Source organism: Streptomyces sp. GbtcB6 (assembly GCF_019091475.1).
GTDB classification, from domain to species: domain Bacteria; phylum Actinomycetota; class Actinomycetes; order Streptomycetales; family Streptomycetaceae; genus Streptomyces; species Streptomyces hyaluromycini.
Map to the genome: position 1 here is coordinate 56,139 of NZ_JAGXJL010000017.1, position 55,936 is coordinate 112,074.

Genomic DNA, 55,936 nt, shown 5'->3' on the forward strand with positions numbered 1-55,936 from the left:
GGGGCCGATCACCAGGTCGGGGTGGACACCGTCCATGGTGTCGGGGTTGCCTGCCTTGCCGATGCCGGTGATCCGGCCGTCGCGGATGCCGATGTCGGCCTTGACGACGCCCCAGTGGTCGATGATCACGGCACCCGTGACGACCGTGTCGGGGGTGCCGTCTGCGCGCGTAGCGCGCGACTGGCCCATGGACTCGCGGATGACCTTGCCGCCGCCGAAGACCGCCTCGTCCCCGGCGAGTCCGGGCCCGCCGGAGCGGTCCTCCTCGATCTCGACGATCAGGTCGGTGTCGGCGAGCCGGATCCGGTCGCCGGTGGTCGGTCCGAACAGGTCGGCGTAGGCGGCGCGGGAGATCTCAGGCATCGAGGGCACCTCCGGTCTCGCCGCGCAGCCCGGGGACCACACGGGCGCCGGTGAGCGGGACGAGTTCGACGTCGACGGGGATGCCGGGCTCGAAGCGGACGGCGGTGCCGGCGGCGACGTTCAGCCGCTTGCCGCGCGCCGCGTCCCGGTCGAACTCCAGTCCGGGGTTGGCCTCGGCGAAGTGATAGTGCGAGCCGACCTGGACGGGCCGGTCGGCGGCGTTGAGGACGGTCATCCGGGTGACCTCGCGGCCCGCATTGAATACGACGGGCTCGTCGGTGAAGAGAACCTCTCCGGGAATCATCGGCGGCCCCCTCAGACGATCGGGTCGTGGACGGTGACGAGCTTGGTGCCGTCCGGGAAGGTCGCCTCGACCTGGACGTCGTGGATCATCTCGGGGATGCCCTCCATGACGTCGTCCCTGGTGAGCAACTTGCGTCCAGAGGCCATGAGTTCGGCGACGGTACGGCCGTCACGGGCCCCTTCGAGGATGTGCGACGTGATGAGGGCGACCGCCTCGGGGTGGTTCAGCCGGAGCCCGCGGGCCCGGCGCTTCTCGGCGACGTCGGCCGCCACATGGATCAGCAACCGCTCTTGCTCGTGCGGGGTCAGTTGCACGTCCCACCTCACAGTCCTCGCTCCGGACCGTGCGGGGTCCGGTTGCCGCAGCCACCCGTCCGGACACAAAACCGCTGGTGGCGTGGATGGGCAGGCTAGTTCGCCGGAGTTTCAACGACGTTAACCGGGCCGTGGTCGCGCCGAGCGGCCGCCGGAACGGCGTTCAGCGCACCGCGCGGACCACCAGATCGGCCAGCTGCCGGCCCGCCGCCTCGTCCAGGGGTGCGTGGTCGAGGAGCAGGCGGTACCACAGCACGCCGTAGACGACGTCGATGAGCAGTTCGGGGTCCAGGCCGGCGGCGATCTCGCCGCGCGCCTTCGCCCGTTCGAGGAGTTCGCCGAGGGCGGCGCGGCGGCTGAACAGGAACCGTTCCCGGAACGCGACCGCGAAGACCGGGTCGAGCAGGGCCTGGGCCATCAGCCCGATCAGGACCGGCCGCCGGCCGCGCTGCCGGAACGTGGCGGTCAGGAAGGCCGTGAGGTCGGCGGGCAGCGACCCCTCGTCCGGGACGGCGATCTCGGTCTCCGCCAGGTCGAGCATGGCGTCGAGCACGACGTCGGCCTTGGACGGCCACCAGCGGTAGATCGTCTGCTTGCCCACGCCCGCACGGGCGGCGATGCCCTCGATGGTCAGCCCGGCATAGCCGTGCTCCCGCAAGCCGTCCATGGCCGCGGCGAGGATCGCGCGCCGCGACTCCTCGCTGCGCGGCCGGCCCTGCCGTCGCTCACTCGTCATGGAACCCACTTTACAAGACGCCACGTCTCGATAATCTAATAACGAGACGTGACGTTCCGAAAAGAGGTCGAGCATGCGCGTTGTGATCATGGGTGGGACTTCCGGCATCGGTCTGGCCACCGCACGGAGGCTGGCGGACGACGGCGCCGAGGTGATCGTCACCGGGCGCGATCCGGAGAGGCTGGCCGCCGTCAAAGAGGTCGTGACGGCGGCGGAACAGGTGGACAGCACGTCAGAGGAGGCGGTGGCGGCGTTCTTCGACCGGACCGGGCCCTTCGACCATCTGGTGCTCGCGTTCAGCCCGGGGGCGGTGGGCCTCGGCCCGATGGCGGACATCGGGCTCGCGGACGTCAGGGCGGCGTTCGACGGAAAGCTCTTCCCCTACCTGTTCGCCGTCCAGCGCGCACGGGTGACCGGCTCGATCACGCTGGTCTCGGCCGCCACGGCGCGCTCGGCGCTGGCCGGGACGGTGGCCCTGGCGGCGGTCAACGGTGCGATAGAGCGGATGGTTTCACCACTGGCGGCCGAGCTCGCGCCCGTTCGGGTGAACGCGGTCTCGCCGGGCGCCGTCGACACGCCCTGGTGGGACTTCCTGCCCCAGGAGCAGCGGCAGGCGCAGTTCGCCGCGGCCGCGGAGACGGTGCCGGCCGGACGGGTGGGGCGCCCCGAGGATGTCGCCGCCGCCATCTGCTATCTCGTGGACGCCACCTATGTGACCGGCTCGGTCCTGCCGGTCGACGGAGGCTTCACCGTCGCCTGACGACATCCCGTGACACCCGATCGGCCCTCCCCCGGACACACCGGGGGAGGGCCGACGTCATGCCGGCGGTCAGGAGCCCGCAGCCCCCCGATGCTCCGCCGCGATGCCGAAGCGGCCGCGTTCGGGGCGTACGGCGGCGGGCTCGCGGACCGTGGAGACCGCGCTGACCACGTGGTCCACGTGCTCCTCGGCGGGTTCCGGGAGCCCTTCGAGGCGTTCGAGGTCGGCGGCGGAGACAAGGGCGACCAGAGGCTTGCCGTGGCGCGTCACGACGACGCGCTCACCGCCGTACACCACCCGGTTGATCAGTTCGGCGAGCTCAGCCCTGGCTTGGGTCACCGGAATCTCGTAGGCCATGAACCCAGCTTACGGGGCACCCCGGACAACGCCTCGTGTTCGGCGACAGCGGAATCCCTGTCCCGGGGTATGTACGTCCTGTACATTTTTTACAGAGAGCTCGGCCGTCGAGACGCCCAGCCATGAGGAGGGGTACGCCATGACCCGACCGTCCGCCCGCTATGTCCTGCCCGAGTTCACGGAACGCACGGCCACGGGGCAGCGCACCCTGGATCCGTACTCGAAGCTCCTGGAGGAGCGGATCGTCTTTCTCGGCACGCCCGTCGACGAGACCTCGGCCAACGACGTGATGGCGCAGTTCATGTATCTGGAGCACGCGGCTCCGGAGCGGGACATCTCGCTGTACATCAACTCCCCGGGCGGGTCGTTCAGCGCGATGGCCGCGATCTACGACACGGTCCAGTACGTGAGCTGTGACGTGGAGACGATCTGCCTCGGGCAGGCCGGGGCGTCGGCGGCGGTACTGCTCGCGGCCGGCACACCGGGCAAGCGGTCCGTGCTGCCCGGCGCACGCATCGTGCTCCAGCAGCCGTCGCTGCCGGAACCGGTGCAGGGCCAGCCGAGTGATCTGGTCATCCGGGCCGAGGAGTTGGACCGGGTCCGGACACTGCTCGAAGGGATGCTCGCCCGGCACACCGGGCGCACCCCGGAGCAGGTGCACCGGGATCTGGAGCGGGACCTGGTCCTGGACGCGCAAGAGGCGCTGGCCTACGGGCTGGTGGACCGGGTCGTGCCCAGCCGCCGGGCCTCGCTCGGTCTGCCGGACGCGGGGTGAACCGCCGATGCTGCCGCCGGAACTACCGCCGCTGCCCGCGCTGACCCGCGCCGAGGGCGAGCTGATCGACCGTTACCTGGACGTGGTGGATCTGCTGGGCCGGATCAATCCGGCGCAGAACGAGGACACCTACCGCGGGCTGCGCGCCGCGCAGGCGCTGGTGCGCGCGGCGTCCGAGCTGCGTGACGCGCTGACCCTGATGCACCGCCGGGGCGAGACGGAGCTTCACGGGGACACGCTGGCACGGGCGTTGCGGGTGCTCGACGGTGAGCGCCGGACCGCTCGCGTCGCACTCCCGCCCGACTGCGTACGGTGACACCCGGCGGAATCCGGTCCCGTGCGTCGACGGCGCGACCGGGCCGGTGTCGAAACGATCCAAAGGAGTTACCGCCGTTCGGCGGAGTGTGGCGTGGTTTTACCTTCCCGCACGGGCCGCTCAACCCGCCTGTGCGGGGGTGCCCGTGAGCGGCTTCCGTGCAGGTCCGGGGCTACGCAGGGCAGTTGACGGAGAATCGAACACAGGGCTGTCCACCCGAACGGGTGGGTGGTGAGTAACCCCACAAATCCCCGATTCCGTTGGGATTTTCGGACACGCGTGAGTGAAGATCCCTGTCTGACGACAAGCCCCCGCCACAGCGGCGGGGCGGTCCGGGCGGACGCCGAGTCCTGCCGCCGCCCGGATTGACCCGTCGACAGAAGTGCATCGGCAGGAGTGGAGGACCCAAGCACGATGGGTCGCCGGAACGGTCACACCACGACCGCGCCGAGCAGCCCTTGGGGTGAAGCCGTGGCAACACGGCCGGGCAACTTCGCCAGCCCGAATCCGACAGGTCATCCTTCACAGGCGGCTGACGAAGGGTTGCGCATGAACGCGCTCAATCGTGTTCCGTCGCTGATGGCCCGGGCCGGTACGGCCTCGGCGCTGACCATCGCCGCCGTGGGCGGCTCGATCGTGATCCCGGGTGTCGCCTCCGACGCCTCGGCCGCCACGATGGCGACGAAGGCACTTCAGGTCGCCGCCTCGAAGAAGGGCGCGCCCTACAGGTGGGGTGCCACCGGGCCGAACAGGTTCGACTGCTCCGGGCTCACGCTGTACTCGTTCAAGAAGGCCGGCAAGAGTCTGCCCCGTACGGCGGCCCAGCAGTACAACAAGACCCGTCACATCTCGGCCGGCAACCGCAAGGCCGGGGACCTGGTCTTCTTCCACTCGGGTTCCCGCGTGTACCACGTCGGCATCTACGCCGGGAAGGGAAAGATCTGGCACGCCCCGAAGACCGGGGACGTGGTGAGGCTCCAGAAGATCTGGACGCGGAGCGTCTGGTACGGCCGGGTCAGCTGACCCGTTCCAGCGGCCGGCCGGCAGGGGCTCAGGGCCAGGGCCTGTCCGGCGGGCCAAGCCGCAGAAAATCGGCGGCGGCCATCAGTGCCGGTGAGCGGGGTGTGGTGCGTACAGCTGCAAGGCGGAGGAGGGAGTCGACACGGTGGGGGGCACCTCCCGGCCGAAGGCTGGGGGATGTCGGCGACCGACGACAACGCCGCAGATTGGCGTGGCACACCCCGCGTCTGCGGCTGGGTCCGCTGGACAGGCCCTAAGGCTCCTGCTGGACGGCCGCGGTGACGGTGGGGGCCGGGACCGTCCAGGGAAGTTCGATGGAGACGGTCTTGCCGCCCTCCCGGGTGGGGCGCACCCGGAGCTTGCCGCCGCACTCGGCGGTCAGCCAGCGGATGATGACCATGCCGCGCCCGTTGTCCTGCTGGACCGCGGCGGGAAGTCTCTTGGGGAAGCGCGGATGGCTGTCCGTGACGCCGATGCGCAGCTGTTCGTCACGGTCGAGCACGAGGTCCACCGTGAAGGTGGGCGACTGCCCGAAGGTGTGCTGCACTGCGTTGGTGGCGAGTTCGGAGACGATGAGGCGGATGGTGTCCGCGGTCTCCGTCTCCGGTGGCAGTCCCCACTCCGCGAGAATGTCCAGCACGTAGGAGCGGGCGGTGGAGACCGAGGCGGGATCGCTCGGCAGAGTGACGGATGCTTCCAGGTGGTCTGCCATGGCGACGTCGTCCCTTTCCTCGGGACCGGAGTCCGACACAGTGCGGATGGTTCGAGTACGGTCCCGGACTGGTGCTTCTTCGCCAGACTGCCATTACCGGGCCGGTCAGGGGAGCGATCCACCAAGATATGCATATATCTGTCGCTCGAAGCGGTGAACTCTGCTACCTCAGACCGTATTTGGGCGGCTCGGAAGGAGTAAGGAGTAGCCCATGCAGAACGGTCCCGCGGTACGCCGCCGGAAACTGGGCGCCGAACTGCGCACACTGCGCACCGGCGCCGGCCTCACGAGTGGTGAGGCCGCCCGTCTGGTGGGCTGGCATCAGTCGAAAGTGAGCCGGATCGAGACCGGCGCCAGCGGTGTGAAACCGGCCGATGTGCGGTTACTCCTGGACGCCTACGGCGTGGTCGAGGGGCAACTGCGCGAGTTGCTCCTGGTGTTGGCGGGGTCGGAGGACACGGCGGGACGGCACCACTGGTGGCACGCCTACCGTGGGGTACTGCCGCCGGCCTACCGGGATTTCATCAGCCTGGAGTCGCAGGCCAGCGCCATGCGCACGCTGGAGACCTCGGTCGTGCCGGGGCTGCTGCAGACCCCGGAGTACGCGCGTGCGGTGACCCGGGCGGCCGTGGACGGACGTGACGACGAGGCCCTGGACGCCCTGGTGGAGGTGCGTCTGGCCAGGCAGGACGTGCTGCGCAACGATCCGCCGCTGGAGCTGAGCGCGGTCCTGGACGAGGCGGTACTGCGCCGGGAGGTGGGCGGTCCCGGTGTGATGGCGCGGCAGCTGGTGCGGCTGATGGAGGCGGCCCGGTTGCCCCAAGTACGGCTCCAGGTGCTGCCGTTCGCGGCCGGGGCGCATATCGGCATCACCGGACCTTTCGTAATCTTCTCATTTCCGAGCACTTCTGATCTGGACGTGGTTGTTATCGACCAGCTGACGAGTAGCCTCTACCTGGAGCGGAAAGAAGACCTCCAGGCCTACACAGAGGCCTTCGACACGCTTCGGATCCACGCCCTTTCGCCCGAGGACTCGTTGGATTACATCGCCGTGATAGCTGACGGCACGTAAGGAGGCACCATGACCGCACTGCCTCGGAACGTACCTTCAAGTGCTGATCTGCACGGATTGCGGTGGCTGCGCAGCAGCTACAGCACCGGAGCGAACAACTGCGTGGAGACGGCACGGCCGCGCTCCGGCCCGTCGGCCGGACTGCTCGCCGTGCGCGACTCCAAGGCTCCGGCCGGACCCGCCCTGCTCTTCTCCCCCGAGAGCTGGACGGGTTTCGTGACCGCGCTCGCCGACTGATCAGCCCAAGAAGAGTCTGATCAGATTCAAACGAAACCGATCAGAACGAAACTGATCAGACGCCAACCCGTTCCATGACCGACTCCGTATCCGCTTGCGAGCCAGGCCCGGCCGTGTCACGCCGACTCATGGTCGTGTCTCGCCGATCACACGTACAGCGCGTTCGATCTCGGCCCCGGAGAGGTCCGCACGGGCGGTCAGCCTGAGCCGTGAGATGCCGTCCGGCACCGACGGCGGACGGAAACAGCCCACGGCCAGGCCTGCCGTCCGGCAGTCGGCCGCCCACTGCACGGCCTGCTCCGGGGACGGGGCCCGCACGGAGACCACCGCGGCGTCCGGACGCACCGCTTCCAGACCCGCGGCGGTCAGCCGTGCGTGCAGTTCCGCGGCCACCTCGCGGGCCCGGGCCGCGCGCCCGGGCTCACGGCGCAGCAGCCGCAGGGCCGCCAGCGCCGCGCCCGCCGCGGCCGGGGCCAGGCCGGTGTCGAAGATGAAGGTCCGGGCCGCGTTGACCAGATGGTCGATCACCCGGGCCGGGCCCAGCACCACCCCGCCCTGGCTGCCCAGCGACTTCGACAGGGTCGCCGTGACCACCACGTCGTCGGCCCCGGAGAGCCCGGCCGCGTACGGCGCGCCCCGCCCGCCGTCCCCGAGGACCCCGAGCCCGTGGGCGTCGTCGACCAGCAGCCCGGCGCCGCGCTCCCGGCACGCCTCGGCCAGCGCGGCCAGCGGTGCCGCGTCCCCGTCGACCGAGAACACCGTGTCGGAGACGGCCACCGCGGGCCCCTCGTGGGTCCCGAGCGCCTTGCGCACGGCGTCCGGGTCGGCGTGCCCGACGACCTGGGTGGCGCCCCGGGCCAGCCGGCAGCCGTCGATCAGGGAGGCGTGGTTGAGCGCGTCGGAGACGATCAGGGAGCCGTGCGGGCCGAGCGTGGTGACGGCGGCCAGGTTGGCCGCGTAGCCGGAGGAGAAGACCAGGGCGGCCTCGAACCCGCAGAATCCGGCCAGCTCCCGCTCCAGTTCGGTGTGGAGTTCGGTGGTGCCGGTCACCAGCCGGGAGCCGGTGGAGCCGCCGCCCCAGGTCCGGGCCGCCCCGGCCGCGCCCTCGGCGACCTCCGGATGGTGGGCGAGGCCCAGGTAGTCGTTGCTCGCCAGGTCCAGCAGCGGCGAATCGGCGGGGCGGGGGCGCAGGGTCCGTACGAGTCCGGCGCGGCGGCGCTGCTCCGCCTGATCGTCGATCCAGCCGAACGCCATGACCCCTCCGGTGATTTTGTAGGCAGTGGACAGACCCTAGCGGGACCATCGGCCCCCCACTGTGTGGCAATACCCACACGTCGAACTGACAGGGTTGTGCAAACTCTCCTTGGCCCGGAGCAGCCTCGTAGTACAGGATCGGCTCTCATGGACCTGCTGAACACGCTGGTGGACAAGGGGCTTCGGCGCGAGCTGCCGACCCGCGGGGAAGCGCTCGCCGTACTGGCGACTTCCGACGACGACGTGCTCGACGTGGTGGCCGCGGCCGGCAAGGTGCGCCGGCACTGGTTCGGGCGGCGCGTGAAACTCAACTACCTGGTCAACCTCAAGTCGGGCCTGTGTCCGGAGGACTGCTCCTACTGCTCGCAGCGGCTGGGCTCCTCCACCGGGATCCTGAAGTACACCTGGCTGAAACCCGACGAGGCCTCCAGGGCGGCCGCCGCGGGCCTGGCCGGGGGCGCCAAGCGGGTCTGCCTGGTGGCCAGCGGGCGCGGTCCGACCGACCGGGACGTGGACCGGGTCGCGGGCACCATCAAGGCCATCAAGGAGCAGAACGAGGGCGTCGAGGTGTGCGCCTGCCTCGGCCTGCTCTCCGACGGCCAGGCGGAGCGGCTGCGCGAGGCGGGCGCGGACGCCTACAACCACAACCTCAACACGTCCGAGGGAACGTACGGGGACATCACGACCACGCACACGTACGCCGACCGGGTGGACACGGTCACCAAGGCGCACGCGGCGGGGCTGTCGGCCTGCTCCGGTCTGATCGCCGGCATGGGCGAGACCGACGAGGACCTGGTCGACGTGGTCTTCTCGCTGCGCGAGCTGGACCCGGACTCCGTTCCGGTGAACTTCCTGATCCCGGTCGAGGGCACCCCGCTGGCCAAGGAGTGGAACCTCACCCCCCAGCGCTGCCTGCGCATCCTGGCGATGGTGCGGTTCGTCTGCCCCGACGTGGAGGTGCGGATCGCGGGCGGCCGCGAGGTCCATCTGCGCACCATGCAGCCGCTCGCGCTGCACCTGGCCAACTCGATCTTCCTCGGCGACTACCTGACCACCGAGGGCCAGGCCGGCCAGGCCGACCTGGAGATGATCGCGGACGCCGGGTTCGTGGTGGAGGGCGCGGACGAGGTGACGCTGCCGCAGCACCGGGCCGACGCTCAGGGCGGCGGCTGCGGGTCGCACGCGGCCGAGGGCGCCGGGTGCGGGTCGCATGCCGAGGCCGGGTGCGGGTCGCACGCGGACGCCGGATGCGGGTCGGTGTGCGGCTCCCACGAGGGTGCGGCCGTCCCCGCCAACGAGCCGCGCACCGACCTGGTCGCCGTCCGTCGCCGGGGTGCCGGAACGGATCTCGCGCCCAATGCCTGACCTGAACGTCCCCGAGCTGCTGGACCTCGACCGCCGGCACGTCTGGCACCCGTACGGTCCGATGCCCGGCCGGGCCGAACCGCTCGTCGTGGAATCGGCGAGCGGGGTCCGGCTGCGGCTCGCGGACGGCTCGGGCGATCTTGTCGACGGCATGTCGTCCTGGTGGTCGGCGATCCACGGCTACAACCACCCGGTGCTCAACGAGGCCGCGCGCGACCAGCTCGGCCGGATGAGCCATGTGATGTTCGGCGGGCTCACCCACGAGCCCGCCGTCCGCCTGGCGAAGCTCCTGGTCGACATCTCGCCCGCCGGCCTGGAGCATGTCTTCCTCGCCGACTCGGGGTCGGTGTCCGTCGAGGTCGCGGTGAAGATGTGCCTGCAGTACTGGCGCTCCCTCGGCCGCCCCGCGAAGCAGCGCCTGCTGACCTGGCGCGGCGGCTACCACGGGGACACCTGGCAGCCGATGTCCGTCTGCGACCCCGAGGGCGGGATGCACGAGCTCTGGTCCGGGGTGCTGCCCCGTCAGGTGTTCGCCGACGCGCCGCCGGCGGAGTACGAGGAGTCGTACGCCGGGCATCTGCGCTCGATGATCGAGCGGCACGCGCACGAGCTGGCCGCGGTGATCGTGGAGCCGGTGGTGCAGGGCGCAGGCGGGATGCGCTTCCACTCCCCCGCCTACCTGCGGGTGCTGCGCGAGGCGTGCGACGCGCACGACGTGCTGCTGGTGTTCGACGAGATCGCGACCGGCTTCGGGCGTACCGGCGCGCTGTTCGCGGCGGACCACGCGGCCGTCACCCCGGACGTGATGTGCGTCGGCAAGGCGCTGACCGGCGGCTATCTGACGATGGCGGCGACGCTGTGCACGTCCCGGGTGGCCGAGGGGATCTCGCGGGGCGAGGTGCCGGTGCTGGCCCACGGGCCGACGTTCATGGCCAACCCGCTCGCGGCCTCGGTCGCCTGCGCCTCGCTCGGGCTGCTGCTGGGCCAGGACTGGCTCGCGGAGGTCAAGCGGATCGAGGCGGGGCTGCGGGAGGGCCTGGCGCCCGCCCGGGAGATCCCCGGCGTACGGGACGTCCGGATCCTCGGCGCCATCGGGGTCGTCCAGCTCGACCACGAGGTCGACATGTTGGCCGCGACGGCGGCCGCGGTGCGCGAGGGCGTGTGGCTGCGGCCGTTCCGCGACCTGGTGTACACGATGCCGCCGTACGTCACGGGTGACGCGGACGTGGCACGGATCGCGCGCGCGGTGTGCGCCGCCGCGCGGGAGGGATGAGCATGCCGATCCTGGTGATCACGGGGACGGGCACGGAGGTCGGCAAGACGGTCACCACGGCCGCGGTCGCCGCCGCCGCGGTCGCGGCGGGCCGCTCGGTGGCGGTCCTGAAGGCCGCGCAGACGGGGGTACGACCGGACGAGCGCGGCGACGCCGACGAGGTCGCGCGGCTTGCGGGTGCCGTGACGGCGGCCGAAGTGGCCCGCTTCCCCGAGCCGTTGGCGCCGGGCACGGCGGCCCGCAGGGCGGGGATGGCCCCCGTGCGTCCGCAGGACGTGGCGGAGGCCGCCGCAAAGCTGGCCACCGAGCACGAGCTGGTGCTGGTCGAGGGCGCGGGCGGCCTGCTCGTCCGGTTCGACGCGGCGGGCGGCACGCTGGCGGACGCGGCCCGGCTGCTGAACGCGCCGGTGCTGGTGGTGGCGTCGGCAGGTCTTGGCACGCTGAACACGACCGAGCTGACGGCCCGTGAACTGCGGGCCCGGGAGCTGGAGTTGCTGGGCGTGGTGATCGGCAGCTGGCCCGATTCCCCCGATCTGGCGTCGCGTTGCAACGTCGCCGACCTTCCGGAGGTGGCCGGGGCACCGCTGCTGGGTGCGCTGCCCGCCGGGGCCGGGGCGCTGGCGCCGGCCGACTTCCGTGCGGTGGCACCGAGTTGGCTGTCGGCGCGGCTGGACGGCGCCTGGGACGCGGAGGCGTTCCGGGTACGGGTAGCACCCTAGGGCCGCGGCAGGCCGTCGGTCGGGTGCGGCTGTGTGGGGGCTGGTCGCGCAGTTCCCCGCGCCCCTTCGGTGGCGCCGGCGGAGCGCCCCTTTAGGGGCGCGGGGAACTGCGCGACCAGCCACGATGGCGCCGCACCCGACCGACGGCCTGCCCGGATCGCGGAGCTGCTCCCTAGGGCGACGCGCCGAGCAGCCGTACCAGTTCGATCCGGGATCGGATGCCCAACCGGCTGAAGACCCCCCGCAGATGGTGGTCGATGGTGCGGGGGCTGAGGTTGAGCCGGTCGGCTATCTCACGGTTGGTGGCGCCATCGGCGGCCATCCGCGCGACCATCAGCTGCTGGGCGGTGAGCACGGCGGCCGGGTCGGGCCCACCGGTGGCAGGTGTCAACGCCGTTCCAAGAGCGCGGAGTTCGGCGCGGGCCTGGGCGGCGCAGTGCGGGGCGCCGAAGGACTCGAAGGCCTCCAGGGCGCTGTGCAGCCGGTCGCGGGCCTCGGTGCGCTGCCGCAGCCGGCGCAGCGCACCGCCGAACAGCAGTTCGGTGCGGGCGCGTTCGAAGTCCCGGGTGCCCCGGGCGTGCAGGTCCAGCGCGGCACGGTAGTGCTGGACCGCCTCGGCGCCGGGGGCGAGCAGGGCCCGGCAGCGGGCGCTGAGCGCGAGGTCGTCGGCGCTGCGGACGGCGGTGGCCCAGCGGTGGTAGTCGGCGTGCGCGGCACGGGCGACCCGGGTGTCGCCGGTGCGGACGGCGGCCTCGACGTAGTGCGGGGTGGCCAGGTGCCGGATGGCCCGGTGGCCGTGTCCGGGCCCGAACCCGGCGAGGGCGCGCAGCCGCGCGGCGGCCGCCGGGAAGCGGCCGTTGGTCAGGTCGAGGAAGGCGAGCGCCCACTGCGCGAGGGCGGCGGGCAGGCCCAGTCCGTGCGCCAGGGCGTGCGAGCGGGCGGCCGCGGCGCGCTCCCGGCAGGCCTGTTCGTCGCCGGTGACGGCGGCGAACATGGCGAGCGCGGCCTGGAGATGGCAGGCCCCGTTGTCCTGCCCGGTGGCGTGGGCCTGGCGCAGGGCCTCCTGGGCGGCGGCCTCGGCGGCCCGCGGGCGGCCGGTCCAGAAGTCGGCGTAGGCACGGAACTCCATGGCCTGCGCTTCCGTCCCGGGGATGCCGCGGGCCCGGGCGGAGGCGGCGGCCCGGAGGGTGGCGGTGACGGTCCGGGTGTGGTCGCCGAGCATCAGCGCGGCGATGCCTGAGTGGATCAGCGGACCGGGGTCGCCACCGGGCCCGCAGCGGCCCGCGGTGGCCTTGAGGAGGACGCGGGCGTCGGCGTAGCGGCCTTCGACGGCGCAGGCGAGTGCGGCGAGGATGCCGGACGGCGGGAGGTCCAGCCACTGGGCGAGGACATGGGCCTCGCGGCAGCGCCTCAGGTCGCCGGTGTAGACGGCGGCCTCGGTGGCGAGGGCGAGGAGTTCGACGGCATCGGCGGAACGTTCCTGCCGTACGGCGGCGGTGAGCAGGGCGTCGAAGGCCTCGGCCGCGTTGCCGGCTCTGAGGGCGAGGACGCCGTTGAGGGCGGAGTTGTCGGTACGGGCGGCGAGCCGTCTGGCCCGGTCCGGCTCCCCCGAGCACCAGGCGTCGGCGGCGGCCCGGGCGAGCAGCCGGGCCTCCTCTGCCGGGTCGGGGCAGAGGCCGGCGGCGCGTTCGGCGAGGGCGCGGGCCAGGGCGGGCCGTCCTTCGGCGCGGGCCCGGTCGGCGGCGGTGCGCAGTTCCGCCGCGAGCCGGGCGCTGGGGCCGAGTGCGGCGGCGCCCCGGTGCCAGGAGCGGCGGGTCGCCTCGCCCTTGCCGCCCAGCACCCGGGCGAGCAGTAGGTGGGCCTCGCGCCGGTCGGCCGGTGAGGCGGTCTCGTAGGCGGCGATCCGGGTCCAGGAGTCCCGGAAGAACACCCCGCCGGCACTGGCGTGGGCGACCCCGGCCGCCTCGGCCGCCTCCAGCGGGCGGGTGTCGAGCCGGCAGGCGGTGACCGCCCGCAGGAAGGCATGGGTGGCCACCGGGTACTGGTCGGCGGCGGCGAGCAGCAACAGCAGCCGGGTCTCGTCGGGCAGGGCGCGGATCTCCCGGCGCAGGGCATGGAGCAACCCCGGTGCCAGTTCGGCCGGTTCGACCGGCAGCGGGTCGGCCCCGGCCGCCTGCCGTTCGGTGAGACGCGGCACGAGTTCGGCCACGGCGCGCTGATCTTCGTATACGACGCGGAGCACCCGGGCGCGGACGCCCTCGGGGAGTGCGGAAGCCGGGCACGGCCCCGCGTCGGTCGGCTGCGGTGGCGAAGTGCGGTCGAGAGGTGGGGGGTTCACCGGTATCACCACACCAAAGACGTTACTGGCGAGTTAGTTGACTCGTAAAGACTGGCGACTTCACCGATGCGGCGCGCGTAGACCCGTCCCGACACTCCTGAACAACCCCACCTGTTTCAGGAGGCATCATGCAGCGCGCCAAGCGTCGCATCGCAACCGCTCTGTCGGCGATAGCCGGTTCGCTCCTTCTGTCCCTCCCCCTGACCGCCGGTACCGCGCACGCGGCGAGTCACGACCCGATCGTGTTCGTGCACGGCCTGAGCAGCGACTCCAGCAGCTGGAACACCTGGATCGCGGACTTCGAGGCGGACGGCTACTCGTCCTCCGAGCTGTACGCGATCTCGTACGACTGGACGAAGTCGAACGTCACCACCGCCTCGACGCTGTCCACCTACATCCAGTCCGTCCTCTCCAAGACCGGCGCCTCCAAGGTCGACCTGGTGGTCCACTCCATGGGCGCGCTCAACAGCCGCTACTACCTCAAGAACCTCGGCGGGACCTCGTACGTGGACCACTTCGTCTCGGTCGCCGGGGTGAACCACGGGACGAGCGTCGCCTCGCTGTGCGGGTGGCTGTACACGTCCTGCAAGGAGATGACGACCGGCAGCTCGTTCCTGACCGCCCTGAACTCCGGTGACGAGACGCCCGGCAGCGTCTCGTACGCGGCGTACTGGTCGGACTGCGACGCGGCGATCGACCCGGACACCTCGGCGGAGCTGAGCGGGGCGACCAACGTCGACGTCGGCTGCATCTCGCACACCGACATGAACGACGACCACGGCGTCTACGAGCAGGTGCGCGACTTCATCTCGTAGGACTCGTAGGACCTGCTGCGGGGGTGCGGCGGGCCCGTGCGGGGGACAATCACCGTAGACCTGCTTCCGTCGGGAGGTCCGTCATGCGGCTGATGTCCGCCGGCGCCGGGACACCGGTGCGGGATCCCGTCCACCACCCGCTGTTCGCCCGTTTCTACGCCCGTTACAGCGTGACCGCCGAGACCGGACTCGGCATGGCCGCGATCCGGGAGCTGCTGCTCTCCGGGCTGTCCGGGCGCGTGATCGAGATCGGGGCCGGCAACGGGCTCAATTTCGCGCGGTATCCCGGTTCGGTCGCGGAGGTCGTCGCGATCGAACCGGAGCGCACCCTGCGGCAGTTGGCGGTGGAGGCCGCCGTGCGCGCCGATGTCCCGGTGGACGTGGTGCCGGGCGCGGCGGAGGCGCTGCCGGTGAAGAGCGAGGCCTTCGACGCGGCGGTGCTCTCGCTGGTGCTGTGCAGTGTCCGGGACGTGCGGCGGGCGCTCGCGGAGGTGCGGCGGGTCCTGCGGCCGGGCGGTGAGCTGCGGTTCTTCGAGCACGGCGTGGGCGGCGGCCCGGCGATGAGGCTCACCCAGCGGGCCCTGGACCGGACGGTGTGGCCGCTGCTGAGCGGCGGCTGCCATCTGTCCCGGGATCCGGTCGCCGAGCTGCGCGCGGCCGGCTTCGAACTCGGCCCCTACCGCCGGGTGTTCCTGCCGGAGAACGGCCCGCGGCTGCCCTCCTCGTACTGCGCGCTGGGCGTCGCCCGCAAACCCCCGGAAGCCTGAAAGCCTGGTCACGGGCTCCGCCGGACCGGTCACAGGCTCCAGCGGCGCAGTTCCTGGGCGATGTCGGCGACGCCCGCCTCGCCGTTCTTGACCAGCCGGGCCAGGTCGCGGACCTGCTCGGGCGAGGTGGCGACCTTGAGGCCGCTGGCGACCAGGTAGGCGTAGGCGACCGAGGACGCGAACAGCGCGTTGGAGCGCTCAAGGGCCGGGACGTGGATCAGAAGCTGGAGCAGGGCGGCGGCCCGGGCGTGCGGGGTGTCGTAGACGGGGACGTCGAATATCTCGGCCTGATGCCTGGCGACGGCGGCGATCAGCGCACCCCAGTCGGTGACCTGCGGGTCACCCGGGGTCTTCTGTTCGGCGAGCATGAGAAGCCAGGCGAGGTCGATCGTCAGGTCGCTCAAGGGATCAGTGACGACCTTCGGTCTTGTCAGAGGTGTCGGTACCGTGCGGCTCGCCGAACTCCTCGGCGAAGACGGACTCGTACTGCTTCATGAAATCGGCGGCGGCCTCGACGAACGTCCGGCCCGCCTCACCCGTGTCCTGCATGACCAGTTCCTCTATGTAGCGGTTGACGCTCACACCGCGCGCGAGGGCGCGCTCGCGGGCCGCCTTGGCGGTGCCCTCGTCCACGCGCACGTTCAGCTGGGTCTTCGCCATACCACGAAGCTAGCGCGGATCCGCTAGCAGCGGCAAGCGCGCATCGGAATCGAAAAGTGATACCGCCTGTGGGACGGGTCACACTACGCTCGACCCGGACAAAGAGGTCGGTGATCGTCAGGTGATGGGGGAGGCAGTCTTGTCCACAGCAGCTGCGGAGGCGCCCGCCGCCGACGGGGTCGCGGCCCGTGCGCGCGGGCTGACCAAGGCGTACGGCGCGGGCGAGACGGCGGTGCTCGCACTGGACTCGGTGGACGTGGACATCGCCCGCGGCCGCTTCACCGCGGTCATGGGCCCGTCGGGCTCCGGCAAGTCCACGTTGATGCACTGCCTGGCGGGGCTGGACACCGTGTCGGCAGGCCAGGTCTGGCTCGGCGGCACCGAGATAACCGGGCTGCGGGAGCGCGAGCTGACGCGGTTGCGCCGGGACCGGATCGGGTTCATGTTCCAGTCGTTCAACCTGATCCCGACGCTGAACGCCGCCGAGAACATCACCCTGCCCATGGACATCGCGGGCAAGAAGCCCGACGAGAAGTGGCTGAACCAGGTCATCGACACACTCGGGCTGCGGGACCGCCTCAAGCACCGGCCGGCGCAGCTCTCCGGCGGCCAGCAGCAGCGCGTGGCCTGCGCGCGGGCGCTGGCCTCCCGCCCGGAGCTGATCTTCGCCGACGAACCGACCGGGAACCTGGACTCGCGGGCGGGTCTGGAGGTACTGGGCTTTCTGCGGGAGGCGGTCGACCAGCTGGGCCAGACAGTCGTGATGGTGACCCACGACCCGGGCGCCGCCGCCCACTCCGACCTGGTGCTCTTCCTCGCGGACGGCCGGATCGTGGACCGGATGGAGGGGCCGACGGCGGACGCCGTGCTCGAACGCATGAAGCGTTTCGACGTGGGACGCGGGTCCTCCGGGCCCGAGGAGGACTGACCCGGTGCTCAAGGCAACCCTGCGCAGCTTCCTCGCGCACAAGGGACGGCTGATGCTGTCCGCGCTGGCCATCGTCCTGTCCGTGGCGTTCGTCGCGGGCAGCCTGATCTTCTCCGACACCGTCACCCGCACCTTCGACCGGTTGTTCGCCTCCACCTCCGCCGACGTCACGGTGGAGCCGAAGCAGGACCTCAAGTCGTCGGTGCCGACCGGCGCCGTCCAGACCGTGCCGGCCGCGCTGGCGGGCGAGGTGGCGAAGGTGGACGGGGTCGCGGACACCCACGCGGACGTCTCCGTGCAGAACATCGTGGTGGTCGACAGCCACAACAAGTCGGTCGGCCCGACCACCGGCGCCCCGACCATCGCCACCGACTGGTACCTGACCCGTCGCAGCCCCGTGAAGCTCACCTCGGGGCACGCCCCGCAGGGCGCAGGCCAGGCCCTCCTCGACGCGGACACCGCCGACAAGAAGCACGTCCGGATCGGCGACACGCTGACCGTGCAGGCCCAGCCCGGCACCTTCAGGGTCGAGATCGTCGGCATCGCCACCTTCACCACCACCAACCCCGGCGCGGCTCTGGTCTTCCTCGACCCGTCGGTCGCCGCGAAGGAACTGCTCGGCGCCACCGGCCGGGCCACCAGCATCTCGGTGGACGCGGCGCAGGGGGTGACCGACGCCGAGCTGAAGGGCCGTATCGGCGCGGCGATCGGCACCGGGACGTACGACCTGAAGACCGCCGACGAGCAGGCGAAGTCGTCGGCCGCGGACCTCGGCGGCTTCCTCGACGTCATCAAGTACGTGATGCTGGGATTCGCCGGGATCGCCACCCTGGTGGGCGTCTTCCTCATCGTCAACACCTTCTCCATGCTGATCGCCCAGCGCACCCGTGAACTGGGGCTGCTGCGCGCCCTGGGCGCCGACCGGCGGCAGGTACGGCGGTCCGTGCTCACCGAGGCGGTGCTGCTGGGTCTTGTCGGTTCGACGCTGGGCCTGGGCGCCGGGGTCGGGCTGGCGTTCGGGCTGATCAAGCTGATGAGCGCGTTCGGGATGAACCTGAAGGCCACCGAGATGGTCATCGGCTGGGGCACGCCGGTCGCGGCGTACGTCGTCGGGGTCGGCGTCACCTTCGTCGCCGCGTATCTGCCCGCCCGGCGCGCGGCCACGGTGTCGCCGATGGCGGCGCTCGCGGACGCCGAGATCGCCGGGGTGGGCAAGCCGCTCAGGACGCGGGCGATCGTGGGCGGGGTGGTCGGGGCGATCGGGGCCGCGGCCCTCGCGGGCTGTGCCGCGGCCTCGAAGACCGCCTCCGCCGCCTCGCTGCTCGGCCTCGGGGTCGTGCTGACCCTGATCGCGACGGTCATCGCCGGACCGCTGCTGGTCCGCCCTGTGATCCGGGTCCTCGGCGGGGCGTTCCCCGCCCTCTTCGGCCCGGTCGGCCGGATGAGCCAGCGCAACGCCCTGCGCAACCCGCGCCGCACCGGTGCCACCGCCGCCGCGCTCATGGTGGGGCTCGCCCTGGTCGGCGGGATGTCGGTGGCCAGCGCCTCCATGTCCAAGTCCTTCGACCAGCAGATCGACAAGACGCTGGGCGCCGACTTCGTCGTCCAGAACAGCAACTTCCTGCCGTTCACCCAGGAGATCACCGACAAGGTGCGAGGCACCGAGGGCGTGGGTCTCGTGGTACGGCAGCGGTTCGCGCCGGTGGCGGTACGGCTGCCGGACGGCAAGCGGGTCACCACGACCGCCGCCGGGTACGACGCCCAGGTCGACGAGGTCGCCCATGTCGCCTACAAGGGCGGCGACACCGCGGCCGCACTGGCGGCCGGCAGCCTCGGCATGGACGTCACCTTCGCGAAGGACCACAAGGTGCGCCTCGGCAGCGTGCTCCCGGTCGAGTTCCAGGGCGGGAAGCGGGCCGAGATGAAGGTGGGCGCCCTCACCGACCAGGACAGCGGCGGCGGCTTCGGCACGCAGGGCGGGCTGTTCTTCGGCATCGCCACCGTGCAGAAGTACGTCCCCGGCGGCCAGGACTCCTCGCTGTACGTCAACCGGGCCCCGGGCACCAGTGCCGACCAGTTGCGCTCGCGGCTGGAGAAGACACTCGCGCCGTACCCACAGGTGCAGGTCCGCGACCAGGCCGACTACAAGAAGCTGGTGCACGACCAGATCGCCGTGCTGCTCTACCTCGTCTACGCGCTGCTGGGCCTGGCGATCGTGATCGCGGTGCTCGGCGTGGTCAACACCCTGGCCCTGTCGGTCGTGGAGCGCACCCGGGAGATCGGGCTGCTGCGCGCGATCGGACTGGCCCGGCGGCAGCTGCGCCGGATGATCCGGCTGGAGTCGGTGGTGATCGCGGTGTTCGGCGCCGTGCTGGGGCTCGCGCTCGGCCTGGTGTGGGGCGTGTGCGTCCAGCAGGTCCTGGCGCTCCAGGGCATGAAGGCGCTCGCCGTTCCGTGGAGCACGATCGTCGCGGTCGTGATCGGCTCGGCCGTCGTGGGCATCGTGGCCGCCCTGCTGCCGGCGTTGCGTGCATCGCGCATGAATGTGCTGGCGGCCATCGCGCACGAGTGATGGAATCCCCGTGGTCGACTCAAGTCACTCGTCACCGAGGAGAGTTCATGCCGCGTCCGTTCCGCTTCGGGGTCAACCTACTCACGCCCGCGTCGGCCGGCGAGTGGCGCGCGAAGTGCCGGCGCGCCGAGGAACTCGGGTACGACGTGCTCCTCGTCCCCGACCATCTCGGCATGCCGGCGCCGTTCCCCGCACTGGTCGCGGCGGCCGAGGCCACCGAGCGGCCGCGGCTCGGCACCTTCGTGCTCAACGCGGCCTTCTGGAACCCGACGCTGCTGGCCCGCGAGGTGGCGACGACCGCCGCGCTGACCGGCGGCCGGCTCGAACTCGGGCTCGGCACCGGCTATGTGCGGGCGGAGCACGACCGGGCCGGGCTGCCGTTCGGCTCGCCGGGCGAGCGGGTGGACCATCTGCGCCGCACGGTCGAGGAGTTGCTGAAGTCGGAGGGGTGCGGGGTGCCGTTGCTGATCGGTGGCAACGGCGACCGGATGCTGCGGCTGACCGCCGAGCGCGCGGACATCGCGGCCTTCGCCGGGGCCCGCCTGACGCCGGGAAACGCGGAGGGCCGCCTGGAACCGGTCACGGCGGAGGAGCTCGACGAACGGGTGGCCCGCTACGCGGAGCTGGCGGCCGGCCGCGAGGAACCCGCCGAACGGAACCTGCTCATCCAGATCGTGGCGATCACCGACGACCCGTCGTCCGCGCTCGGCCCGCTGCTGGAGCGGCGGCCCGAGCTGACCCTGGAAGAGGCCCTCGCCCTGCCGACCATCCTCGTCGGCACACTGGAGGAGGTCGTGAAGCAGGTGCGGGGGCTGCGCGAGCGGTACGGGTTCTCGTATCTGACCGTGCTGGAGCCGTACATGGAGGCGTTCGCTCCGGCGATCACAGAACTGTCCGCGTAGTGGAATCGGCCGGTGGGCGTGAGCGGTTGCGCGGAGGAACAGTCCGCGCCAACTCCCACCGGTGCGCCTCCTGCCCCGTACTCCATTGACATCGCCTCCAGCCCCGACCGGCTCGGACCGGTTGGGCAGACGGCACAGATTCCCTCCGGTCTTCTCCAACTGCCCTGGAATCATTGCGTGTTGAGCCGAGCTCGTTCGTGAACCGGCTACGATCCGGTCGGCTCCACAAGTCGTCGTCGCCCGCGAAACCGGAAACGGAAGTCCGGGAACCGCCGGATGCCCGAGTGGCATCGGTACAGGGGCGGGGCACACGTCGACTCGGCAGTTCCCCCCGCGGCGCGGGGTACGGCGAGCACTGGACGAGCACGCTACAAGGGGCGGGATCGTGGCGTACGCGAGAGGCCTGCACATGTGCGGTGCCCTGGTGATGTGCGGGTTACTGCTGGTCGGCTGCACAGCGGGCCAAAGCGGCGAGGACACGAAGACCGGGGCGGCTGCGGCCGCGAGCACAGGCGGGGACGCCTCACCGACGGCCTCGCCGACCTTCGCAACGGATCCCGCGAAGCAGCCGAGAACCGCGGACCAGGCACGGGCGCTGATCAGGAAAGTGATCGCCGGCCCGGAGCTGTTCGGGCAGAGCGTGGTACGGACGACACCGTACGAGAGCGACCCGGGCCGCTGGGCACTGCTGGGCGACGGCTGCGCCTGGCAGTTGGAGAAACTGCCCGCGGGCGTACTGGCCACGCTGACCCGGCACTTCGAGGTGCCCGCCGGGGGCGGCAAGGGGCCGGTGCGGCTGTCGGCCACGATCACCGTGCACCGTACGACGCTGGACGCGGCCTGGGAACAGGCCGGAATGGTGGAGGAGTCCTTCGGCTGCCAGGAGGAGCTTCTGCGGCCGGGCGAGCGGCTCACGGAACTGAGCTCGACCATGTACGCGCGGGGCGAGGGACACAACGACTACAGCGACGAGTCGCTGGAGGAGACGGGCCTGTGCGTGAGTGACTCCCGCGGCGGCCCGTATCCCTACAAGTACGACCAGGCCGCGCTGGGCCCCGTGGTGGTCAGCACCTCCGTGTGCGGGGGCCGGGGACGCGCAGTGGACGAACTGTGGGCCCTGGTCCAGAGAGCCCTGCCCAGGATGCTGCTGAACGTGAAGTACGAGATCGGGAGCCCCGCCGCGTTGGGAGCCGCCTCGCCGGAGCCGGACACCTCGGCCGGCGCGGGCACGTCGACGCCGATGACGAAGTCGGACCCGGAGGGGGGTGCGTGATGGAGCGTCTGCTTCCCTCCGATCCGTCCCGGCTCGGCGGCCACCGGCTGCTGGGACGGCTGGGCGCCGGCGGCATGGGCGTGGTCTACCTGGCCCGTACCGAGGCCGGGGACCTGGCCGCGGTGAAGGTGATCCGGCCGGAGTACGCCGACCAGGCGGAGATCCGGGCCCGGTTCCGCCGGGAAGCGGTCTCCGCCCGGCGGGTGGACAGCCCGTGGGTGGTGCCGGTGGTGGGCGCCGACCCCGAGGCCGGGGCACCGTGGCTGGCCACGGCGTTCGTGCCGGGTCCGTCGCTGGCCGAGGCGGTCGTCGCCTGCGGGCCGCTGCCGACCCGCGCGGTGCGGATCACCGGCATGGAGTCCGCGCAGATCGTCCGCGACACCTCCCGCGCGCACGAAACCGGCCTGTACGCCAGGGTCGTGCCCGCCGCCGCGCCGGACGCGTCCGTGGTGATCGCCGACATGCTCGCCCACGACATCGACGGCTTCTTCTGCACCGGCACCCCCGAGCGCGCCGCCGCGGTCGCCCGCACCCTGGCCGAACGGGGCTTCGCGGGGTCGCGGTTCCTGGACGCGCCCACGGCCACCGCGGCCTTCATCACCGCGGCGGGGGACGCGGCCGACGGCTGGCAGACCCTGACCCCGTACATCAGCCCGGACGCCGCACCCGTACGTGCCTTCGCCACCGCCTACCGCAAGCGCTACGGCAGCGCACCGGGCATCTGGGCGCCGGAAGCCTACGACACCACCCGCCTCGTCGCCGACCGGCTCACCGCCCTGGTCCGGGAGGGTGTCCGACGCCCGAGCCGCGCCCAGGTCACCAAGGCCCTCACCAAGGCTCAGTTCAAGGGGCTGACCACGACGTACGCGTTCAACAAGAGCAATGAGCTCGCCGTGCAGCGGGCCTACCACTACCGGGTCGACGGCGGCCGGTTCGCATACGTCGGCACGCTGCCCGCGTCCTGACGGCGGCGGGAGCGGGCGATGCGTGCGCTGCGGGCCGAGGACCCCGAGACACTCGGCGGGCACCGGCTGCTCGCCCGGCTCGGAGCCGGCGGCATGGGCACGGTCTATCTGGCCCGCGCCGCCGACGGAGCGGTTGTCGCCGTGAAGATGATCCGCGCCGAGTACGCCGCGGATCCCGCCTTCCGGGCCCGCTTCCGCCGCGAGGTACGGCTGGCCACCGGGCTCGACGCCCGCTGGGTGGTGCCGGTGACGGCCGCCGACACCGAGGCGCGCGAGCCATGGCTCGCCACCGCCTTCGTGCCCGGCCCGTCACTGGCCGAGACGGTCGACGGACACGGTCCGCTCCCCGCGCACACCGTCGTCGTACTGGGCGCGCGTCTGGCTCAGGCGCTGGCCGAGGTGCACGCGGCGGGCCTGGTCCACCGCGACGTCAAACCCGGCAACATCCTGCTCGCCCACGACGGGCCCCGGCTGATCGACTTCGGCATCGCCCAGGGCAGCGGCGCCACCGCGCTGACCGCCCCCGACGCGATCATCGGCACCCCCGGCTACCTCTCCCCCGAACAGGCCCGGCCCCATGAGGGCGAGGTGGGCCCGCCCGGCGACGTCTTCTCCCTCGGCTGCGTGCTGGCGTACGCGGCCACGGGCCAGCGGCCGTTCGGCACCGGCGACGCGGCCGCGGTCCTGTACCGCACCGTCCACGAGGATCCCGACCTCACCGGCCTCGACCGTCTCCTGCCGCCACCGGTGCACGAGGCGATCACCGGTTGCCTCGCCAAAGACCCCCGGCACCGGCCCACGGCCGCCGAACTCCGTGACGCGTTCGAGGCGGTGACCGGCCGGGCGCCGCGCGGAGCGGAGGGGCGCGGCACGAGTCGGGGTGCCGGGCCCCGGGGTGAGGGCGACTGGCTGCCTCCCGAGGTGCTGCGGCTGGTGGCCGACCGTTCTTCCCGCGCCCTCAACCCGCCGCCGCGCCCGCCGGCCGCCCCGGATCCATCTCCCCCGGAGCCGGTCCAGAGGCTGCCCCGACGCCGCATTCTCGCGATCGGCGGCTTGGCGGTCGCCGCCTCGGGCACCGGCGCCGCCGTACTGCTGAGCCGGCGGAACACCGCGGCGACGGCCGGCACGCCCCGCACCGTGCCGACGCACACCATCGGCTTCCAGGCCGACCTGACAGGGCTTCAGAAGGACACCGGGACAGCGCAGGAACGCGGGGCCGCCCTCGCCGTCGCCACCCACAACGCACGCGCCGACGCCTCCTTCCGCCTCGCCCTGGCCAGGTACGACGACCGAGGCGAGACCGCACGGGCGAAGGACGCGGCCCGCAGCCTGCTCGTCCGGTCCGCCCTCCGCGCGGTCGTCGGCCCCACCACGGCCGCCGCCGCACGCGCCGCGGGTCCGCTCTACGCGGCCGCGTCGACACCGTTCGTGCTCGTGTCGGTCGACGCCGACGAGGCCGGACTGTCCAGGGACTCCCTACGACGCACGCTGTGCGAGACCAGGACCTCGGGTTCCGAGCGCGCCCTGCCGGTCATCCTCTACCTGACCCGGGTGCACTCCACGCGCCGTACCGCCGTCATCGAGGACCAGGCCTCGGGACAGACGGCCTGGGACATCAGCCAGTACATCCGCGAGGCACCACCCAGCGAGGGTACGGTCACCATCCACCCCGTGGCGGCCGACACCGACGACTTCCGCCCGGCCGTCCTCAAGGCCCTGGCCACCCACCCTCAGGCCGTCATCCACGCCGGGGTCTCGCCGAGCCGAGCCGCAGCCTGCGCCCGCGCCCTGGCAGCGGCTGGATTCACCGGTCCCCGCATGGGATTCGAGCCCGTCATGCGTCCGGCCTTCCTCACCGCGGCGGGCGATGCGGCCGAGGGCTGGATATGCGAAGCCCCGTACACCGAACCGGAATCGGCCGGCACCAAGGCGTCCGAGGCGTTCACCGCCGCGTACCGGAAACGCTACGGCCAGGCACCCGGCCGCTGGGCCGCCGAGGCGTACGACGCCGTCGGTCTGATCGCCCGCGCCCTCGACGCCCTCGGGGGCGGCGCGGGAGTCGAGCCCGGCCAGGTCGCCGAACGCCTCTTCCGCACTGCCTACGACGGCGTGGCCAAGCCGATCCGCTTCACCCAGGACGCCACGCACACGCTGAACGCGGAGAGGGCAAGCTTCCTCTGCCAGGCCAGGGACGGGGATTTCCGGTTCCTGGGGCGATACGACCAGGCTCGATGAGCAGCAGCGACGGGAAGGTCGCCGCCGCGGCCTTCTTCCCGTGGGCTCGCCTGCCCTGGACCCCGAGTTTCTGCTGCCGGGCCGGCCGCAGCGGCTGGGTCCGTACGACCACGCGGTCTTCAAGCCACGCCGGGGTGCCTTCTACCGCACCTGCCCGGAGGAGCCGCTGAGTGAGCGCGGCGTCGACACGACGGGAGCGCACGTGAGGTCGGCGGCGGGGAGCCGGCCGGTGGCGAGGAAGGCGTTGACGGTGTCGTTGACACAGGCGTCGCCGTAGTCGGTGCCGTACACCCCGTGCCGGTAGGAGCCGGTGACGGTGATGAGCCGGGAAGCAGGCCACCTTGCGTGCATCTGCCGGGCCTCCGAGTACGGCACCCGGGGGTCGCCGGTGGCGTTGACCATGAGCGCCGGGATGTCGTTGTGAACGGTGGTGACCGGCTGTTCCTCGGGCGGCGGCCAGAAGGAGCAGGGTGTGACGTTGTTGAGGATCGGGCCGAACAGCGGGTGCCGAGCCCGGGTCCGCTCGATCGCGCGCCAATGGACCTCGGTGTCGCGCGGCCCTGGCGTGTCTGCGCACAGGTACGCGGTCTGAGTGCTGCCGTACGCGGAGCCGTCGCCGGTCAGCGTCGCCGCCAGGAAGGCGGCGAGGAACTCGTCCGGCTCGGCGTGCCCGGTGTCGGCGGCCTGCCTGAGTGTGCGGAAGACACCCGCGATGAGCGCGTCCCCCTCCTCCGTGTCGTCGCCCAGGACCGCGTAGTCGAACAGCGGCGCCACGTGCCGGTCCACCCGGTACGGGCCGACCGAAAGCGGCCGCCTCACGGCCGCGGCCTGGATGCGGTCGAGGGTGGCGAGCACGGCGTCGGCGGTGCCGCCCAGCCCGTATGTACGGTCGTGGGCCGCCGCCCAGCCCGCCCAGTGGCGCAGCGCGTCCTCGTTGACCTGCTCGGTGCCGTACTCCGCCCAGGGGGCGAGGCGGCTCGGGTCGTGCACGCCGTCGAGGACGACCCGGTCGGTGCGGCCGGGGAACATCGCCGTGTAGACCTCGCCCAGGTAGGTGCCGTACGAGACGCCGTAGAAGGAGATCCGGCGCTCGCCGAGGGCGGCGCGGACGGCATCCATGTCGCGGGCCGCGTTGCGCGTGGAGACGTGGGGCAGGAGAGCTCCGGCGCGGTCGCGGCACTGCTCGGCGAGGCCGCGTTCGAAGGCCGTCATGCGGTCGAAGCCGGCCCGGTCCGGGCCAGCCGAGCGGAAGTAGGTCTCGGTCCGCCAGCCGCAGTCCAGCGGTGTGTTGCGGCCGGTGAAGCGCGGGTCCACGCCGACGATGTCGTAGCGGCGGGCGGTCGCCCCCATCGCCGCGCTGACGGCCGGCAGGGACTCGATCGCGGGATCCGCCGGGCCGCCCATGTTGTAGAGCAGCGTGCCGATGCGGTGCGCAGGATCGGCGGCCCGGAGGCGGGCTATGGCAATGCTGACCGTCTGGCCGCCGGGGGCCGCGTAGTCCAGGGGGACCGTCAGGCCGGCGCATTGGGCGCCGGCCTTGTCGAGGGCCTTGCCGGTGTCGTCGTCGGGGCCGCGGACGCAGGTCTTCCAGGCGAGTTGCCGGTGGTCCGGAGACGGGTCGGTGGGCGTGGTCACGGGCGGCGGGAGATCGGCCGCGGTCGCCGGGAGGGCGGCCATGGCCAGGAGAACGACTGCTGCCGCCACCCTCCCGACCCCCACGCGGACTGTGATCGCCATATCACACAGTGTAGCAATCCGCAGGTAGGCGCCGTATCCGAATTCCGGGCAACTGTCCGGCATCCGCCGGAGTGGGCGATGCACAAGGATCCGGACGGCCGACAGGCTCGCGGCTCGCCACCCCTTCGACTCCCGGGCCGGGAAAACCCGTTCGCCAGAGCGGCAAGCACACTGCTTGGCTCACCCCATGAGCGAACTTCACATCCGCTGCGCCACCCTCTCGGACATCGACACCGCGCTGCGGTTCTGGCGCGACGCCGCCGAGGGAACGAGCATCAGCGACGACCGCGGCGGAGTGGACCGCCTCCTCGCCACCGACCCCGAGGCCCTGCTCCTCGCCGAACTGGACGGTGAACTCGTCGGCACGGTGATCGCGGGCTTCGACGGCTGGCGCTGCCATCTGTACCGGCTGGCCGTGCATCCCGAGCGGCGCCGCCGTGGCATCGGCTCGGCCCTGCTGGCGGCCGCCGACGAGCGGTTCGTACGGCTCGGCGGGCGGCGCGCGGACGCGATGGTGCTGGTGCGCAACGAGACCGCGCATCATGCCTGGCGGGCGGCGGGGTATCAGTCCCAGGAGCAGTGGCGGCGATGGGTGAAGCCACTGGCGGACGGCGACCACTGAGGCAATTTTGCCGATCCTTTACCATTGGGGAAACCGTCGTTCCTCGATGAAAGGTGTGAGCGTCCCCCCATGGGCGAGCCTCCCGGTCCTGACCGCCGCCGACACCGCGCGGTCCCGTCCGCCCTGTCCGATCATGGGACGGAGGTGACCCGATGACCGAAGTGCTCCTCCTGCTGGTGGCGATCCTGCTGTCGCTCGCCTGCGGTGCCTTCGTCGCGGCCGAGTTCTCGCTGACCACGGTCGAGCGCGGCGAGCTGGAGCGCGCCGTGGAGCGCGGCGAGCGCGGGGCGGCGGGGGCCCTCAAGGCCGCACGGAACCTGACGTTCCAGCTCTCGGGGGCGCAGCTCGGCATCACGGTCACCAATCTGGTGGTCGGCATGCTCGCCGAGTCCTCGATCGCCAAGCTGCTGGCCGGCCCGCTGGAGGCGGTGGGCGTCGGCGCGTCGGCGGCGAGCTCGCTCGCGCTGGTGATCGGCACCGCGCTGTCCACGGTGTTCCTGATGGTCGTCGGCGAGCTGGTGCCCAAGAACTGGGCGATCTCCGCGCCGCTGGCCGTGGCCAAGCGGGTGGGCAACGCCCAGCGCTGGTTCAGTGCGGCCTTCCGTCCGTTCATCACGCATCTCAACAACACCGCGAACCGGCTGGTACGGCGCCTGGGCATCGAGCCCGCCGAGGAGCTGGCCTCCGCGCGCGGGCCCCAGGAGCTGGCCGCACTGGCCCGGCACTCGGCCAAGCAGGGCGCGCTGGAGGCGGACACCGCCGAGCTGTTCGTGCGCACGCTCAACCTCGCCGATCTCACGGCCGAGAACGTGATGACCCCGCGCGTCCAGGTCGTCGCCCTGGAGGTCCGGGCGACCTGCGAGGACGTGGCGAACGCGACCCGGGCGACCGGCCTGTCCCGCTTCCCGGTCTACGAGGACAGCCTGGACTCGGTCGTCGGCACCGCCCACATCAAGGACATCCTGACCATGCCCGCCGAGGAGCGGTCCCGGGTCCGGGTCGCCCAGGTGATGCGCGAACCCCTGCTGGTCCCCGAGTCCCTCACCGTCGACCGCCTCCTGGACCGCCTCGGCGGCCGGCGCACCATGGCCGTCGTGATCGACGAGTACGGCGGTACGGCCGGCGTCGCCACCCTGGAGGACATCGTCGAGGAGGTCGTCGGCGAGGTCCGCGACGAGCACGACCCGCACGAGACGCCCGACCTGGCCCCCGCCGGCGCCGACGCGACGGGCCGCGCGCTCTACTCGGCCGACGGCGCGGCCCGCATGGACCAGCTCGCGCGCGTGGGCCTGCGGGCGCCCGAAGGGCCGTACGAGACGCTGGCGGGGCTGGTCGCGACCGCGCTGGGCCGGATACCCGAGACCGGGGACGGTGTCGAGGTCGCCGGCTGGCGGCTGGACGTGGTGGACGCGTCGGGACGCCGGGCGGCCCGGGTGCTGCTGCACGCGCCGCTCGCCGACGAGACGGAGCAGGAGGGGCAGCGGTGACCGCCGTACAGCTGCTGATCGGTTTCGCGACGCTGGTCGTGAACGCCTTCTTCGTCGGCGCCGAGTTCGCGCTGATCTCCGTACGCCGCTCCCAGATCGAGCCGCACGCCGAGGCGGGCGACCGGCGGGCCAAGAGCGTGCTGTGGGGGCTGGAACACGTGTCCGCGCTCCTGGCCGCCGCCCAGCTCGGCATCACGCTGTGCACGCTGGTGCTGGGTGTGGTCGCGGAGCCGGCGATCGCGCATCTGCTGGAACCGGTGTTCCACGCGATCGGCGTGCCCACGAGCGCCGGCCACGTCGTGTCCTTCGTGATCGCGCTGACCCTGGCGACCTATCTGCACATGCTGCTGGGCGAGATGGTGCCGAAGAACGTGGCACTGGCCGAGCCGGTGCGCAGCGCGCTGCTCCTCGGTCCTCCCCTGGTCGCGCTGTCCCGGACGCTGCGCCCGGTGATCTTCACGATCAACGCCTTCGCGAACGGCCTGCTGCGGCTGCTCCGGGTGGAGGCCAGGGACGAGGTCTCGGCGACCTTCACGGACACCCAGCTCGCCGAGATCGTCAGGGACGCCAGTGAGGCGGGCCTGATCGACGACCGGGCCCAGGAGCGGCTGCACGACGCCCTGGAGCTGGGCCGCCGGCCGGTGCGGGACGTGGTGGTGCCGCTGGAGCGTGTCGTCTACGCGCGCGTGGGCGTCACCCCGGAGGAGCTGGAGCGGCTGTCGGCGGAGTCGGGGTTCTCCCGCTTCCCGGTGGTGGACGAGGGACGGCGGATCGTCGGCTATCTGCACGTCAAGGACGCGCTGGACGCCTCGCCCCGGGACGAGGCGTTCCGGCTGCGGGACATGCGGCCGATCGCCCGGGTACGGGAGAGCACACCACTGGACGACGTGCTCACCGCGATGCGCGGCAGCCGCACCCATCTTGCGGGCTTGCTCGGCGACGACGGGCGGCTGGCGGGTCTGGTGACGATGGAGGACGTGCTGCGGGAGCTGTTCGGGCAGCATGCGTAGGCCCCGGCGGAGGAAGTGGCCGACGCGGCTCCGGAGGGAGTGACCGAGGCCTCGCATCTGCGGAGGGAGTGACCGACTGACGGGTATGCGCCCCGGGATACCATCTCTGTCGCCATGCAGAAGAACCCGGTGCTTCCCGCACACTCCAGTCTGGTCGCGATCGGCGACTCCTTCACCGAGGGCATGTCGGACCTCAAGCCCGACGGCACCTACCGGGGCTGGGCCGATGTCCTCGCCGCCCGGATGGCCGCCCGCACCCCCGGCTTCCGCTACGCGAACCTCGCGGTGCGCGGCAAGCTGATCGGGCAGATCGTCGACGAGCAGGTGGACGTGGCGGTCGCGATGCGGCCCGACGTGATCACGCTGGTCGGCGGCCTCAACGACACGCTGCGCCCCAAGTGCGACATGGTCCGGGTCCGGGACCTGCTCACCGAGGCGGTGGAGCGGCTGGCGCCGGCCTGCGAGCGGCTGGTGCTGATGCGCAGCCCCGGCCGCCAGGGCCCGGTCCTGGAGCGGTTCAGGCCCCGCATGGAGGAGCTGTTCGCCGTTGTCGACGAGCTGGCCGAGCGGCACGGCGCCCTCGTGGTCGACCTGTACGGCGCGCCTTCGCTGGCCGACCCCCGGCTGTGGGACGTGGACCGGCTGCACCTGACGGCCGAGGGGCACCGCAGGGTCGCCGAGGCGGTCTGGCAGACCCTCGGCTACGAACCCGAGGACACCGGGTGGCGTACGCCGATCCCGGCTACGGCGCCACCCGGCTGGGTCGCGCGCCGGGTCGCGGACGCCCGCTTCACCAGGGAGTACCTCCTGCCGTGGATAGGCCGCCGCCTCACCGGCCGCTCCTCCGGCGACGGCCGCGCGCCGAAGCGGCCGGAGCTGCTGCCGTACGAGGCGTAGGGGCGCCCCCGTGCCCACCCGGGTGATCAACGTCAGGGGCCGGATCCACGAGTTCGGCTCCCGGCTGGAACACGCCCCCGCGGACGTCGTCTACGTAGGCCGCCGCTGGACCATGGGCGGCTGGGATCTCCCCCGCCACCCGCTGTACAACCCGTTCGCCTACGACACCCCGAAGAAGAAGCGGGACGGCACCCGGGCCGAGGTGATGGCGATGTACCGGGCCCGTCTGCTGGAGCGGCCCGAACTGCTGGAGCTGGTGGCGGAGCTGCGCGGGAAGACCCTGGCCTGCTGGTGTGCACCGCAGCTGTGCCACGCGGACGTGCTGGCGGAACTGGCCGAGGTCTCCTAGAGCCCGCGTCGGACCCCGTCGAGCCCGCGTCGCCGAGCCGGTCCGGAAGCCGCGCTCGCGGGCCGTGACATGGCTCTCGTACGTTCGCACGAGCGGGCCCGTGACGCTGGCCTGCAGGAATCGCCAGTAGAATCCGTACACGTGACTTCAGCCGCGCCCGCCAAGCCCCGCATTCCGAACGTCCTCGCCGGACGCTACGCCTCCGCCGAGCTCGCCACGCTCTGGTCGCCCGAGCAGAAGGTGAAGCTCGAGCGGCAGCTCTGGCTCGCCGTGCTGCGGGCCCAGAAGGACCTCGGGATCGAGGTGCCGGACACGGCGATCGCCGACTACGAACGGGTCCTCGACACCGTGGACCTGGCCTCCATCGCCGAGCGCGAGAAGGTCACCCGGCACGACGTGAAGGCGCGGATCGAGGAGTTCAACGCCCTCGCCGGGCACGAGCACGTGCACAAGGGCATGACCTCCCGGGACCTGACGGAGAACGTCGAGCAGCTGCAGATCCGGCTCTCGCTGGAGCTGATGCGCGACCGTACGGTGGCCGTGCTGGCGCGGCTGGGCAAGCTGGCCGGCGAGTACGCCGAGCTGGTCATGGCCGGCCGCTCCCACAACGTGGCCGCGCAGGCCACCACCCTCGGCAAGCGCTTCGCGACCGCCGCCGACGAACTGCTGGTCGCCCACGGCCGCGTCGAGGAGCTGCTCGGGCGCTACCCGCTGCGCGGCATCAAGGGCCCGGTCGGCACCGCCCAGGACATGCTGGACCTGCTGGGCGGCGACGCGGCGAAGCTCGCCGAGCTGGAGAACCGGATCGCGCGGCACCTCGGCTTCTCGCAGGCGTTCACCTCGGTCGGCCAGGTGTACCCGCGCTCGCTGGACTACGAGGTGGTGACCGCGCTCGTACAGCTGGCCGCCGCCCCCTCCTCGCTGGCCAAGACGATCCGGCTGATGGCCGGGCACGAGCTGGTCACCGAGGGCTTCAAGCCGGGTCAGGTCGGCTCCTCGGCGATGCCGCACAAGATGAACACGCGGTCCTGCGAGCGCGTCAACGGCCTCATGGTGATCCTGCGCGGCTACGCCTCGATGACCGGCGAGCTGGCGGGCGACCAGTGGAACGAGGGCGACGTGTCCTGCTCGGTGGTGCGCCGGGTGGCCCTTCCCGACGCGTTCTTCGCCCTTGACGGTCTGCTGGAGACGTTCCTGACGGTGCTCGACGAGTTCGGCGCCTTCCCGGCCGTCATCGCCCGGGAGCTGGACCGCTACCTCCCGTTCCTCGCCACCACCAAGGTGCTGATGGGCGCGGTGCGCGCGGGTGTCGGCCGTGAGGTCGCCCATGAGGCGATCAAGGAGAACGCCGTCGCCACCGCGCTCGCGATGCGCGAGCAGGGCGCCGAGCGCAACGACCTGCTCGACAAGCTCGCCGCCGACGAGCGGCTGCCGCTGGACCGAGAGCAGCTGGCCGCGCTGATGGCCGACAAGCTGTCCTTCACGGGCGCGGCCGCCGCCCAGGTCGGTGTCGTCGCCGGCCGGATCGAGGAGCTCGTCAAGCAGTACCCGGAGGCCGCCGGTTACACCCCCGGAGCGATCCTCTGAGCCGCTTCACGGCGGCGGACCTGGAGGCCGCCCGCGACCGTCTCGTCCCGGACGTGCTCGCGGACGGCCTCGGCGTCCTGTTCTGCGGGATCAACCCCGGCCTGATGACGGCGGCCACCGGCCACCACTTCGCCCGTCCCGGCAACCGCTTCTGGCCGGTCCTGCACCTGTCCGGCTTCACCCCGAGGCTGCTGAAGCCCGCGGAACAGGGTGAGTTGCTGTCGTACGGGCTCGGCATCACGAACGTGGTGGCGCGGGCGACCGCGCGGGCCGACGAGCTGACGGCCGAGGAGTACGCGGAGGGCGGGCGGCTGCTGACGGCGAAGGTGACGCGGGTCCGGCCGAGGTGGCTGGCGGTGGTGGGCGTCACCGCCTACCGGTCCGCCTTCGCCGACCGCAAGGCCCAGGTGGGCCCGCAGGAGCGGACGCTCGGGGACACCCGGGTGTGGGTGCTGCCGAACCCCAGCGGGCTGAACGCCCACTGGACGGCGGCGACGATGGCGGAGGAGTTCGGGCGGCTGCGGGTGGCGGCGGAGGGTTAGCGCGGGCGTCAGGCGTCCCGGCGCCGGATGCTCCACGCTCCCGCCAGCAGCGCGGCGCCCGCCCACAGTGCCGTCACCGCAAGCCCGCTCCACGGCCCCAGGGGGCCGTCCCACGTCTCCTGGAACACCACCTGGCCCGCTCTGTCCGGCAGAACATCCGCCACGGAGCCGAACACGTCACCGATCACGAACGACACGGTCAGCAGGAGCGGGATCAGGATGCCGAGGGTCGCGGTCCCGCTGCGCAGCACGGCCGTGAGACCCGCCGCGAGCAGGGCCATCAGCGTCAGGTAGACGCCACAGCCCACCGCGGCGCGCAGACCTTCCGGCCAGGTCGGCGCGACTGTTCCGAGCAGGAACCTGCCCAGCACGAGGGTGACGAGGCCGGTGACCAGTCCTACGGCGAGCACGGGCAGCGCGATCGCCGTGGCCTTGGCCGCGAACCAGCGCCGCCGGTCGGGCACCGCGGAGAGGGCGAGGCGCAGGGCGGCGCCCCGGAACTCGGACGAGACGGCCGTCGCGCCGAAGGCGACCGCCGCGATCTGTCCGAGGGACACGCCTGCGAAAGCGGAGAAGAGCGGGTCGGCGTCGCCGGAGCCGGCCGCCGAGAGCGCGGAGTACGCGACGGTGGCGAGCAGGACGGCGCACAGGGTGCCGACGAGCGGGCGGAGCGTACGGATCTTGATCCACTCGGCGTGGAGCACGGGCTGGAACGGCACGGTCAGGCCTCCTGGTGGTGCTGTGCGGTGAACTCGGCCTCCGCCGCGGTCAGATCGAGGTAGGCCTCCTCCAGGGTGGCCTCCTCCTGGGTGAGTTCGAGGACGGGGACGGCCGCGTCGGCCAGCAGGCGGCCGAGGTCCTCCACGCGCGCGTGCCGTACCGTCCAGACCCCGTCCGCGTCGCGCGCCGCGTCCTGACCGTGCCGGGCGAGCAGTTCGGCGAGCCGTTCGTCGTCGGTGGTGCGGACCCTCGCCGCGGGCCGCACACGCGCGTGGATGAAGTCCCGGACCGGGGTGTCGGCCAGGAGCCGGCCGCGGCCGAGGACGATCAGGTGGTCAGCGAAGGTCGCCGTCTCGTTCATGAGATGGCTGGAGACCAGCACCGTGCGGCCTTCCGCCGCAAGTCGGCGCAGCAGACCGCGGATCCAGACGATGCCTTCGGGATCGAGGCCGTTGGAGGGTTCGTCGAGCAGCACCACCTCGGGATCGCCGAGCAGGGCGGCGGCGATCCCGAGCCGCTGGCGCATGCCCAGGGAATACGTGCGCACCCGGCGCCGGGCGACGGGCGCCAGTCCCGTCTCCGCCAGCAGTTCGTCGATCCGGCCGGCCGGGATGCGGTTGCTCGCCGCGAGGGCGCGCAGATGGTCGCGGCCGGTGCGCGAGCCGTGCGCGGCGTCGGCGTCGAGCAGGGCGCCCACCCGGCGCAGGGGTTCGCTGAGTTCGGGGTACGGCCGCCCGCCGATCGTGGCCGTTCCGGAGGTGGCGTGGTCGAGGCCGAGGACGAGCCGCAGGGTGGTGGACTTGCCGGCGCCGTTGGGGCCCAGGAAGCCGGTGACGAGGCCGGGGCGGACGGCGAAGGTGAGGTGGTCCACGGCCCGGCGGCCCCCGTACTCCTTGGTGAGGTCGTGCACCTCGATGCTGGTCATGCCGACAGCCTTGCCGGGCACGGGGCTTGGGGTCCTCCCCCGCCGGTGGAGATCGCCTCCCCCGCTCGGGGGAGGGCCGTTGTCAGTGGGGCCTGCCACGATGTCCGCATGGCCCGCTTTCTCCGCCCGCTGCTGCGGGGGACGACCTACACGCGTCTGCTGCATCTGTGGGTGCCGTTGCTCGTCGTCGCTCTGTGGCTCTTCATCGACCCGTCGACGCCGTGGGTGCCCGCGCTGCTGCTGGTCCCGGTCGGGCTGATCCCCGCCGTGCGCCGGGGCGAGGGCGTGCAGGCGCGGCTGCTGCTCACCCCGGGCGAGGAGGAGTCGGGGATCTCGGAGACGCCGTCGGCGACCTGGCGGGACCGGGGGCGCACGGTGCTGTGGCTGGAGGCGCGGATGGTCCTCGGCTCGGCGGGCGCGCTGGCTTCGGTGTGGCTTCCGGCCATCGCCATCGACCTCGGCCGGCTCGCCGCCGGACAGACGCCCGGTGACCTCCCGTTCCTCGACACGGCGCGGCCGCACTGGGCGTACGCCCTGCTGATCCCGGTGCCGCTGATCGCCCTCTACGGGGCCGTGGTCGGCTTCGGAGAGCTGGTCACCGCGCTGGCCCGGCGGCTGCTCGGGCCGTCCGCCGCCGAGCGGCTCGCGGCGCTGGAGGAGCGCACCGAGCAGCTGCTGGAACGCACGCGTATCGCGCGCGAGTTGCACGACTCGATCGGACACGCGCTGACGGTGGCGGTGGTGCAGGCGGGCGCGGCCCGGGCGGCGGGCGATCCGGAGTTCACCGACCGGGCGCTGGCCGCCATCGAGGAGACCGGCCGGAGCGCGCTGGAGGATCTGGAGCGGGTGCTGGGCGTACTGCGCGAGTCCCGGCAGCCGGTGAGCGGGCGGCCCACGCTCGCCGAGGCCGACCGGCTCCTGGAGTCTGCGCGCGCCTCGGGCGCCAAGGTGGACACCGAGGTCACCGGCCCCCTGGAAGCGGTGCCGGGGCCGGTCTCCCGGGAGGGCTACCGCATCCTCCAGGAGGCGCTCACCAATGTGCTGCGGCACGCGGGGCCCGTGCCCGTGCGGATCCGGGTGACCGTGGCCCACGGAACGCTGGACCTCGAAGTGCGCAATCCGCTTCCGGGCGCGATACCCGGGCCCGGGCGGGGCAGCGGGCTGCGCGGGATCCGCGAGCGCGCGGCCTTGCTCGGGGGCCGCGCACATACCGGACCGGACGGGGGCGACTGGCAGGTGCACGCCGAGCTGCCGGTCGGTTGATCTACGCTGACCGGATGCCGGTCACCGTCCTGCTCGTCGACGACGAACCCCTCGTACGCGCGGGCCTGCGGGCCGTGCTGGAGGCACAGCCCGACATCGAGGTGGTCGGGGAGGCTGCGGACGGGGCGGCGGTGATCCCGCTGGTGCGGCGACTGCGGCCGGACGTGGTCGCGATGGACGTGCGGATGCCGCTGCTGGACGGGATCGAGGCCACCCGCGCGGTGCTGCGTACGGTCGCCGAGCCACCGAAGATCCTCGTGGTGACGACGTTCGAGGACGACGAGTACGTGTACGAGGCGCTGCGCGCGGGCGCCGACGGGTTTCTGCTGAAGCGGGCCCGGCCGGCCGAGATCGTGCACGCGGTGCGGCTGGTCGCCGAGGGCGAGTCCTTGCTCTTCCCGGCATCGGTGCGGCAGCTCGCCGGACGATACGGCCAGGGCGAAGTGCGGGACGCGCTGGAGTGGGCGCGGCTGACCGAGCGGGAGGCCGAGGTACTGCGGCTCATGACGCAGGGGCTGGCCAATGCCGAGATCGCCGGGCGGCTGGTCGTCGGAACCGAGACCGTGAAGTCCCATGTGGGGGCCGTGCTGGCCAAACTCGGGGTGCGGGACCGCACTCAGGCGGTGATCGCGGCCTACGAATCGGGCTTCGTCACGCCCGGCTGATCGCGGATCTTTGGCAGATCGGAGGCGTCCGGCACTCGCCGGGGCCGTCGGCGCCGAAGTACGATCCGGCCAACGTGCGGTGTTAGCTGGGAGGACGGACATTGGCGGGGTTGACCGGTGGTGATCCGTCTCTGCTGCGAAGGATCAATTCCGCGGTGGTGCTGCACGCGCTGCGGGCCACCGACTGCGCGACGCTCACCGAGATCACCCGGGTCACCGGGCTGTCCCGGCCGACCGTCGAAGGAGTCGTCGAGGGGCTCATCGAAGCCGGCCTGGTCGTCGAGAAGGCGGCCGAGGAGGGCGCCACCCGGCGGCAGGGGCGGCCGGCGCGGCGGTTCCGGTTCCGGGCCGAGGCCGGGCATCTGCTGGGCCTGGAGATCGGCCCGCACCGCGTCGCCGCGCTTCTGGCCGACCTGGACGGCCGGATACTGGGGGCGCAGGCCAAGGAAGTGGACGAGACGGCCGATGCGGACGAGCGGCTGGAGCGGCTGCGTACCGCCGTCGCCGAACTGCTGCGCCGGGCCGGGGTGGCGCGCAGTTCGCTGCGGGCCGTCGGGGTCGGCACACCCGGCATCGTCGAGGCGGACGGCCGGGTGCGGCTGGGCACCGCGCTGCCCGAGTGGACGGGGCTGCGGCTGGGCGAGCGGCTCAGCCGGTCCTTCAAGTGCCCGGTCCTGGTGGAGAACGACGCCAACGCCGCGGCCGTCGCCGAGCACTGGAAGGGCGCCGCCACCGAGTCCGACGACGTGGTGATGGTGCTGGCCGGGCTCAGTCCGGGCGCCGGTTCGCTGATCGGCGGGCGGCTGCACCGGGGGTACGGCGGGGCGGCCGGGGAGATCGGCGCGCTGCACCTGCTGGGCCGGGAGGTGACCCCGGAGACGCTGCTGTCCACCACCGACGAGCCGCTGCACCCGCTGGACGAGCAGGCGGTCGCCGAGGTGTTCGCGCTGGCCCGCAAGGGGGACGCGCGGGCACGGGCGGCCGTCGACCGGTTCATCCAGCGGCTGGTCCACGACGTGGCCGCGCTGGTGCTGGCGCTGGACCCGGAGCTGGTCGTGATAGGCGGCTGGGCGGCGGGCCTGGACGGCGTCCTGGAGCCGCTGCGCCGTGAACTCGCCCGCTACTGTCTGCGGCCGCCCCGGGTGGCTCTCTCCCTGCTCGGCGAGGCGGCGGTGGCGACGGGCGCGCTGCGGCTCGCCCTCGATCATGTGGAGGAGCAGCTGTTCGCGGTGGACAGGACGGTCACCGCACGCCGCTGACCGCCCGCCCCGGGTAAATGCGTCGCGCCCCGGAAGAGATCCGGGGCGCGACCTGGTCGTGCGGCGCGGTGGCTAGGAGGCCTGCCGCTCGGGGCCGTGGTGGATCTCCACGCCGCCGGTGTCCCCGAAGGTCAGCCGGCAGGTGTCCGCGCGGTAGGTGGCGACGGAGAGCGCGGCGGTGCGGCCGGCGGCGAGGAAGCGGGTGGTGACGACCAGCACCGGGGCGCCGGGGAGACGGTCGAGCTCCTTGGCGTCGTCCGCGCGGGCCGAGCCGAGCTCCACGGCCTGGTCCTGGCCCTCCAGCTCCAGGCGCTGCAGCTCACGCAGGACCGCACGCGCGCGGGGTGCTCCGGACGGCGCGTCGATCGCCGTCAGCTCCGGGACCGAGTCCGCCGGGATGTAGAGCAGCTCGGCGGCGACGGGCTGGCCGTGCGAGACGCGGGAACGGCGCACGATGTGCACGGGCTCCTCCGCGCCGGTCTCCAGGGCGGTCGCGACGGCGGCGGGCGGCACCGCGAGGGTGCAGTCCGCGGGCTGCCAGGCGTCGCCGGAGGCGCCCGGCCAGGCGTGCTCGTCGGAGCCCACCGCCACGCCCATGCGCGGGGGCGCGACCGTCGTACCGACACCGCGGCGGCGCTGCAGCCGGCCCTCCAGTTCGAGCTGTTCGAGGGCCTGGCGGAGGGTGGCCCGGGCCACGCCGAAGCGGGCGGCGAGGTCGCGCTCGTTGGGCAGGATCTCGCCGACCGAGAACTCCGAGTCCAGTGCCTCACTGAGCACGGTCTTGAGATGCCAGTACTTCGGTTCCGGCACCGATTCCAGCTGCGTGGTCCCCACCCTGTCCTCCGCAATCGCCGTGGTCCGGCGGCGTTTTAGCGCCCTTGTTTATTAAAGGTTGTTGTACTTATCTGCGACCATAGGACGGCGCACACCCTTGGTCAAGACCAATCGTCGATCCCTTGGCCAACGCATAGAAAGCGGTGCCATGCACCGTTCACGAGGCGTTCGCGCGGGGGCGTTTTCGTGACATGGCGGCAAAGCTCCCGTCGCACCGCGAGAACCGCCCGGAACAGGGTGTTCACCAGACGGCGGCAGACTGCGCCACCCCGTCCCGCCCGACACGCTCCCGCATGTCCGGCGGAATCCCGCCGGACTCCGCACCCCCGGCCCAGAATGATCCGCGGACCGCCGGCGGACGGTGGCCGGCGACCCGGGTACGGAGCGGAGGCGAAGGCGGAGGCGGCCGGTGCGGGGAACCCGCGAGACGGCACGGCACCCCGTTTTCAACCTGGAGCCATGCAGGGTGCGTTGACGGGCCGGGCCGACGTGCGACACACCCCATCGGGGACTACCCGCGAGTAGCAATTGCTGACAAGCTGTCTACGGCGTCCGCCGAAGTCCCAGACGAGGAGCCCCCATGTCCGCCACCGTCTCCTTCAAAGTCCCGGCCGCGCACGGCCGGCAGGATGTGACCGTCTCGTACGCGCGCGTGGGCCGCGGCGAACCGCTGGTCCTCATCCACGGCATAGGGCATCACCGGCAGGCCTGGGACCCCGTGGTGGACATCCTCGCGACCGAGCGGGACGTGATCGCCGTGGACCTGCCCGGCTTCGGCGCCTCCCCGGCCCTGCCGGACGGCCTCGCCTACAACCTGCCGACCACCGGCGCCGTGCTCGGCGCCCTGTTCGAGACCCTGGAACTGGACCGGCCGCACGTGGCGGGCAACTCGCTCGGCGGGCTGCTGGCGCTGGAACTGGGCCGCGAGAAGCTCGTACGGTCCGTCACCGCCCTCTCCCCCGCCGGCTTCTGGTCGCAGGCGGAGCGGCGCTACGCCTTCGGCGTGCTCATCGCCATGCGGCGGATCGCGGAGCGGCTGCCGCTCCCGCTGATCGAGCGGCTGTCCCGGTCCGCCGCCGGGCGGACGGCCCTGACCAGCACCATCTACGCCCGCCCGGCGCGCCGTTCACCCGAGGCCGTGGTCGCGGAGACGCTGGCCCTCGCGCAGGCCAGCGGATTCGCCGAGACTCTGCGGGCGGGCTCCGCCGTCCAGTTCACCGACGACGTCCCCGGCATCCCGGTCACCGTGGGCTGGGGCACCCGGGACATGCTGCTGATGCGCCGCCAGGGGGTCCGGGCCAAGCAGATCATCCCCAAGGCCCGGCTGGTCCGGCTGCCCGGCTGCGGACACTGCCCGATGAACGACGACCCGGCGCTGGTCGCCCGCGTCATCCTCGACGGCAGCCGCTGACGCACGGCCGACCGCCGACGCCGCGTCCGCACCGGCCGACGGGCGACTGCCGGCCGACGGCACGGTGCGACGCGGGGCCGGGGCGACCGGAGCTACCGGAGCTACCGGAGCTACCGGAACGACGGGGGTCCCGCGGTCGGCACGGTCGGGCAGAGCGCGGGCAACCGCCGACCAGCGGTCGACACGGCGGCACACAGCACCGGCCGTCACCGACCAGCAGTCGACGCGACGGGGCAAAGCACCAGCCACCGCCGACCAGCAGTCGACGCGACGGGACAAAGCACTGGCGACCACCGACCAGCAGTCGACAAAGCGCGACAGAGCACTGGCAATCGCCGACCAGCGGTCGGCACGACGGGATGGAGTACGGCCGGACGTCGTCCGGAAGTCTGCGGGGTGGGGCCGAGGAGCGGTCGGCGTCGGTTTGCGGCCGAGGTGGGGCAGGGCGCCGGAGCCCAGGGCGACCCCGGCACCCACCAGGACGCCGCCGACGGCCTGGGCGGGGCCGTAGGAGCCCGTTCCGACGAGCGGGGCGGTGCACACGGCGGTGAGCGGGACGAGGCCGGTGAAGAGCGTCGCGCGCTCCGTGCCGATCCGCTGTACGCCCATGTACCAGCACACGAAACCGACGACGGTCACCACGGCCGCCTGCCACAGCAGCGCGGCGGTCTCCGTGGCGTCGGGCCGGCGCAGCCATGCCCCGCCGTCGAGCACGGCCCCGGTCACCGCCGCCTCGGCCGCGGCGAGGGCGCACACGGTGGCGGTCAGCAACCGTGGCCCGAGCGCCCGCAGCACCGGTCCGGCGAGCACCGCGAACCCGACCTCGCCGGCCAGGGCGCACACCGAGAAGGCGAGACCGCTGCCGTCCGTCCGCCCCCAGCCCTGGACCGCGAAGGCGCCGGCCGCGACCAGCAACGCCCCGCGGAGGACAAGGCGTTGTGGCCGACGGCCGTCAAGAAGCGGGACCAGGACCGCGACCACCACCGGGGCGCAGCCGACGAGGACGCCCGGGACCGCCGGTTCCGCGGTGCGCTCGGCGGCGAGGACCGCCAGGTTGAAGCCGACCATCCCGACGGCGGCGAGCAGGGCCAGCCGCAGCCACGCACGCGCCCCCAGCCCGCGCAGCCGCCCGGCCGCATCCCGCCCGGCGAACGGCACGAGCAGCAGGCAGGCCAGTCCGTAGCGGAGGAACTGGCCGCCCGCGTAGGGGTAGTGGCCCAGCACGCTGTTGGCGGTGAAGGAGCCGCCGACGAGGACGTAGGCGAGCGCGGTCAGGAGGGCGCCGCGCGTGGTGGTCGCGTTCATGAGGACGACGCTAGGAACGTCGGCGGCCCGGATTAAGGTCCACTTCCATGACGTCATCGGGGACCAGTCCGGGCGCCCTGCCGGGCTCCGCCGCGTGGGAGCTGCTGCTGCCGGCCGCCTCCGCGCCGGCACGCGCGCGTGGCCGTTTCCTCCAGACGGCGCTGCGGGAGGCGATCCGCGCGGGGCGGCTCGCGCCCGGCACCCGCCTGCCGTCCAGCCGCGAGCTGGCCAAGGACCTCGGAGTGTCGCGGGGGCTGGTCACGGAGGCGTACGAGCAGCTGACGGCGGAGGGCTATCTGCGCAGCGACCGCGGGGCGGGCACCTGGGTGGGCGGTGCCGTGCGGGCGGCGGCGCCACGCGCGCATGATCTCGCGCCGCGCCCGCAGGGCGTCCGGGTGGACTTCCTGCCGGGGTCACCTGATCTCTCGCTGTTCCCGCGCGCCGCCTGGGCCGCCGCACAGCGCGAGGTGCTGGCGGAGCTGCCGCACCGCGATCTCGGCTATCCGGACCCGCGCGGACTGCCCCGGCTGCGCTCGGCCCTCGCCGAACTGCTCGCCCGGCGCCGGGGCGTGGTCGCCGACCCGGAGCGGATCGTGGTCGTCTCCGGGGTGGCACAGGCGGCGGCGCTGCTCGGTTCCGTGCTGCACGCGCGCGGGATGCACGAGATCGGCGTGGAGGACCCCGGCAGCCCGCAGCACGACGGCCTGTACGCGGCGGCCGGGCTGCGCGCCGTACCGCTGCCCCTGGACGACGAGGGCCTGGCGCCGGGCCCGCTGCACGCGTCGGGCGTCCGCGCGGCGGTGACGACGCCCGCCCACCAGTACCCGACCGGGATCGCCTGCTCCGCCGCGCGCCGCACCCGGCTGCTGGACTGGGCCCGGTCGGTGGACGGGCTGCTGCTGGAGGACGACTACGACGGCGACTTCCGTTACGACCGGGCCCCGGTCGGCGCGCTCCAGGGCCTCGATCCGGAGCGGGTGGCCTACATGGGGTCGGTCAGCAAGTCCCTCGCCCCCGGACTGCGGCTGGGCTGGCTGCTGGTGCCGGAATTCCTGGCGGACGCCGTCGTCGACCGGAAACGGACCATGGACCTGGGGCATCCCTCCGTCGACCAGGCGGTGTTCGCCCGGTTCCTGGAGCGCGGCGACTACGACCGCCAGCTGCGTCGCTGCCAGCGCGCCTACCGGGAGCGGCGGGACGTCCTGGTCGCCGCCCTGGCCGAGCACTTCCCGCACGCGCGCGTGTCGGGGATCGCGGCAGGGCTGCACGCCATCGCCGAACTGCCCGAACGGTACGGGCCGGAGAGCCGCTTCGTGCGGCGGGTGGCGGCGGCCGGGGTCGCGGTGCGTCCGCTGAGCGCGTGCACACACGCGCGGGGCGACGAGTCCGCGGTACGGCTGGTGCTGGGGTACGCGCATCTGCCGGCGGCACGGATCCGGGAAGGGGTGCGGCTGATGGCGGAGGCGCTCGGCGGGTGACGGCGTCACGACCGGCCCCGAAGCGACGACTGGACGGCCGGACCGGAAGGACCACGACAAGGCCGGCCCCCGGAGGGACAGCGCTTGCGGTGCCGGTCAGTTGTTCACTTGCGGTTTCCGTGTGCGCTGCGGCGCCCCAGTAGTTGTGGCTGTGCACAACTGGCCGGATCCCGTTCTGGAGGCCCTTCCATGTCCCTTTCGCTCCCCGGCCGCCGCAGCGTGCTGCGCGGCTCGCTCGCCGCGTCGGCGGCCCTGACCCTGCCCACGGCGCTCGGTTCGGCGCCGGCGTTCGCACTGTCCGGGCGCCCCCGCGCGGACTGGGGCGTACAGGCGGGCGACGTGACCGCCGACTCCGGCCTGGTGTGGGTCCGTTCGGACCGGCCGGCCCGGATGATCGTGGAGACCTCGGCCACCGAGTCGTTCCGCAACGCCCGCACCTGGCGCGGCCCGCTGCTCGGCGCGGACAGCGACTTCACCGGCACCACGCGGCTGCACGGGCTGCCGTCCGGCGAGCAGATCCACTACCGCGTGCGGCTGGCCGACCCCGACGACCCGCGCCGCACCGGCGAACCGGTCACCGGCACGTTCCGTACCGCGTCCGCCCGCCGGCGTCAGGGCGTGAAGTTCCTGTGGTCGGGCGACCTGGCCGGGCAGGGCTGGGGCATCAACGAGTCCATCGGCGGCTACCGCATCTTCGACGCGATGGCGAAGCTGGACCCGGACTTCTTCCTGTGCAGCGGTGACAACATCTACGCCGACGGCGTGATCTCGGCGACCCAGGCGCTGCCCGACGGCAGCCTGTACCGCAATGTCACCTCCGAGGCGAAGTCGCATGTCGCAGTCACGCTGGACGACTTCCGGGGCAACTTCCGCTACAACCTGCTCGACCAGGCGCTGCGCCGGTTCAACGCCCAGGTGCCGAACGTCATCCAGTGGGACGACCACGAGGTCCGCAACAACTGGTACCCGGGCGAGGTCATCGGCACCGGTACCGCCTACCCGGCCGGCACCAGGCTGGACGACATGGCGCTGCGCTCCCGGCAGGCGTTCTCCGAGTACTTCCCGATCTCCACGATCAGCGGCCGCCCGGACGGCCGGATCTACCGCGTCCACCACCACGGCCCGCTCCTCGACGTGTTCGTGCTGGACATGCGGACGTACCGCGACGCCAACTCGCCCGACGACCAGACGACCGACCCGCAGGGCATCCTCGGCGCCGAGCAGCTGAAGTGGCTCAAGCGTGAGCTGTCCCGGTCGCGTGCGGTGTGGAAGGTGATCGCCGCGGACATGCCGCTCGGGCTGGTCGTCCCCGACCCGGTCGAGGGCAAGGCCAACTTCGAGGCCGTCGCCCAGGGCGACCCGGGCGCGCCGCTCGGCCGTGAGCTGCAGATCACGGAGCTGCTGCGGTACATCAAGCACCGGAAGATCACCGGCACTGTGTGGCTGACGGCCGACGTCCACCACACCTCGGCCCAGCACTACGACCCGTCGCGGGCCGCGTTCAAGGACTTCGCGCCGTTCTGGGAGTTCGTCTCCGGTCCGCTCAACGCCGGTGCCTTCCCGGCGAACGCGCTGGACGGCACGTTCGGCCCCGACCGGGTGTTCGTCAAGGCGCCGACCGCCTCGAACGTGTCACCCGCGGAGGGCTATCAGTTCTTCGGCGAGGTCGACATCGACGGCGACAGCGGTGAGCTGACGGTGCGTCTGCGCGAGTACGACGGCACCGTGCTGTTCACGCAGACCCTGCAGCCGGGCCGGGTCGGCCAGTAACTCCCGTACGCTTTTCGCAGGGCCGCGCACCGGCGTCATCCCCCGGTGCGCGGCCCTGTCGCAGCTCCCGGCGCGGGTCCTTCCGCATCCCCCAAGTCACCCTCGCGCAGCGTGTTTTCGCAGGTCAGGCCGATTGTCAGTGGCCGCCTCTACGGTTTTCCCATGACGCGATCTTCACAGGCCGTGGCCTATCGCCAACCCTCCGTGCTGCGCTCTGCCGCCGACGGCCGCCATCTCGGTCTGGAGACCTCCCGGGGGGCGACGCCCACCGGGGTCGAGGACCATCCGCGGTTCTTCGCGGGCTTCCTGACCTCGCCTCAGGTGGCCGCGGCCGGGCTGCTCGCGGTGGCTGACGTGGCGGCCGCGCGGTACTACCAGCCGCAGCTGCGCGCCTCGCTGGACCCGGTGGTGACGGGCAACGGCGACCGGCTGCGCTTCGAGTCCTTCTCCGGCTGCGGCGGGGTGTACGCCAGGCTGGACGTCCTCGGCCCGGGACTGGACGGCGGCGAGGTGGGCCACGGCACGACGAACGTCGACGTCAACAACCCGCTGCGGGAGGCCCTTTCCCGGCTCGGCTCGGACGACCCGCTCCATCTGCGGGTCGGTCCCGAGGAGTTGGCGGTCACCACGCTGGACGGCCCGGTGGTGGAGAAGAAGGTCCCGCTCCCGGACCGCTGGCTGCGCGGCTTCGCCGAGGCACAGGTCATAGCGGCGGGGTTCGAGCTGCGGGCCGAGCTCCCGGCGGACGAGGCGGTGCGGTTCCTGCGCTCGCTCCCCCGCGGCGGCACCGCGCGCCGGAGCTCGGCGGGTCCCCGCTGGGTGGTGCCGGTGGGCCGGGGGCTGCGGCCGACGACCCGTCCGGTGCCGGGCGCGGCGTGCCTGCCGGGACCGGAGCGACTGGGCGCGCTGCAGCGGGTACTGCGCCATGCGACGGCCCTGCGCGTCTACGGCCCGCAGGGCGCCCTCGCCGCCTCCGGTACGGCCGCGGCCTGGGAGGTGGTGCTGCCCGGCATGCGGCTCACGCTGACCCTGTCGCCGGACCCGGCACGCGGGTTCTCCGGCGAGGGCGGCGTCCTGGACGCGCTCGCCACCGACGAGGCCGCCGAGGACGCGGAGCTGATCGCGGTCCTGCTGGCCTGGGAGCCCCGTGTGGACGTCGCCGACCTGGCCGCCTCCGCCGGGCTCACCCCGGAGCGGGTCCGCGCGGCCCTGATCCGCCTCGGCACCTCGGGACGCGTCGGGTACGACACGGCGGAGGCCGCCTACTTCCATCGCGAACTGCCGTACGACGCGGGGCGCGTGGAGCGGCACAACCCCCGGCTGCGGTCGGCCCGGGCGCTGGCGGCCGCGGGCGCGGTGGCCCTGGAGGGCGAGCTGGGCACGGTGACGGCCGAGGACGGTCATGTGCACCGGGTGCGGGACGCGGCGGGGGTGCTGAGCTGCAGTTGTCTGTGGTGGGCGAAGTACCGGGGCGGGCGCGGGCCGTGCAAGCACGCGCTGGCGGTGCGGATGGTGCGGCGGGGGGCCGCGGTGGAGCACGAGATGAATCAGGACATGGCACAGGACATGGCGGAGATCGGCGGGGGTGCGTGATGAACGCGGTGCTGGAGGCGGTACGGGCGGGGCGCGTCGGGGAGACGGCCCTCCTGGTGACGAAGTTGACGGATGCCGAACGACGCGCGCTGCTGCCCGGGTTGCAGGCCCTGCGCAAGGAGCTGCGGGCCGCGCCGTGGGAGGCCCGGTCCGAGCGCAGCTATCCGGCACTCCAGGTGGCCGGGGCGATGTGCCACTCGGGGGCCGCGGCGGCCGCGACCTGGATCGCCGGGGCCGACATGCGCTGGCGGCAGGCGCCGGCGGACATGCTGCTGAAGGTGCTGGCGGACCGGGACACCGGCTGGCAGGCCGATGTGGCCCGCCGGCTGGCCGCGCGGCCGGTCTCCGCGGACGTTCCGTTCCTGCTGATGGCGGGACTGGTACGCCGCTCGGGATGCGAGGTGCCGGTGACGGACGCCTATGTGGTCGGCTGGGTCCGCCACATCGGCCACACCTGGGGGCGCGTCCCCCTCGTCGACCGGCTGCGCGCCGAGCCGGACCTCGCGCCGCTGGTGGACGGCCTGTTCGAGCTCTCCGATCTCGGCGAGGTCCGCTGGCTGTTCGGCGAGGGTCCCGGTTCCTGGCAGAGCGCCCTCGCGGAGCTGACCGGCGCCGGCGTGCTGGAGCGCAAGGCCGTGGTCGACGCCTGTGTGGCCCGGCTGCTGCGCGGCGGCGGCCCGACCGATCACCGGGTCTTCCTGCCGCTGCTGGGCCTGCTCGCCCTCACCCGGGAGGAGGTGCGCGAGCGCGTCGCCGACTGGACGGCCCTGGCCCGGGACGCCGCCTCCCCGGTGGCCGGACACGCCCAGTCGGTCCTCGCCGCCCTCGCCCTCGACGGCGGCCTCACCCCGCGGCAGCTCGCCGAGGCCTCCGAAGGACTGCTGTTCCGCGCCGAGAAGAAGCTGGTGCGCGCCCAGCTGGTGCTGCTCGGCAAGGTGCTCGCGCGCGACGCCACCACGGCGGCCGAGCTGCTGCCGGCCGTGGCCCGGGCGTTCGGGCACGAGGACACCCAGATGCAGGAACGCGCGCTGAAGCTGGTGGAGCGGCATGCGGCGCGGCTCGACGGCGAACCCGCGGTCCGGTCCGAAGTCGCCGTCGCGGCCGAGCAGCTGAGCCCGGCCCTGCGTGTTCGGGCGGCCGCTGTCCTGGGCATCGCGCCCGAGGCGGAGCCCGAGGCTTACGAGGAGCTGCTGCCGCCGCCCCCGGAGCCGTTCCGGCTGACGCCCGCGCCGGATTCGGCCGTGGAACTCGCCGAGGAGGTCTCGGCCCTGCTGGCGGCCGACGGGGACGGGGACGTGGCCGCGTTCGAGCGGGCGCTGGACGGTCTGGCCCGGCACGCCCACCGCGACCAGGACGCGCTGCGGGAGGCACTCGAACCGGTGGTGGCCACCCGCTGGTGGCGGCAGCCCGAGTGGCACGGCCGACGGGACGCGGAGGAGCACTTCGCCCATACCCGACGCGGCCTCCTCGGCCCCGCGGGCGGCCTCGAACTGATCCTGGCGACGCTGTACGGGGCCGTGAGCACGGCCACCCTGCTCGCCGGGCTGCAGCACGGTCCGGCCGACCACGAGTGCGCGCGCCACGGGTTCTCCCGGGTCCTCGACGTCCGGCTGCGTGAACTGGCCTACCGGATCCGGACGGACCCGCAGCCGCTGCTGCTGGCCGCGCCGTCGTGGAGCACCGGACTCCTGGAGCCGGGCGAACTCGTCGACCGGCTCGGCACCTGCCGTCGCCTCGGCGCCCGGGTGGGCGAGGCCGATTTCGCCCAGGCCCTGCTGCGGGTCCGGCGCGAGGACCGCACGGCGGCCCTGGCTGCCGCCGGGCGCGCGAGCGGACTCGGCACGCCGGAAGGCGAGCGGCTGGCGCGCTGGCTGTCCGCCGGGGAGCCCGCGATGCCCGGCTCCGGCCTTCGGACATCGGGTCCGCGCATCCTGATCGAGTCCGGCGAGGTCCGGGAACTCCAGACGGACTTCCCCGAGGCGTTCCGGCGGCTGGGCCGGCCGTTCACGGCGTCCGACGCGGTCCGGTACTGCTACCACTGGGGCCAGGAGAACCACCGGCACTGGCTGGCCACGCTCCCGGAGCTGCGCGAACTCGTCGCCGTACGGCTGGTGCACGACGTCTCCGAGGCCGCCCTGGACGATGAGAGGGGCGGGGCCGCCGCCCTTCCGCTGCTCGCCGAGTCCGGCGGGGTCGCGGGCGAGAGCACGCACCTGTGCCTGGCGTACGGGCTGGGCGCCCGGCATCCGGAGGACCGGCTGGCCGCGGTGGACGCGCTGCTGGTGCTGGCCGGGCGCGGACAGCTCGACACGGAGCGGCTGGGTGCCGACCTCGGCCGGCTGGTCCGGCTCGGTGCGGTGAAGCCGCTGCGGCTGGCGGAGTCGGCCCGGACGGCGGCGGCCACGGGGGCCAACGCCACGATATGGGAGATGCTCCGGCACACCCTGCCCGTACTGCTCGCCGACCTCGCGACCGGAGGGACCGCGGGTGCCCCGGGCGCGGCCCGTGGGCTCGGGGAGCTGCTCTCGATCGCCGCGGACTGCGCCGAGCGGTCCGGGGCCCGGGGTGAGCTGCCTCATCTCTCGGGGACGGCTGCCCGGCCCGGCTCGGCTCGGCTGGTGGTCCAGGCCCGTCGGCTGCGGGACGCACTGGGCGTGGCGGCGGCCGCCTGAGAGGGGGAAGGAATCGGTCATTTCACGGATCTCAGCAACTACACAAAACGCCACGAAAGGAACGTAAGCATCCTTTACCCATCGGTCACAGAGCGTTCGTGATCACGCAACACCCTTGCTTCACAGTGGCTGCATGAATCGAGACATGTCTGATGTGACACGAGCGCGGCACGGACGTCCCGTGCACCACTGGCGACGGGACCTCGTCGAACTCGCCGCCCTGTTCACGGCCGTCGCGGTGGCGGAGGCGGTGGCCAACCTGATCGGGCACGGGCCTGACGGTCCGGCGCTGCTGGTGATCTCGGCGCTGGTGCTGGCGGCCACGGCTGGCTTCCACGTGTGGTGGGCGAGGCGCCCAGGTCACGCACCGCCTGTGACGGATACCGATACCGGCACCCGGCCGGCCGTCACCGAGACGCGGCAGACCGGGACCGGCGCGGACACCTCGGGGACCGGAGACCGGGCGAGCACACTGTGGCGGCTGCGGACGACGGTGCGGGACGAGCCCGGTTCGCTGGCGGCGCTCTGCACCGCGCTCGCCGGGCACCGGGTGGACATCCTGAGCCTGCAGACGCATCCGCTGGCCGACGGCACGGTGGACGAGTTCCTGCTGCGGGCCCCAGGCGAGCTGCTCGCAGGCGAGATCACGCGGGCGGTCGCGCTGGCCGGGGGCACGGACACCTGGATCGAGCGGGCCGACGCCCATGATCTGGTGGACGCCCCGACCCGGGTCCTGGGACTGGCCACCCGCACCGCACTGGACGCGGCGGAACTTCCGCTGGCCCTCCGGCAGTTGTTGGGGAGGTGCACGATCCGCTCGCTCCCCGCCCACCCGGTCGGCGGGGCCCGGAGCCCCGAGACGGTTCCCGTCGAGGGGGCGCTGGAGGACACCGTGATGCGGCTGCGTGCGCCGGAGGGGGGAGTGATCACCGTGGAGCGGCCGTATCTCCCGTTCACGCCGACGGAGTTCGCGCGGGCGCGGGCGCTGGTGGAGCTGGACGCCCGGCTCGGGCCGCGCATTCCGCGCAGCCAGGACGTGATCGCGCTGCCCGCGGGCGACGCGATCACCGTGCGCCGGGCCGACACCGGTGACCTGGAGGCGGCGAAGGCGATGCACGAGCGCTGCTCGTCGCGGACCCTCGGGCTGCGCTACCACGGCCCGGTCGGGGACGCGGACCGGTACCTGAACCACCTGCTCAGCCCGCGCTTCGGCCGCACGCTGGCCGTGCAGACCGCGTCGGGCCGGATCGTCGGTCTCGGACATCTGCTGTGGGACGGGGACGAGACGGAGGTGGCGCTGCTCGTGGAGGACGCGTGGCAGCGGCGCGGTATCGGCGGCGAACTGCTGACCCGGCTGGTGGGGATGGCCGTGGAGGCTCGCTGCGAGAGCGTGTACGCGGTGACGCAGGCGTCCAACACGGGGATGGTGGCGGCGATGCGGGGGCTGGGGCTGCCGCTCGACTATCAGATCGAGGAGGGGACGCTGGTCATCACGGCCCGGCTGGCGGCAGAGCCGGAGAGTGCCGTGACTGCCACGGGGTGGCTTTCCGGTGCGGGTGAGAGTGGGATGGCCGAAGCGCCGTAGGACTCACGGCCGGCTGGCGGCTGCGGGTGCGTGGGGGCTGGTCGCGCAGTTCCCCGCGCCCCTTTCGGGGCGCTCATATGTCCCCCAACGATCTGTCCAGGTCCGCCCACAGATCGTCGGCGTCCTCCAGGCCCACCGACAGGCGCAGCAGGTTGTCGCTCACTCCGGCGCCGCGGCGGTCCCCCTCGTCGACGACGCGGTGGCTGATGGACGCCGGGTGCTGGATGAGGGTGTCGACGCTGCCAAGACTGACGGCGGGGGTGATCAGGCGTACCCGGGAGACGACCTCGTGCGGGTCGTCGTACACCTCGAAGGCGATCATCGCGCCGCCCAGCCGCGGGTAGTGGACGCGGGCGACGCGCGGGTCGGCGGTGAGGCGGCGGGCCAGTTCGGCTGCGGTGGCGGAGGCGGCGCGGACCCGTACCGGGAGCGTGGCCAGGCCGCGCAGCAGCAGGTAGCCGGCGAGCGGATGCAGTACACCTCCGGTGGCGAAACGTATCTTCCGGAGCTGCCCGGCGAACTCCTCGTCGCAGGCGACCACTCCGCCGAGCACGTCTCCGTGGCCGCCGAGGTACTTGGTGGCGCTGTGCAGCACCAGCCGTGCGCCGAGTTCGGCGGGGCGTTGCAGCACGGGGGTGGCGAAGGTGTTGTCGGCGAGCAGCGGCACCGTGCCGCAGGCGTGGGCGACGGCCCGCAGGTCGAGTTCGGCGAGAGTGGGGTTGGCCGGGGACTCGACCAGCACCAGCCCGGTGTCGGGGCGCAGCGCGTCGGTGATGCCGGCCGGGTCGGTCCAGGTGACCTCGGTGCCGAGAAGACCGGCGGTGAGGAGGTGGTCGCTGCTCCCGTACAGGGGCCGTACGGCGACGACATGGCGCAGGCCGGTCGACACGCGGGCGAGGAGGACGGCGGACAGGGCGGCCATGCCGCTGGCGAAGGCGACGGCGGACTCGGTGCCTTCGAGGCGGGCCAGGGCGGTCTCGAAGCGGGCGACCGTCGGGTTGCCGAGGCGTCCGTAGACCGGCGGTCCCGCGGGTTCCGCGCCGTCGACGGCGAAGGCGTCGATGCGGGCGGCCTCGGCGCGGCTGTCGTACGACGGGTAGGTGGTGGACAGGTCGATCGGCGGGGCGTGCAGGCCCTGGCGGGCGAGGTCGTCGCGGCCGGCGTGCACGGCCTCGGTGGCCAGGGCGCGCGGTGCGCGGGAGGCGCAGCCGCGGACGGGCGCCGGGTCGTCGTAGGTGTTCGCTGAGTCCATGGCCATAGGGTGAACATCCGACGGAACATGTGGGGTGAACCCCGTGCTACGTTCGACCCATGACCGATTCTGTCGTACTGGATCCGGTCGATCTGCATCTGCTGCGGCTGCTTCAGAACGACGCCCGGACCACCTACCGCGATCTCGCCGCCCAGGTGGGCGTGGCGCCGTCGACCTGTCTGGACCGGGTGACCCGGCTGCGCCGGTCCGGGGTGATCCTCGGGCACCGCCTTGAGCTGGATCCGGCCAAACTCGGGCGCGGTCTGGAGGCGCTGCTGTCGGTGCAGGTCAGGCCGCACCGGCGGGAGTTGGTGGGACCGTTCGTGGAGCGGATCCGGGCGCTGCCGGAGTCGCGGACGGTGTTCCATCTGACCGGTCCTGACGACTACCTGGTGCATGTGGCCGTGGCGGACATGGCGGACCTGCAACGGCTGGTCCTGGACGAGTTCACGGCGCATCGGGAGGTGGCCCGGGTGGAGACCCGGCTGATCTTCCAGCAGTGGGAGTGCGGGCCGCTGCTTCCGCCGGTGTCGTCGGCCCAATCCCCGTGACGCGCGGTGGTCCGCCGTACGAGGATGGACCGCATGTCACAGACCAACAGCCCGCTGCCCCGTCAGGTCGCCGACAGCTTCGTCGACGAGCTCATCGCCCTCGATCCGATCACCGGTACTTTCCTCGGCGTCAAGGAGAGTTCGAGCCGGCTGCCCGACACCTCGCCGGCCGGCGCGGAGACGCTCGCCCGGCTCCAGCGCGACACGCTCGCCAGGCTCGACGAGGCCGAGCGGCAGCCCGGTGCGGACAGTGACATCGAGCGTCGCTGCGCACGCCTGCTGCGCGAGCGGCTCAGCGCCTCCCTCGCCGTGCACGAGGCCGACGAGAGCCTGCGTTCCGTCAGCAACCTGAGCTCCGCCGCGCACACGGTGCGCCAGGTGTTCACGGTGACGCCCACCGCCACCGAGGAGGACTGGACGGCGGTCGCCGAACGGCTGCGCGCGGTGCCGACCGCGCTGGAGGGCTACCGGCAGTCCCTCGAACTCGGCCTGGACCGGAAGCTGTACGCCGGTCCGCGCGCCACCGCGACCTTCGTCGGACAGCTCGGCGAATGGGCCGACACGGGCGACGGCAAGGGCTGGTTCGAGCAGTTCGCGGCGTCCGGGCCCGAGGCGCTGCGCGCCGAGCTGGACGAGGCGGCCCGCTCCGCCACCGAGGCGGTGCTGGCGCTGCGCGACTGGATGCGGGACGTGTACGCGCCGGCGATCGAGGGCGCGCCGGACGTGGTGGGCCGGGAGCGGTACGCCCGCTGGGTGCGCTACTTCAACGGCACCGACCTCGATCTGGACGAGGCGTACGCGTACGGCTGGTCCGAATACCACCGGCTGCTCGGCGAGATGAAGGCCGAGGCCGAGAAGATCCTGCCCGGCGCGGCCACGCCGTGGGTGGCGCTGGCGCACCTGGACGAGCAGGGCACCCACATCGAGGGTGTCGACGAGGTGCGCAGCTGGCTGCAGTCGGTGATGGACGAGGCCATCGAGAAGCTGGACGGCACCCACTTCGACCTGGCCGAGCGGGTGCGCCGGGTCGAGTCCCGGATCGCTCCGCCCGGCAGCGCGGCGGCGCCGTACTACACGCCGCCGTCGGACGACTTCTCGCGCCCGGGCATCACCTGGCTGCCGACCATGGGCCAGACCCGGTTCCCGGTCTACGACCTGGTCTCGACCTGGTACCACGAGGGCGTGCCCGGCCACCACCTCCAGCTGGCCCAGTGGAAGCACATCGCCGAGAACCTCTCCCGCTACCAGGCCAGCGTGGGCATGGTCAGCGCCAACGCCGAGGGCTGGGCGCTGTACGCGGAGCGGCTGATGGACGAACTGGGCTTCCTCACGGACCCGGAGCGCCGCCTCGGCTACCTGGACGCGCAGATGATGCGGGCCGCGCGGGTCATCATCGACATCGGCATGCACCTGGAGCTGACGATCCCGGACGACTCCCCCTTCCACCCGGGGGAGCGCTGGACGCCCGCGCTGGCGCAGGAGTTCTTCGGCTCGCACAGCAGCCGGCCCGCGGACTTCGTGGAGAGCGAGCTGACCCGCTACCTGTCCATGCCGGGTCAGGCCATCGGCTACAAGCTGGGCGAGCGCGCCTGGCTGCTGGGCCGGGAGCGGGCCCGGGAGCGGCAGGGCGCCGGCTTCGACCTCAAGTCCTGGCACATGGCGGCCCTGTCCCAGGGTTCGCTGGGCCTGGACGACCTGGTGGACGAGCTGTCGCAGCTCTGACGGTACGGGCCTGCGCCCGAGGAGCGGCAGGACCCGGCGGGCGCCCACCGCGCGTGGGTGCCCGGCGGGGGCCGCGGCCGGGGCGGCGCCGGTCTGCCGTTCGGGGGTGCTCCGGTGGCGGTGGCCGCCGGCGGCGGGCTTGCTGGTGCCGGGGGCCACCGGACACAGGAAGCGAGCCGCGCATGCAGACCTCCACGCCCCCACGGCAGCCGTTGCAGACCCCACGCGCCGCGGGCGTGGCCGGGATCGTCTTCGCGTTGCTGCTCGCGGCCGCCATGGTGCTGATCCGGCTGGGCATCCCGCAGGGCGCCGACGCGGTCACCACCCAGCAGCCGGATCCCGCCCAGCGCAGCGCCGTCCGCGCGGCCCTCATGCTGGTGCCGTTCGCCGGCATCTTCTTCCTGTGGTTCGTCGGCGCCGTCCGCTCGCACGTCGGCGACGCCGAGGACCGGTTCATGGCCACCGTGTTCCTCGGCAGCGGCCTGGTCTTCACGGCCGTCATGTTCGCCGCCGCCGCGACGGCCGCGGCCGTGCTCGACACCGCTCATCCGGCGGGCACCTCGCCGTCCCGGTCCACCTGGGACTTCGGCCAGCACCTCGCGTACACGCTGATGACCGGGTACGCGATGCGGATGGCAGCCGTCTTCGCCTGTTCCGCGTCGGTGATCGGGCACCGCCTGGGCATCCTGCCGCGATGGCTCACGCGGCTGGGCTTCCTGACCACCCTGGTCCTGCTGTTCGTGTCGGCCGCGGTGCCCTGGGCCGAGCTGGTGTTCCCGGCCTGGTCGCTGCTGCTCAGCGCGTACATCGTCATGGAGAGCTTCCGCCGCTCGGCCACGGCTCCGGCGGCCTGATGGCTCACCCGATCGGCGGCTCCGGCGCGCGACTGCGGGGCCGGGCTCCCATGCTGGCGTGCGGGGAGTTCTCCGCCGTCCAAGACTGGAACGACGGACCGCGGTACGCACCGGACCTGGCCACCGGAAGGGCGGAGCCATGATGCGCCTTGTCGTCGACCTCAACAGATGTCAGGGATACGCGCAGTGCGCGTTCCTCGCTCCGGACGTCTTCGCCATGCACGGCGAGGAGTCGCTCGTCTACAACCCGCAGGCCGAGCAGGAGCAGCGGGAGCGGGTGGCGCGTGCCGTCGCCGCCTGCCCGGTGCAGGCGATCACCGCCGACGGCCTGGACGGATTCGCGGGAGGGACCTCCGATGCCGCCCACTGACTATCTCGACTGGCTGCGGCGCGAGGGCCGGATCGTGGTCGTGGGTGCCTCGCTGGCCGGACTGCGGGGCGCCGAGACGCTGCGCACCGAGGGGTTCGCCGGCGAACTCACCATGATCGGCGACGAGCCGTACGAGCCCTACGACCGGCCGCCGCTGTCCAAGGCGGTGCTGCTCGGCAGGGCGGCCCCGCACCACACCGCGCTGCCGCACCGCCTGGAGATCGACGCGAAGTGGCGGCTGGGCGTCGCGGCGACGGGTCTCGACGTCGAGGCCAAGCGGGTCCGGCTGGCCGACGGCGACGAGGTCGAGTACGACCGGCTGCTGATCGCGACCGGAGTGAGCGCCCGACCCTGGCCCAAGGAGGACGAGGCCCGCCTGGAGGGCGTGTTCACGCTGCGCACCCGGGACGACGCGGCCGCGCTGCTGCGCCGGCTGAAGGCCGG

The 55,936-nt window shown here is 72.8% G+C and carries 53 protein-coding genes, 2 pseudogenes and 1 riboswitch (2 of these 56 only partly in view); of the genes and pseudogenes, 39 read left to right on the plus strand and 16 right to left on the minus strand.

What is annotated here, in order from left to right:
- The 4 genes from KVT45_RS27345 to KVT45_RS27360 form a co-directional block, all read right to left on the minus strand.
- A protein-coding gene (locus KVT45_RS27345; protein WP_217551757.1) for an urease subunit alpha crosses the window boundary here: on the minus strand, positions 1–363 show its 5' portion. Its footprint begins 1,359 nt before the window's first position; only the first 363 of its 1,722 coding nucleotides appear in the window; it begins with the start codon at positions 361–363; the stop codon falls past the left edge of the window.
- The gene (locus tag KVT45_RS27350) at positions 356–667 is read right to left on the minus strand and encodes an urease subunit beta (protein ID WP_217551758.1); all 312 of its coding nucleotides are present in this window, start codon (positions 665–667) and stop codon (positions 356–358) included. Before KVT45_RS27350 ends, KVT45_RS27345 begins: the two co-directional genes overlap by 8 nt.
- Before the next feature lie 11 nt (positions 668–678).
- Positions 679–981: an urease subunit gamma gene (locus KVT45_RS27355; protein ID WP_037782101.1), complete on the minus strand. Its 303-nt coding sequence runs from the start codon at positions 979–981 to the stop codon at positions 679–681.
- Between the two features lie 163 nt (positions 982–1,144).
- Positions 1,145–1,717 carry a TetR/AcrR family transcriptional regulator gene (locus tag KVT45_RS27360; protein ID WP_217551759.1) on the minus strand — a complete coding sequence of 191 codons (573 nt, stop codon included), beginning with the start codon at positions 1,715–1,717 and terminating at the stop codon, positions 1,145–1,147.
- A gap of 73 nt (positions 1,718–1,790) precedes the next feature.
- On the opposite strand from KVT45_RS27360, the gene KVT45_RS27365 reads away from it, so the two are divergent.
- Entirely contained in the window at positions 1,791–2,477 is a 687-nt protein-coding gene (locus KVT45_RS27365) for an SDR family oxidoreductase (protein ID WP_217551760.1), read from the plus strand.
- Positions 2,478–2,546: 69 nt separating this feature from the next.
- On the opposite strand, the gene KVT45_RS27370 is transcribed toward KVT45_RS27365, so the two are convergent.
- A complete protein-coding gene (locus KVT45_RS27370) occupies positions 2,547–2,834 on the minus strand; it encodes a type II toxin-antitoxin system Phd/YefM family antitoxin (RefSeq protein ID WP_217551761.1) in 288 nt (95 codons plus the stop codon).
- A gap of 139 nt (positions 2,835–2,973) precedes the next feature.
- Between KVT45_RS27370 and KVT45_RS27375 the strand changes: the two genes are divergently transcribed.
- The 3 genes from KVT45_RS27375 (at position 2,974) to KVT45_RS27385 (ending at position 4,948) form a co-directional block, all read left to right on the plus strand.
- Entirely contained in the window at positions 2,974–3,609 is a 636-nt protein-coding gene (locus KVT45_RS27375; protein WP_217551762.1) for an ATP-dependent Clp protease proteolytic subunit, read from the plus strand.
- A 7-nt stretch (positions 3,610–3,616) separates the two neighbouring features.
- Positions 3,617–3,925, plus strand: coding sequence for a hypothetical protein (locus KVT45_RS27380; RefSeq protein WP_217551763.1), 309 nt, complete (start codon positions 3,617–3,619; stop codon positions 3,923–3,925).
- Between the two features lie 361 nt (positions 3,926–4,286).
- Positions 4,287–4,471, plus strand: a riboswitch (cyclic di-AMP (ydaO/yuaA leader).
- A gap of 3 nt (positions 4,472–4,474) precedes the next feature.
- The gene (locus tag KVT45_RS27385; RefSeq protein ID WP_217551764.1) at positions 4,475–4,948 is read left to right on the plus strand and encodes a C40 family peptidase; all 474 of its coding nucleotides are present in this window, start codon (positions 4,475–4,477) and stop codon (positions 4,946–4,948) included.
- Positions 4,949–5,198: 250 nt separating this feature from the next.
- Here KVT45_RS27385 and KVT45_RS27390 read toward each other — a convergent pair whose 3' ends face one another.
- On the minus strand, positions 5,199–5,657 hold the full coding sequence (locus KVT45_RS27390; protein ID WP_217551765.1) for an ATP-binding protein: 459 nt from the start codon (positions 5,655–5,657) through the stop codon (positions 5,199–5,201).
- 211 nt (positions 5,658–5,868) lie between these two features.
- Here KVT45_RS27390 and KVT45_RS27395 point away from each other — a divergent pair, with 211 nt between their 5' ends.
- On the plus strand, positions 5,869–6,729 hold the full coding sequence (locus tag KVT45_RS27395) for a helix-turn-helix transcriptional regulator (protein WP_217551766.1): 861 nt from the start codon (positions 5,869–5,871) through the stop codon (positions 6,727–6,729).
- A gap of 9 nt (positions 6,730–6,738) precedes the next feature.
- Positions 6,739–6,966 (plus strand): DUF397 domain-containing protein, encoded by a 228-nt coding sequence (locus KVT45_RS27400; protein WP_089105456.1) that lies wholly within the window; start codon positions 6,739–6,741, stop codon positions 6,964–6,966.
- A gap of 126 nt (positions 6,967–7,092) precedes the next feature.
- On the opposite strand, the gene KVT45_RS27405 is transcribed toward KVT45_RS27400, so the two are convergent.
- Positions 7,093–8,220: an 8-amino-7-oxononanoate synthase gene (locus tag KVT45_RS27405; RefSeq protein ID WP_217551767.1), complete on the minus strand. Its 1,128-nt coding sequence runs from the start codon at positions 8,218–8,220 to the stop codon at positions 7,093–7,095.
- Between the two features lie 147 nt (positions 8,221–8,367).
- Between KVT45_RS27405 and bioB the strand changes: the two genes are divergently transcribed.
- From bioB to bioD, 3 genes are read left to right on the plus strand one after another with little or no spacing between them, the layout of a single operon-like run.
- The gene (gene bioB, locus KVT45_RS27410) at positions 8,368–9,585 is read left to right on the plus strand and encodes a biotin synthase BioB (RefSeq protein ID WP_217551768.1); all 1,218 of its coding nucleotides are present in this window, start codon (positions 8,368–8,370) and stop codon (positions 9,583–9,585) included.
- Entirely contained in the window at positions 9,578–10,858 is a 1,281-nt protein-coding gene (locus KVT45_RS27415) for an adenosylmethionine--8-amino-7-oxononanoate transaminase (RefSeq protein ID WP_217551769.1), read from the plus strand. The genes bioB and KVT45_RS27415 overlap by 8 nt, the downstream gene beginning before the upstream one ends.
- 2 nt (positions 10,859–10,860) lie before the next feature.
- On the plus strand, positions 10,861–11,577 hold the full coding sequence (gene bioD, locus KVT45_RS27420; RefSeq protein WP_217551897.1) for a dethiobiotin synthase: 717 nt from the start codon (positions 10,861–10,863) through the stop codon (positions 11,575–11,577).
- 172 nt (positions 11,578–11,749) lie between these two features.
- On the opposite strand, the gene KVT45_RS27425 is transcribed toward bioD, so the two are convergent.
- Positions 11,750–13,924 (minus strand): LuxR C-terminal-related transcriptional regulator, encoded by a 2,175-nt coding sequence (locus KVT45_RS27425; RefSeq protein ID WP_308310882.1) that lies wholly within the window; start codon positions 13,922–13,924, stop codon positions 11,750–11,752.
- A gap of 119 nt (positions 13,925–14,043) precedes the next feature.
- Between KVT45_RS27425 and KVT45_RS27430 the strand changes: the two genes are divergently transcribed.
- Positions 14,044–14,730, plus strand: coding sequence for a triacylglycerol lipase (locus KVT45_RS27430; protein WP_217551771.1), 687 nt, complete (start codon positions 14,044–14,046; stop codon positions 14,728–14,730).
- 83 nt (positions 14,731–14,813) lie between these two features.
- Positions 14,814–15,497, plus strand: coding sequence for a class I SAM-dependent methyltransferase (locus KVT45_RS27435; protein ID WP_217551772.1), 684 nt, complete (start codon positions 14,814–14,816; stop codon positions 15,495–15,497).
- Positions 15,498–15,526: 29 nt separating this feature from the next.
- Here KVT45_RS27435 and KVT45_RS27440 read toward each other — a convergent pair whose 3' ends face one another.
- Together KVT45_RS27440 and KVT45_RS27445 are read right to left on the minus strand one after the other, a co-directional pair.
- Positions 15,527–15,901: a fic family toxin-antitoxin system, toxin component gene (locus KVT45_RS27440; RefSeq protein ID WP_217551773.1), complete on the minus strand. Its 375-nt coding sequence runs from the start codon at positions 15,899–15,901 to the stop codon at positions 15,527–15,529.
- A gap of 4 nt (positions 15,902–15,905) precedes the next feature.
- Positions 15,906–16,157 carry a toxin-antitoxin system HicB family antitoxin gene (locus tag KVT45_RS27445; protein WP_217551774.1) on the minus strand — a complete coding sequence of 84 codons (252 nt, stop codon included), beginning with the start codon at positions 16,155–16,157 and terminating at the stop codon, positions 15,906–15,908.
- A 139-nt stretch (positions 16,158–16,296) separates the two neighbouring features.
- Here KVT45_RS27445 and KVT45_RS27450 point away from each other — a divergent pair, with 139 nt between their 5' ends.
- The 7 genes and pseudogenes from KVT45_RS27450 (at position 16,297) to KVT45_RS27475 (ending at position 25,032) form a co-directional block, all read left to right on the plus strand.
- Positions 16,297–17,085, plus strand: coding sequence for an ABC transporter ATP-binding protein (locus KVT45_RS27450; protein WP_217551775.1), 789 nt, complete (start codon positions 16,297–16,299; stop codon positions 17,083–17,085).
- Positions 17,086–17,089: 4 nt separating this feature from the next.
- On the plus strand, positions 17,090–19,657 hold the full coding sequence (locus tag KVT45_RS27455) for an ABC transporter permease (protein WP_217551776.1): 2,568 nt from the start codon (positions 17,090–17,092) through the stop codon (positions 19,655–19,657).
- Positions 19,658–19,704: 47 nt separating this feature from the next.
- On the plus strand, positions 19,705–20,559 hold the full coding sequence (locus tag KVT45_RS27460; protein ID WP_217551777.1) for a TIGR03621 family F420-dependent LLM class oxidoreductase: 855 nt from the start codon (positions 19,705–19,707) through the stop codon (positions 20,557–20,559).
- Between the two features lie 385 nt (positions 20,560–20,944).
- The gene (locus tag KVT45_RS27465) at positions 20,945–21,832 is read left to right on the plus strand and encodes a hypothetical protein (protein ID WP_217551778.1); all 888 of its coding nucleotides are present in this window, start codon (positions 20,945–20,947) and stop codon (positions 21,830–21,832) included.
- A pseudogene (locus KVT45_RS56540) lies at positions 21,832–22,185 on the plus strand (serine/threonine protein kinase); the annotation flags it as partial. The gene KVT45_RS27465 and the pseudogene KVT45_RS56540, both read left to right, overlap by 1 nt.
- Positions 22,186–22,797: an ABC transporter substrate-binding protein gene (locus KVT45_RS56545; RefSeq protein WP_254647447.1), complete on the plus strand. Its 612-nt coding sequence runs from the start codon at positions 22,186–22,188 to the stop codon at positions 22,795–22,797. It begins immediately after the preceding pseudogene.
- 18 nt (positions 22,798–22,815) lie between these two features.
- Positions 22,816–25,032, plus strand: coding sequence for a bifunctional serine/threonine-protein kinase/ABC transporter substrate-binding protein (locus tag KVT45_RS27475; protein ID WP_217551780.1), 2,217 nt, complete (start codon positions 22,816–22,818; stop codon positions 25,030–25,032).
- A 141-nt stretch (positions 25,033–25,173) separates the two neighbouring features.
- On the opposite strand, the gene KVT45_RS27480 is transcribed toward KVT45_RS27475, so the two are convergent.
- Positions 25,174–26,769, minus strand: coding sequence for an alpha/beta hydrolase (locus KVT45_RS27480; protein ID WP_217551781.1), 1,596 nt, complete (start codon positions 26,767–26,769; stop codon positions 25,174–25,176).
- Positions 26,770–26,956: 187 nt separating this feature from the next.
- On the opposite strand from KVT45_RS27480, the gene KVT45_RS27485 reads away from it, so the two are divergent.
- The 7 genes from KVT45_RS27485 (at position 26,957) to mug (ending at position 33,263) form a co-directional block, all read left to right on the plus strand.
- On the plus strand, positions 26,957–27,391 hold the full coding sequence (locus KVT45_RS27485; protein ID WP_217551782.1) for a GNAT family N-acetyltransferase: 435 nt from the start codon (positions 26,957–26,959) through the stop codon (positions 27,389–27,391).
- Between the two features lie 152 nt (positions 27,392–27,543).
- The gene (locus KVT45_RS27490) at positions 27,544–28,878 is read left to right on the plus strand and encodes a hemolysin family protein (protein ID WP_217551783.1); all 1,335 of its coding nucleotides are present in this window, start codon (positions 27,544–27,546) and stop codon (positions 28,876–28,878) included.
- A complete protein-coding gene (locus KVT45_RS27495) occupies positions 28,875–29,888 on the plus strand; it encodes a hemolysin family protein (protein WP_217551784.1) in 1,014 nt (337 codons plus the stop codon). Before KVT45_RS27490 ends, KVT45_RS27495 begins: the two co-directional genes overlap by 4 nt.
- A 114-nt stretch (positions 29,889–30,002) precedes the next feature.
- Positions 30,003–30,785 carry an SGNH/GDSL hydrolase family protein gene (locus tag KVT45_RS27500; RefSeq protein ID WP_217551785.1) on the plus strand — a complete coding sequence of 261 codons (783 nt, stop codon included), beginning with the start codon at positions 30,003–30,005 and terminating at the stop codon, positions 30,783–30,785.
- A gap of 10 nt (positions 30,786–30,795) precedes the next feature.
- Positions 30,796–31,134 (plus strand): DUF4326 domain-containing protein, encoded by a 339-nt coding sequence (locus KVT45_RS27505; protein ID WP_217551786.1) that lies wholly within the window; start codon positions 30,796–30,798, stop codon positions 31,132–31,134.
- Between the two features lie 141 nt (positions 31,135–31,275).
- Positions 31,276–32,721, plus strand: coding sequence for an adenylosuccinate lyase (gene purB / locus KVT45_RS27510; protein WP_217551787.1), 1,446 nt, complete (start codon positions 31,276–31,278; stop codon positions 32,719–32,721).
- Positions 32,718–33,263, plus strand: coding sequence for a G/U mismatch-specific DNA glycosylase (mug, locus tag KVT45_RS27515; protein ID WP_217551898.1), 546 nt, complete (start codon positions 32,718–32,720; stop codon positions 33,261–33,263). The genes purB and mug overlap by 4 nt, the downstream gene beginning before the upstream one ends.
- A gap of 8 nt (positions 33,264–33,271) precedes the next feature.
- Here mug and KVT45_RS27520 read toward each other — a convergent pair whose 3' ends face one another.
- Both KVT45_RS27520 and KVT45_RS27525 read right to left on the minus strand, forming a co-directional pair.
- The gene (locus tag KVT45_RS27520; protein WP_217551788.1) at positions 33,272–33,982 is read right to left on the minus strand and encodes an ABC transporter permease; all 711 of its coding nucleotides are present in this window, start codon (positions 33,980–33,982) and stop codon (positions 33,272–33,274) included.
- Between the two features lie 2 nt (positions 33,983–33,984).
- Complete coding sequence (locus tag KVT45_RS27525) at positions 33,985–34,908, minus strand: ATP-binding cassette domain-containing protein (RefSeq protein ID WP_217551789.1); 924 nt, start codon at positions 34,906–34,908, stop codon at positions 33,985–33,987.
- Positions 34,909–35,016: 108 nt separating this feature from the next.
- On the opposite strand from KVT45_RS27525, the gene KVT45_RS27530 reads away from it, so the two are divergent.
- The 3 genes from KVT45_RS27530 (at position 35,017) to KVT45_RS27540 (ending at position 38,095) form a co-directional block, all read left to right on the plus strand.
- Positions 35,017–36,171 carry a sensor histidine kinase gene (locus tag KVT45_RS27530; RefSeq protein WP_217551790.1) on the plus strand — a complete coding sequence of 385 codons (1,155 nt, stop codon included), beginning with the start codon at positions 35,017–35,019 and terminating at the stop codon, positions 36,169–36,171.
- Positions 36,172–36,185: 14 nt separating this feature from the next.
- Complete coding sequence (locus tag KVT45_RS27535) at positions 36,186–36,836, plus strand: response regulator transcription factor (RefSeq protein WP_217551791.1); 651 nt, start codon at positions 36,186–36,188, stop codon at positions 36,834–36,836.
- Positions 36,837–36,937: 101 nt separating this feature from the next.
- Positions 36,938–38,095, plus strand: a complete 1,158-nt coding sequence (locus KVT45_RS27540; RefSeq protein WP_217551792.1) for an ROK family transcriptional regulator — start codon at positions 36,938–36,940, stop codon at positions 38,093–38,095.
- Positions 38,096–38,167: 72 nt separating this feature from the next.
- Here KVT45_RS27540 and KVT45_RS27545 read toward each other — a convergent pair whose 3' ends face one another.
- Positions 38,168–38,929, minus strand: coding sequence for a GntR family transcriptional regulator (locus KVT45_RS27545; RefSeq protein ID WP_217551793.1), 762 nt, complete (start codon positions 38,927–38,929; stop codon positions 38,168–38,170).
- 580 nt (positions 38,930–39,509) lie between these two features.
- Here KVT45_RS27545 and KVT45_RS27550 point away from each other — a divergent pair.
- Positions 39,510–40,340 (plus strand): alpha/beta fold hydrolase, encoded by an 831-nt coding sequence (locus KVT45_RS27550; RefSeq protein ID WP_217551794.1) that lies wholly within the window; start codon positions 39,510–39,512, stop codon positions 40,338–40,340.
- 441 nt (positions 40,341–40,781) lie between these two features.
- Here the strand turns inward: KVT45_RS27550 and KVT45_RS27555 are convergent.
- Positions 40,782–41,645, minus strand: a pseudogene (locus tag KVT45_RS27555) (EamA family transporter); the annotation flags it as partial.
- Between the two features lie 47 nt (positions 41,646–41,692).
- Here KVT45_RS27555 and KVT45_RS27560 point away from each other — a divergent pair.
- The 5 genes from KVT45_RS27560 (at position 41,693) to KVT45_RS27580 (ending at position 50,743) form a co-directional block, all read left to right on the plus strand.
- On the plus strand, positions 41,693–43,123 hold the full coding sequence (locus tag KVT45_RS27560) for a PLP-dependent aminotransferase family protein (protein WP_217551795.1): 1,431 nt from the start codon (positions 41,693–41,695) through the stop codon (positions 43,121–43,123).
- Between the two features lie 189 nt (positions 43,124–43,312).
- Complete coding sequence (locus KVT45_RS27565) at positions 43,313–44,893, plus strand: alkaline phosphatase (protein ID WP_217551796.1); 1,581 nt, start codon at positions 43,313–43,315, stop codon at positions 44,891–44,893.
- 162 nt (positions 44,894–45,055) lie between these two features.
- On the plus strand, positions 45,056–46,486 hold the full coding sequence (locus KVT45_RS27570; RefSeq protein ID WP_217551797.1) for an SWIM zinc finger family protein: 1,431 nt from the start codon (positions 45,056–45,058) through the stop codon (positions 46,484–46,486).
- Complete coding sequence (locus KVT45_RS27575; protein WP_217551798.1) at positions 46,486–49,158, plus strand: DUF6493 family protein; 2,673 nt, start codon at positions 46,486–46,488, stop codon at positions 49,156–49,158. Before KVT45_RS27570 ends, KVT45_RS27575 begins: the two co-directional genes overlap by 1 nt.
- Before the next feature lie 145 nt (positions 49,159–49,303).
- Positions 49,304–50,743: a GNAT family N-acetyltransferase gene (locus tag KVT45_RS27580; RefSeq protein WP_254647430.1), complete on the plus strand. Its 1,440-nt coding sequence runs from the start codon at positions 49,304–49,306 to the stop codon at positions 50,741–50,743.
- A 73-nt stretch (positions 50,744–50,816) separates the two neighbouring features.
- Here the strand turns inward: KVT45_RS27580 and KVT45_RS27585 are convergent, their stop codons facing one another.
- Positions 50,817–51,995: a PLP-dependent aspartate aminotransferase family protein gene (locus tag KVT45_RS27585; protein ID WP_217551800.1), complete on the minus strand. Its 1,179-nt coding sequence runs from the start codon at positions 51,993–51,995 to the stop codon at positions 50,817–50,819.
- A 59-nt stretch (positions 51,996–52,054) separates the two neighbouring features.
- Here KVT45_RS27585 and KVT45_RS27590 point away from each other — a divergent pair, with 59 nt between their 5' ends.
- From KVT45_RS27590 to KVT45_RS27610, 5 genes are all read left to right on the plus strand, one after another.
- Positions 52,055–52,546 carry an Lrp/AsnC family transcriptional regulator gene (locus KVT45_RS27590; RefSeq protein ID WP_089105517.1) on the plus strand — a complete coding sequence of 164 codons (492 nt, stop codon included), beginning with the start codon at positions 52,055–52,057 and terminating at the stop codon, positions 52,544–52,546.
- 33 nt (positions 52,547–52,579) lie between these two features.
- Positions 52,580–54,268: a DUF885 domain-containing protein gene (locus KVT45_RS27595; RefSeq protein WP_217551801.1), complete on the plus strand. Its 1,689-nt coding sequence runs from the start codon at positions 52,580–52,582 to the stop codon at positions 54,266–54,268.
- A gap of 182 nt (positions 54,269–54,450) precedes the next feature.
- Positions 54,451–55,122: a hypothetical protein gene (locus KVT45_RS27600; RefSeq protein ID WP_217551802.1), complete on the plus strand. Its 672-nt coding sequence runs from the start codon at positions 54,451–54,453 to the stop codon at positions 55,120–55,122.
- A gap of 142 nt (positions 55,123–55,264) precedes the next feature.
- Complete coding sequence (locus tag KVT45_RS27605; protein ID WP_217551899.1) at positions 55,265–55,492, plus strand: ferredoxin; 228 nt, start codon at positions 55,265–55,267, stop codon at positions 55,490–55,492.
- On the plus strand, positions 55,479–55,936 hold the start of the coding sequence (locus KVT45_RS27610) for an NAD(P)/FAD-dependent oxidoreductase (protein WP_217551803.1). 937 nt of this gene lie beyond the right edge of the window; only the first 458 of its 1,395 coding nucleotides appear in the window; its start codon is at positions 55,479–55,481; its stop codon lies off the right edge, out of view. The genes KVT45_RS27605 and KVT45_RS27610 overlap by 14 nt, the downstream gene beginning before the upstream one ends.

Coding starts and splice junctions, on each gene's coding strand:
- KVT45_RS27435 (WP_217551772.1), top strand. CDS start 14,814: ATGCGGCTGATGTCCGCCGGCGCCGGGACACCGGTGCGGGATCCCGTC.
- KVT45_RS27570 (WP_217551797.1), top strand. CDS start 45,056: ATGACGCGATCTTCACAGGCCGTGGCCTATCGCCAACCCTCCGTGCTG.
- KVT45_RS27380 (WP_217551763.1), top strand. CDS start 3,617: ATGCTGCCGCCGGAACTACCGCCGCTGCCCGCGCTGACCCGCGCCGAG.
- KVT45_RS27550 (WP_217551794.1), top strand. CDS start 39,510: ATGTCCGCCACCGTCTCCTTCAAAGTCCCGGCCGCGCACGGCCGGCAG.
- KVT45_RS27525 (WP_217551789.1), bottom strand. CDS start 34,908: ATGACCAGCATCGAGGTGCACGACCTCACCAAGGAGTACGGGGGCCGC.
- KVT45_RS27430 (WP_217551771.1), top strand. CDS start 14,044: ATGCAGCGCGCCAAGCGTCGCATCGCAACCGCTCTGTCGGCGATAGCC.
- KVT45_RS27365 (WP_217551760.1), top strand. CDS start 1,791: ATGCGCGTTGTGATCATGGGTGGGACTTCCGGCATCGGTCTGGCCACC.
- KVT45_RS27580 (WP_254647430.1), top strand. CDS start 49,304: ATGTCTGATGTGACACGAGCGCGGCACGGACGTCCCGTGCACCACTGG.
- KVT45_RS27605 (WP_217551899.1), top strand. CDS start 55,265: ATGCGCCTTGTCGTCGACCTCAACAGATGTCAGGGATACGCGCAGTGC.
- KVT45_RS27360 (WP_217551759.1), bottom strand. CDS start 1,717: ATGACGAGTGAGCGACGGCAGGGCCGGCCGCGCAGCGAGGAGTCGCGG.
- KVT45_RS27400 (WP_089105456.1), top strand. CDS start 6,739: ATGACCGCACTGCCTCGGAACGTACCTTCAAGTGCTGATCTGCACGGA.
- KVT45_RS27405 (WP_217551767.1), bottom strand. CDS start 8,220: ATGGCGTTCGGCTGGATCGACGATCAGGCGGAGCAGCGCCGCCGCGCC.
- KVT45_RS27385 (WP_217551764.1), top strand. CDS start 4,475: ATGAACGCGCTCAATCGTGTTCCGTCGCTGATGGCCCGGGCCGGTACG.
- KVT45_RS27480 (WP_217551781.1), bottom strand. CDS start 26,769: ATGGCGATCACAGTCCGCGTGGGGGTCGGGAGGGTGGCGGCAGCAGTC.
- KVT45_RS27575 (WP_217551798.1), top strand. CDS start 46,486: ATGAACGCGGTGCTGGAGGCGGTACGGGCGGGGCGCGTCGGGGAGACG.
- KVT45_RS27445 (WP_217551774.1), bottom strand. CDS start 16,157: ATGGCGAAGACCCAGCTGAACGTGCGCGTGGACGAGGGCACCGCCAAG.
- KVT45_RS27565 (WP_217551796.1), top strand. CDS start 43,313: ATGTCCCTTTCGCTCCCCGGCCGCCGCAGCGTGCTGCGCGGCTCGCTC.
- KVT45_RS27500 (WP_217551785.1), top strand. CDS start 30,003: ATGCAGAAGAACCCGGTGCTTCCCGCACACTCCAGTCTGGTCGCGATC.
- bioD (WP_217551897.1), top strand. CDS start 10,861: ATGCCGATCCTGGTGATCACGGGGACGGGCACGGAGGTCGGCAAGACG.
- KVT45_RS27590 (WP_089105517.1), top strand. CDS start 52,055: ATGACCGATTCTGTCGTACTGGATCCGGTCGATCTGCATCTGCTGCGG.
- KVT45_RS27415 (WP_217551769.1), top strand. CDS start 9,578: ATGCCTGACCTGAACGTCCCCGAGCTGCTGGACCTCGACCGCCGGCAC.
- KVT45_RS27395 (WP_217551766.1), top strand. CDS start 5,869: ATGCAGAACGGTCCCGCGGTACGCCGCCGGAAACTGGGCGCCGAACTG.
- KVT45_RS27390 (WP_217551765.1), bottom strand. CDS start 5,657: ATGGCAGACCACCTGGAAGCATCCGTCACTCTGCCGAGCGATCCCGCC.
- KVT45_RS27370 (WP_217551761.1), bottom strand. CDS start 2,834: ATGGCCTACGAGATTCCGGTGACCCAAGCCAGGGCTGAGCTCGCCGAA.
- KVT45_RS56545 (WP_254647447.1), top strand. CDS start 22,186: ATGGAGTCCGCGCAGATCGTCCGCGACACCTCCCGCGCGCACGAAACC.
- KVT45_RS27530 (WP_217551790.1), top strand. CDS start 35,017: ATGGCCCGCTTTCTCCGCCCGCTGCTGCGGGGGACGACCTACACGCGT.
- KVT45_RS27600 (WP_217551802.1), top strand. CDS start 54,451: ATGCAGACCTCCACGCCCCCACGGCAGCCGTTGCAGACCCCACGCGCC.
- KVT45_RS27595 (WP_217551801.1), top strand. CDS start 52,580: ATGTCACAGACCAACAGCCCGCTGCCCCGTCAGGTCGCCGACAGCTTC.
- KVT45_RS27485 (WP_217551782.1), top strand. CDS start 26,957: ATGAGCGAACTTCACATCCGCTGCGCCACCCTCTCGGACATCGACACC.
- KVT45_RS27375 (WP_217551762.1), top strand. CDS start 2,974: ATGACCCGACCGTCCGCCCGCTATGTCCTGCCCGAGTTCACGGAACGC.
- KVT45_RS27350 (WP_217551758.1), bottom strand. CDS start 667: ATGATTCCCGGAGAGGTTCTCTTCACCGACGAGCCCGTCGTATTCAAT.
- KVT45_RS27460 (WP_217551777.1), top strand. CDS start 19,705: ATGCCGCGTCCGTTCCGCTTCGGGGTCAACCTACTCACGCCCGCGTCG.
- KVT45_RS27585 (WP_217551800.1), bottom strand. CDS start 51,995: ATGGACTCAGCGAACACCTACGACGACCCGGCGCCCGTCCGCGGCTGC.
- KVT45_RS27490 (WP_217551783.1), top strand. CDS start 27,544: ATGACCGAAGTGCTCCTCCTGCTGGTGGCGATCCTGCTGTCGCTCGCC.
- KVT45_RS27535 (WP_217551791.1), top strand. CDS start 36,186: ATGCCGGTCACCGTCCTGCTCGTCGACGACGAACCCCTCGTACGCGCG.
- KVT45_RS27475 (WP_217551780.1), top strand. CDS start 22,816: ATGCGTGCGCTGCGGGCCGAGGACCCCGAGACACTCGGCGGGCACCGG.
- bioB (WP_217551768.1), top strand. CDS start 8,368: ATGGACCTGCTGAACACGCTGGTGGACAAGGGGCTTCGGCGCGAGCTG.
- KVT45_RS27560 (WP_217551795.1), top strand. CDS start 41,693: ATGACGTCATCGGGGACCAGTCCGGGCGCCCTGCCGGGCTCCGCCGCG.